Source organism: Prescottella sp. GW823-FHT02E09 (genome assembly GCF_058797375.1).
Window position 1 is genome coordinate 426076 of the sequence record NZ_JBXAJP010000005.1, and the last position, 57671, is coordinate 483746.

The 57671-nt window shown below is 69.0% G+C and carries 55 protein-coding genes and 3 tRNA genes; 17 read left to right on the top strand and 41 right to left on the bottom strand.

The features are described 5' to 3' along the window. From AC1RIF_RS15515 to leuC, 3 genes are all read right to left on the bottom strand, one after another. A partial coding sequence (locus AC1RIF_RS15515) for an HU family DNA-binding protein (protein WP_492602234.1) occupies positions 1-493 on the bottom strand: 493 nt, incomplete at its 3' end. A 155-nt stretch (positions 494-648) separates the two neighbouring features. After that, the gene (leuD, locus tag AC1RIF_RS15520) at positions 649-1260 is read right to left on the bottom strand and encodes a 3-isopropylmalate dehydratase small subunit (RefSeq protein ID WP_492602235.1); all 612 of its coding nucleotides are present in this window, start codon (positions 1258-1260) and stop codon (positions 649-651) included. 26 nt (positions 1261-1286) lie between these two features. Then, complete coding sequence (gene leuC / locus AC1RIF_RS15525) at positions 1287-2720, bottom strand: 3-isopropylmalate dehydratase large subunit (RefSeq protein WP_492602236.1); 1434 nt, start codon at positions 2718-2720, stop codon at positions 1287-1289. A gap of 118 nt (positions 2721-2838) precedes the next feature. Here leuC and AC1RIF_RS15530 point away from each other — a divergent pair, with 118 nt between their 5' ends. The 3 genes from AC1RIF_RS15530 to AC1RIF_RS15540 all read left to right on the top strand — a co-directional run bounded on the left by AC1RIF_RS15530 (position 2839) and on the right by AC1RIF_RS15540 (position 4385). Continuing rightward, positions 2839-3540: an IclR family transcriptional regulator gene (locus AC1RIF_RS15530; RefSeq protein ID WP_492602237.1), complete on the top strand. Its 702-nt coding sequence runs from the start codon at positions 2839-2841 to the stop codon at positions 3538-3540. An 89-nt stretch (positions 3541-3629) separates the two neighbouring features. Next, complete coding sequence (locus tag AC1RIF_RS15535) at positions 3630-4127, top strand: PPOX class F420-dependent oxidoreductase (protein WP_492602238.1); 498 nt, start codon at positions 3630-3632, stop codon at positions 4125-4127. Between the two features lie 90 nt (positions 4128-4217). Then, positions 4218-4385 carry a DUF5302 domain-containing protein gene (locus tag AC1RIF_RS15540; RefSeq protein ID WP_429519874.1) on the top strand — a complete coding sequence of 56 codons (168 nt, stop codon included), beginning with the start codon at positions 4218-4220 and terminating at the stop codon, positions 4383-4385. 70 nt (positions 4386-4455) lie between these two features. Here AC1RIF_RS15540 and AC1RIF_RS15545 read toward each other — a convergent pair. The 5 genes from AC1RIF_RS15545 to AC1RIF_RS15565 form a co-directional block, all read right to left on the bottom strand. Continuing rightward, a tRNA-Glu gene (locus tag AC1RIF_RS15545) sits at positions 4456-4528 on the bottom strand. A 68-nt stretch (positions 4529-4596) separates the two neighbouring features. Then, positions 4597-4672 (bottom strand) — tRNA-Glu (locus tag AC1RIF_RS15550). 125 nt (positions 4673-4797) lie between these two features. Next, positions 4798-4869 (bottom strand) — tRNA-Gln (locus tag AC1RIF_RS15555). Positions 4870-5071: 202 nt separating this feature from the next. Further along, on the bottom strand, positions 5072-6544 hold the full coding sequence (gltX, locus tag AC1RIF_RS15560) for a glutamate--tRNA ligase (RefSeq protein ID WP_492602239.1): 1473 nt from the start codon (positions 6542-6544) through the stop codon (positions 5072-5074). A gap of 103 nt (positions 6545-6647) precedes the next feature. Next, entirely contained in the window at positions 6648-7421 is a 774-nt protein-coding gene (locus tag AC1RIF_RS15565) for a fumarylacetoacetate hydrolase family protein (RefSeq protein WP_492602240.1), read from the bottom strand. 128 nt (positions 7422-7549) lie between these two features. On the opposite strand from AC1RIF_RS15565, the gene AC1RIF_RS15570 reads away from it, so the two are divergent. After that, positions 7550-8761 carry an MFS transporter gene (locus tag AC1RIF_RS15570; protein ID WP_492602241.1) on the top strand — a complete coding sequence of 404 codons (1212 nt, stop codon included), beginning with the start codon at positions 7550-7552 and terminating at the stop codon, positions 8759-8761. Positions 8762-8837: 76 nt separating this feature from the next. Here AC1RIF_RS15570 and AC1RIF_RS15575 read toward each other — a convergent pair whose 3' ends face one another. The 5 genes from AC1RIF_RS15575 to AC1RIF_RS15595 all read right to left on the bottom strand — a co-directional run bounded on the left by AC1RIF_RS15575 (position 8838) and on the right by AC1RIF_RS15595 (position 15334). Beyond that, positions 8838-9851, bottom strand: coding sequence for a 3-isopropylmalate dehydrogenase (locus AC1RIF_RS15575; RefSeq protein WP_492602242.1), 1014 nt, complete (start codon positions 9849-9851; stop codon positions 8838-8840). Positions 9852-9935: 84 nt separating this feature from the next. After that, on the bottom strand, positions 9936-11528 hold the full coding sequence (serA, locus tag AC1RIF_RS15580) for a phosphoglycerate dehydrogenase (RefSeq protein WP_492602243.1): 1593 nt from the start codon (positions 11526-11528) through the stop codon (positions 9936-9938). 265 nt (positions 11529-11793) lie between these two features. Further along, a complete protein-coding gene (gene ilvC, locus AC1RIF_RS15585; RefSeq protein WP_511710361.1) occupies positions 11794-12807 on the bottom strand; it encodes a ketol-acid reductoisomerase in 1014 nt (337 codons plus the stop codon). Between the two features lie 65 nt (positions 12808-12872). Beyond that, positions 12873-13376 carry an acetolactate synthase small subunit gene (gene ilvN, locus AC1RIF_RS15590; RefSeq protein ID WP_031938961.1) on the bottom strand — a complete coding sequence of 168 codons (504 nt, stop codon included), beginning with the start codon at positions 13374-13376 and terminating at the stop codon, positions 12873-12875. Further along, on the bottom strand, positions 13373-15334 hold the full coding sequence (locus AC1RIF_RS15595) for an acetolactate synthase large subunit (RefSeq protein WP_492602244.1): 1962 nt from the start codon (positions 15332-15334) through the stop codon (positions 13373-13375). Before AC1RIF_RS15595 ends, ilvN begins: the two co-directional genes overlap by 4 nt. A 268-nt stretch (positions 15335-15602) precedes the next feature. Here AC1RIF_RS15595 and AC1RIF_RS15600 point away from each other — a divergent pair, with 268 nt between their 5' ends. The 4 genes from AC1RIF_RS15600 (at position 15603) to AC1RIF_RS15615 (ending at position 19017) form a co-directional block, all read left to right on the top strand. Beyond that, complete coding sequence (locus AC1RIF_RS15600; RefSeq protein WP_492602378.1) at positions 15603-16136, top strand: PH domain-containing protein; 534 nt, start codon at positions 15603-15605, stop codon at positions 16134-16136. A gap of 187 nt (positions 16137-16323) precedes the next feature. Further along, complete coding sequence (gene ilvD / locus AC1RIF_RS15605; RefSeq protein WP_492602245.1) at positions 16324-18165, top strand: dihydroxy-acid dehydratase; 1842 nt, start codon at positions 16324-16326, stop codon at positions 18163-18165. A gap of 277 nt (positions 18166-18442) precedes the next feature. After that, a complete protein-coding gene (locus AC1RIF_RS15610; RefSeq protein WP_492602246.1) occupies positions 18443-18685 on the top strand; it encodes a type IV toxin-antitoxin system AbiEi family antitoxin in 243 nt (80 codons plus the stop codon). Between the two features lie 41 nt (positions 18686-18726). Further along, the gene (locus tag AC1RIF_RS15615) at positions 18727-19017 is read left to right on the top strand and encodes a hypothetical protein (protein ID WP_492602247.1); all 291 of its coding nucleotides are present in this window, start codon (positions 18727-18729) and stop codon (positions 19015-19017) included. Between the two features lie 81 nt (positions 19018-19098). On the opposite strand, the gene AC1RIF_RS15620 is transcribed toward AC1RIF_RS15615, so the two are convergent. After that, entirely contained in the window at positions 19099-20025 is a 927-nt protein-coding gene (locus tag AC1RIF_RS15620) for a DoxX family protein (protein WP_492602248.1), read from the bottom strand. Between the two features lie 110 nt (positions 20026-20135). On the opposite strand from AC1RIF_RS15620, the gene AC1RIF_RS15625 reads away from it, so the two are divergent. Beyond that, on the top strand, positions 20136-21278 hold the full coding sequence (locus AC1RIF_RS15625) for a PQQ-dependent sugar dehydrogenase (RefSeq protein WP_492602249.1): 1143 nt from the start codon (positions 20136-20138) through the stop codon (positions 21276-21278). Positions 21279-21281: 3 nt separating this feature from the next. Here the strand turns inward: AC1RIF_RS15625 and AC1RIF_RS15630 are convergent, their stop codons facing one another. The 5 genes from AC1RIF_RS15630 to AC1RIF_RS15650 form a co-directional block, all read right to left on the bottom strand. After that, on the bottom strand, positions 21282-22514 hold the full coding sequence (locus AC1RIF_RS15630) for a cation:proton antiporter (RefSeq protein WP_492602250.1): 1233 nt from the start codon (positions 22512-22514) through the stop codon (positions 21282-21284). Positions 22515-22537: 23 nt separating this feature from the next. After that, on the bottom strand, positions 22538-24049 hold the full coding sequence (gene gatB / locus AC1RIF_RS15635) for an Asp-tRNA(Asn)/Glu-tRNA(Gln) amidotransferase subunit GatB (RefSeq protein ID WP_492602251.1): 1512 nt from the start codon (positions 24047-24049) through the stop codon (positions 22538-22540). Between the two features lie 22 nt (positions 24050-24071). Beyond that, the gene (locus AC1RIF_RS15640) at positions 24072-25103 is read right to left on the bottom strand and encodes an ATP-dependent 6-phosphofructokinase (protein WP_492602252.1); all 1032 of its coding nucleotides are present in this window, start codon (positions 25101-25103) and stop codon (positions 24072-24074) included. A gap of 82 nt (positions 25104-25185) precedes the next feature. Next, complete coding sequence (locus tag AC1RIF_RS15645) at positions 25186-25848, bottom strand: response regulator (RefSeq protein WP_492602253.1); 663 nt, start codon at positions 25846-25848, stop codon at positions 25186-25188. A 9-nt stretch (positions 25849-25857) separates the two neighbouring features. Further along, positions 25858-27021 carry a sensor histidine kinase gene (locus AC1RIF_RS15650; protein ID WP_492602379.1) on the bottom strand — a complete coding sequence of 388 codons (1164 nt, stop codon included), beginning with the start codon at positions 27019-27021 and terminating at the stop codon, positions 25858-25860. A 241-nt stretch (positions 27022-27262) separates the two neighbouring features. On the opposite strand from AC1RIF_RS15650, the gene AC1RIF_RS15655 reads away from it, so the two are divergent. The 3 genes from AC1RIF_RS15655 to AC1RIF_RS15665 are packed head-to-tail and all read left to right on the top strand — an operon-like array spanning position 27263 to position 29846. Then, positions 27263-27916 carry a hypothetical protein gene (locus AC1RIF_RS15655; protein WP_492602254.1) on the top strand — a complete coding sequence of 218 codons (654 nt, stop codon included), beginning with the start codon at positions 27263-27265 and terminating at the stop codon, positions 27914-27916. Continuing rightward, a complete protein-coding gene (locus AC1RIF_RS15660) occupies positions 27913-29274 on the top strand; it encodes an alpha/beta-hydrolase family protein (protein WP_492602255.1) in 1362 nt (453 codons plus the stop codon). Before AC1RIF_RS15655 ends, AC1RIF_RS15660 begins: the two co-directional genes overlap by 4 nt. A 44-nt stretch (positions 29275-29318) precedes the next feature. Beyond that, on the top strand, positions 29319-29846 hold the full coding sequence (locus tag AC1RIF_RS15665; RefSeq protein WP_492602256.1) for a mycothiol transferase: 528 nt from the start codon (positions 29319-29321) through the stop codon (positions 29844-29846). 24 nt (positions 29847-29870) lie between these two features. Here the strand turns inward: AC1RIF_RS15665 and AC1RIF_RS15670 are convergent, their stop codons facing one another. From AC1RIF_RS15670 to gatC, 5 genes are all read right to left on the bottom strand, one after another. Beyond that, on the bottom strand, positions 29871-30176 hold the full coding sequence (locus AC1RIF_RS15670; protein ID WP_492602257.1) for a hypothetical protein: 306 nt from the start codon (positions 30174-30176) through the stop codon (positions 29871-29873). Between the two features lie 124 nt (positions 30177-30300). Continuing rightward, complete coding sequence (locus AC1RIF_RS15675; RefSeq protein WP_492602258.1) at positions 30301-30606, bottom strand: hypothetical protein; 306 nt, start codon at positions 30604-30606, stop codon at positions 30301-30303. Positions 30607-30638: 32 nt separating this feature from the next. Continuing rightward, complete coding sequence (locus tag AC1RIF_RS15680; RefSeq protein WP_492602259.1) at positions 30639-32147, bottom strand: flavin-containing monooxygenase; 1509 nt, start codon at positions 32145-32147, stop codon at positions 30639-30641. 108 nt (positions 32148-32255) lie between these two features. Further along, positions 32256-33740 (bottom strand): Asp-tRNA(Asn)/Glu-tRNA(Gln) amidotransferase subunit GatA, encoded by a 1485-nt coding sequence (gene gatA, locus AC1RIF_RS15685; protein ID WP_492602260.1) that lies wholly within the window; start codon positions 33738-33740, stop codon positions 32256-32258. Next, positions 33737-34036: an Asp-tRNA(Asn)/Glu-tRNA(Gln) amidotransferase subunit GatC gene (gene gatC / locus AC1RIF_RS15690; RefSeq protein ID WP_492602261.1), complete on the bottom strand. Its 300-nt coding sequence runs from the start codon at positions 34034-34036 to the stop codon at positions 33737-33739. The genes gatA and gatC overlap by 4 nt, the downstream gene beginning before the upstream one ends. Before the next feature lie 186 nt (positions 34037-34222). On the opposite strand from gatC, the gene AC1RIF_RS15695 reads away from it, so the two are divergent. Beyond that, positions 34223-34873 carry an ACT domain-containing protein gene (locus AC1RIF_RS15695; protein ID WP_492602262.1) on the top strand — a complete coding sequence of 217 codons (651 nt, stop codon included), beginning with the start codon at positions 34223-34225 and terminating at the stop codon, positions 34871-34873. 2 nt (positions 34874-34875) lie between these two features. Here the strand turns inward: AC1RIF_RS15695 and AC1RIF_RS15700 are convergent, their stop codons facing one another. The 9 genes from AC1RIF_RS15700 to AC1RIF_RS15740 form a co-directional block, all read right to left on the bottom strand. Further along, the gene (locus AC1RIF_RS15700; RefSeq protein ID WP_492602263.1) at positions 34876-35364 is read right to left on the bottom strand and encodes a GNAT family N-acetyltransferase; all 489 of its coding nucleotides are present in this window, start codon (positions 35362-35364) and stop codon (positions 34876-34878) included. 340 nt (positions 35365-35704) lie between these two features. Then, entirely contained in the window at positions 35705-37783 is a 2079-nt protein-coding gene (ligA, locus tag AC1RIF_RS15705) for an NAD-dependent DNA ligase LigA (RefSeq protein ID WP_492602380.1), read from the bottom strand. Positions 37784-37862: 79 nt separating this feature from the next. Beyond that, entirely contained in the window at positions 37863-38894 is a 1032-nt protein-coding gene (locus AC1RIF_RS15710; protein WP_492602264.1) for a methionine synthase, read from the bottom strand. Further along, the gene (gene mnmA / locus AC1RIF_RS15715; protein WP_492602265.1) at positions 38891-39979 is read right to left on the bottom strand and encodes a tRNA 2-thiouridine(34) synthase MnmA; all 1089 of its coding nucleotides are present in this window, start codon (positions 39977-39979) and stop codon (positions 38891-38893) included. The genes AC1RIF_RS15710 and mnmA overlap by 4 nt, the downstream gene beginning before the upstream one ends. Beyond that, positions 39980-41206 (bottom strand): cysteine desulfurase family protein, encoded by a 1227-nt coding sequence (locus tag AC1RIF_RS15720; RefSeq protein ID WP_492602266.1) that lies wholly within the window; start codon positions 41204-41206, stop codon positions 39980-39982. 53 nt (positions 41207-41259) lie between these two features. Then, a complete protein-coding gene (locus tag AC1RIF_RS15725; RefSeq protein WP_492602267.1) occupies positions 41260-42093 on the bottom strand; it encodes a lysophospholipid acyltransferase family protein in 834 nt (277 codons plus the stop codon). An 11-nt stretch (positions 42094-42104) separates the two neighbouring features. After that, entirely contained in the window at positions 42105-42944 is an 840-nt protein-coding gene (locus AC1RIF_RS15730; protein ID WP_492602268.1) for a GNAT family N-acetyltransferase, read from the bottom strand. 221 nt (positions 42945-43165) lie between these two features. Further along, the gene (locus AC1RIF_RS15735) at positions 43166-44122 is read right to left on the bottom strand and encodes an electron transfer flavoprotein subunit alpha/FixB family protein (protein WP_492602269.1); all 957 of its coding nucleotides are present in this window, start codon (positions 44120-44122) and stop codon (positions 43166-43168) included. Positions 44123-44167: 45 nt separating this feature from the next. After that, positions 44168-44968, bottom strand: coding sequence for an electron transfer flavoprotein subunit beta/FixA family protein (locus AC1RIF_RS15740; protein WP_492602270.1), 801 nt, complete (start codon positions 44966-44968; stop codon positions 44168-44170). A 240-nt stretch (positions 44969-45208) separates the two neighbouring features. Here AC1RIF_RS15740 and AC1RIF_RS15745 point away from each other — a divergent pair, with 240 nt between their 5' ends. Genes AC1RIF_RS15745 through AC1RIF_RS15755 form a run of 3 tightly spaced genes read left to right on the top strand, consistent with a single transcriptional unit; the run spans position 45209 to position 48860 of the window. Then, a complete protein-coding gene (locus tag AC1RIF_RS15745) occupies positions 45209-46033 on the top strand; it encodes a class I SAM-dependent methyltransferase (protein ID WP_492602271.1) in 825 nt (274 codons plus the stop codon). Further along, a complete protein-coding gene (locus tag AC1RIF_RS15750; protein ID WP_492602272.1) occupies positions 46030-47616 on the top strand; it encodes a 1,4-alpha-glucan branching protein domain-containing protein in 1587 nt (528 codons plus the stop codon). The genes AC1RIF_RS15745 and AC1RIF_RS15750 overlap by 4 nt, the downstream gene beginning before the upstream one ends. Further along, on the top strand, positions 47616-48860 hold the full coding sequence (locus AC1RIF_RS15755; RefSeq protein ID WP_492602273.1) for a glycosyltransferase family 4 protein: 1245 nt from the start codon (positions 47616-47618) through the stop codon (positions 48858-48860). The genes AC1RIF_RS15750 and AC1RIF_RS15755 overlap by 1 nt, the downstream gene beginning before the upstream one ends. Before the next feature lie 22 nt (positions 48861-48882). Here the strand turns inward: AC1RIF_RS15755 and AC1RIF_RS15760 are convergent, their stop codons facing one another. The 3 genes from AC1RIF_RS15760 to ald form a co-directional block, all read right to left on the bottom strand. Continuing rightward, positions 48883-49674 carry an acyltransferase gene (locus AC1RIF_RS15760; protein WP_492602274.1) on the bottom strand — a complete coding sequence of 264 codons (792 nt, stop codon included), beginning with the start codon at positions 49672-49674 and terminating at the stop codon, positions 48883-48885. A gap of 53 nt (positions 49675-49727) precedes the next feature. Then, on the bottom strand, positions 49728-50069 hold the full coding sequence (locus AC1RIF_RS15765; RefSeq protein ID WP_492602275.1) for a hypothetical protein: 342 nt from the start codon (positions 50067-50069) through the stop codon (positions 49728-49730). Positions 50070-50215: 146 nt separating this feature from the next. Next, complete coding sequence (gene ald, locus AC1RIF_RS15770; protein ID WP_492602276.1) at positions 50216-51340, bottom strand: alanine dehydrogenase; 1125 nt, start codon at positions 51338-51340, stop codon at positions 50216-50218. 192 nt (positions 51341-51532) lie between these two features. Between ald and AC1RIF_RS15775 the strand changes: the two genes are divergently transcribed. Further along, positions 51533-52840: an outer membrane protein assembly factor BamB family protein gene (locus AC1RIF_RS15775; RefSeq protein ID WP_492602277.1), complete on the top strand. Its 1308-nt coding sequence runs from the start codon at positions 51533-51535 to the stop codon at positions 52838-52840. A 3-nt stretch (positions 52841-52843) separates the two neighbouring features. Here the strand turns inward: AC1RIF_RS15775 and AC1RIF_RS15780 are convergent, their stop codons facing one another. The 5 genes from AC1RIF_RS15780 to AC1RIF_RS15800 all read right to left on the bottom strand — a co-directional run bounded on the left by AC1RIF_RS15780 (position 52844) and on the right by AC1RIF_RS15800 (position 57671). After that, complete coding sequence (locus tag AC1RIF_RS15780) at positions 52844-54001, bottom strand: THUMP-like domain-containing protein (RefSeq protein ID WP_492602278.1); 1158 nt, start codon at positions 53999-54001, stop codon at positions 52844-52846. Between the two features lie 17 nt (positions 54002-54018). Next, complete coding sequence (locus AC1RIF_RS15785; RefSeq protein WP_492602279.1) at positions 54019-55002, bottom strand: class I SAM-dependent methyltransferase; 984 nt, start codon at positions 55000-55002, stop codon at positions 54019-54021. Positions 55003-55131: 129 nt separating this feature from the next. Beyond that, entirely contained in the window at positions 55132-55911 is a 780-nt protein-coding gene (locus tag AC1RIF_RS15790) for an enoyl-CoA hydratase/isomerase family protein (RefSeq protein ID WP_492602280.1), read from the bottom strand. Between the two features lie 10 nt (positions 55912-55921). Further along, a complete protein-coding gene (locus tag AC1RIF_RS15795) occupies positions 55922-56785 on the bottom strand; it encodes an NUDIX hydrolase (RefSeq protein ID WP_492602281.1) in 864 nt (287 codons plus the stop codon). A gap of 55 nt (positions 56786-56840) precedes the next feature. Continuing rightward, positions 56841-57671, bottom strand: coding sequence for an ABC transporter ATP-binding protein (locus tag AC1RIF_RS15800; RefSeq protein WP_492602282.1), 831 nt, complete (start codon positions 57669-57671; stop codon positions 56841-56843).

Here is a 57671-nt window from a genome sequence, read left to right on the forward strand (position 1 = left end):
TGGCCGGAGCCTTGGCCGCAGTCTTCTTCGCCACGGTCTTGGCCGGAGCCTTGGCCGCAGTCTTCTTCGCCACGGTCTTGGCCGGAGCCTTGGCCGCAGTCTTCTTCGCCACGGTCTTCTTGGCTGCGGTCTTCTTGGCCGCAGTCTTCTTGGCCGCCTTCTTCACCGGCTCAGCAGCGCCACGCTTGACGGCCGGGCCCGAGGAGGGAAGCTTCTGGCCACCGGCGATGAGCGCCTTGAACTGTGCACCCGGACGGAAAGCCGGAACCGAGGTCGGCTTGACCTTGACCGTCTCACCCGTGCGCGGGTTACGAGCAACACGTGCCGCGCGGCGACGCTGCTCGAAAACACCGAAACCGGTGATGGTGACGCTCTCACCGGCGTGCACGGCGCGCACGATGGTGTCGACGACATGCTCGACGGCCTCGGTGGCGGTACGCCTGTCCGAACCCAGTTTCTCGGTCAGAACATCGATGAGCTCTGCCTTGTTCATGGAAATTCCTCCGCAAACTAATGGTCCACCGTCGGACCGACTACGAACTACGGTAAACCCGAAATCGGCAAGAGTCTATGTGCCACGCCAATTCTCATCAAGCGCGGCCCCCCGATCTGTGCTAGATCGGGGGGCCGGCGTGCAATCCGATTGTGTCAAATGTCCTTCGCGACGCGAGCGGGAAGCGTCTCAGGTTTCCAAGAAGGCCTTGACTTTTCGAACTCGGAAATCGCCTCTACCTGGCGCAACGTCAGCCCGATGTCGTCCAGGCCCTCCAGGAGACGCCACCGCGTGTAGTCATCAATCTCGAACGGCACCACCGTCGTTCCAGCGGTCACGGTCTTCTTCTCGAGGTCGACCACCAACTCGAGACCGGGCTGCTCGTCGAGCAGCTTCCAGAGCAACTCCACGTCGCTCTGATCGACCTGCGCCGCCAACAGACCGGCCTTGCCGGCGTTGCCCCGGAAGATGTCCGCGAACCGGGACGCGATGACGACGCGGAAACCGTAGTCCGACAACGCCCACACAGCATGCTCACGGGACGACCCCGTCCCGAAGTCCGGCCCGGCGACCAGGACGCTGCCCTTGTCGTACGGCGCGGTGTTGAGAATGAAGTCCGGATCGGTGCGCCAGGCCGCGAAGAGCCCGTCCTCGAAACCGCTGCGGGTCACCCGCTTCAGGTACACCGCGGGGATGATCTGATCGGTGTCCACGTTGGACCGGCGCAGCGGAACACCGATTCCCTTATGAGTGGTAAAGGCTTCCATCGATTTTCTCCTAGTTCCCTTGCGCCCTATGCCAGATCTGCCGGTGCCGACAGCGTGCCCCGAACAGCCGTGGCCGCGGCCACGGCCGGCGAGACGAGGTGCGTACGCCCGCCCTTGCCTTGGCGGCCTTCGAAATTGCGGTTGGACGTCGACGCGGAGCGCTCACCGGGGGCGAGCTGATCGGGATTCATACCCAGGCACATCGAACATCCGGCCTGACGCCACTCTGCGCCCGCAGTGGTGAAGATCTCCCCCAGGCCCTCCTGTTCGGCCTGTGCGCGCACGCGCATCGAGCCGGGGACGATCAGCATCCGGACGCCCTCGGCGACCCGACGGCCCTTCAGGACATCCGCGACGGCGCGGAGATCCTCGATGCGACCGTTGGTGCACGAGCCGACGAAGACGGTGTCCACTGACACATCCCGCAGCGGAGTCCCGGCCTCGAGACCCATGTACGCCAGCGCCTTCTCCGCCGCGTTGCGCGCGCTCTCGTCGGCGATCTCGGCCGGGTTCGGCACCGAATCTCCCAGCGGAGCGCCCTGTCCGGGGTTGGTGCCCCAGGTGACGAACGGGGTCAGCGAGGCCGCGTCGATGTGCACCTCGGCGTCGAAAACGGCGTCGTCGTCCGTCTTCAGCTGTTCCCAGGCGGCCACCGCAGCATCCCAGTCGGCACCCTGCGGCGCGTGCGGGCGGCCCTTGATGAATTCGTAGGTGATCTCGTCGGGCGCGATCATTCCGGCGCGAGCGCCGGCCTCGATCGACATGTTGCAGATCGTCATCCGGGCATCCATCGACAGCTGCCGGATGGCCTCGCCGCGGTACTCGAGGACATACCCCTGTCCCCCACCGGTACCGATCTTCGCGATCACCGCGAGGATGAGGTCCTTGCTCGTGACACCGGCCGGCAGCTCGCCGTCCACCGTGATCGCCATCGTCTTGAACGGACGCAGTGACAATGTCTGCGTCGCCATGACGTGCTCGACCTCACTGGTACCGATTCCCATTGCGAGAGCACCGAAAGCGCCGTGCGTCGAGGTGTGGCTGTCACCACACACGACGGTCATGCCGGGCTGGGTCAGGCCCAGCTGCGGGCCGACCACGTGCACGATGCCCTGGTCGAGATCACCCATCGGGTGCAGGCGGACGCCGAACTCCTCACAGTTCTTCCGCAGGGTGTCGACCTGCGTGCGGGAGACCGGGTCGGCGATGGGCTTGTCGATGTCGACCGTCGGGACGTTGTGGTCCTCGGTGGCGATCGTCAGGTCCGGCCGACGCAACGGGCGGCCCGCGAGCCGGAGCCCGTCGAACGCCTGCGGGCTGGTGACCTCGTGAACGAGATGCAGGTCGATGTAGATGAGGTCCGGCTGCCGCGCCGCGCCCTCACCTTCGCCGCGCACGACAACGTGCTCGTCCCACACCTTCTCGGCCAGAGTGCGTCCTCTGTTCGCCATCTTCTCCACCTCTGTATCCGGATGTCGCGCCGCCGGGCTTCAGGGCCGGCCCGTGTCGCGTGATGTGTCGAACCGGTCCTCGTGAAATCGGCTATGATCCCAATATGCGAGAACGGAGTATCGACCTATGAGACAGCATAGCGGCATCGGAGTGCTCGACAAAGCAATGGGCGTCCTGCATGCAGTGGCCGAACAACCTTGCAGCCTCACCGAACTGTGCAATCGGACGGGACTCCCCCGCGCCACCGCCCACCGCCTCGCTGTCGGGCTCGAAGTACATCGACTCCTCACTCGCGACGCGGACGGACTGTGGTGCACGGGCCCGGGGCTGGCCGAGCTCGCCGCGAGCGCCCGCGACACCCTCGTCGACGCCGCCACCCTCGTGCTGCCGCGGCTGCGTGAGATCACGGGCGAGAGTGTGCAGTTGTATCGACGCGAAGGCACCCACCGAGTGTGCATCGCCTCGATGGAGCCCCCCACCGGCCTGCGCGACACCGTGCTCGTGGGCGCGCGGCTGCCGATGACGGCCGGCTCGGGCGCCAAGGTCCTTCTCGCATGGGCGGACCCCCAGACGCAGCGCGCGATCCTGCCCGACGCCTCGTTCGGTGAACGCGTCCTCGTGGAGGTGCGCCGACGCGGTTGGGCGCAGAGCGCGGCAGAGCGCGAGCCGGGCGTCGCAAGTGTCGCCGCGCCGGTCCGGGATGCCGCCGGCAACGTCGTCGCAGCGATCTCCGTGTCCGGGCCGATCGACCGGATGGGTCGCCGCCCGGGGGCACGGTGGGCCGCCGACCTCCTGGCAGCCGCGGACGCGTTGCACAAGCGCCTCTGACTCCATGACGCACCCCACTCGGATGCTTCCCGAGTGATCCGTGGCACAGTTCTCGCCAGAACGAATTCCAGCCGAGTGGAGGAACTGCTGTGGGAACCAACCAACGCGGTCAGATCACGATGACGGATGTCGAGATCACCGAGTTCGTCGAGCGGAGCCGGGTGTCGACCATAGCGACCATCGGACCGAACGGCATGCCGCATCTCGTAGCCATGTGGTACGCGGTGATCGACGGTGAATTGTGGTTCGAGACGAAGGGCAAGTCCCAGAAGGCCGTCAATCTCCGACGCGACGATCGACTCACGATGATGATCGAGGACGGCGACACGTACGACACGTTGCGAGGTGTCTCGATCGAGGGCCGGGCCGAGATCGTCGACGATCCGGAGGCCCTGTTCAAGGTCGGCATCAGCATCTGGGAGCGCTACACCGGCCCCTACTCCGAGGACGTCAAGCCGGCGGTGGAGATGATGCTGCACAAGCGCGTCGCCGTCCGCGTGGTCCCGGACCGGATCCGTTCGTGGGATCACCGCAAGCTCGGCCTGCCCGCGATGCCCGTCGGCGGATCGACCGCCGCGTACCTGTAGCGGGGGTTCGGGAAAACCACGCGACGTCACCCCTTCCTCGGCGGTAGATTCCGACAGACGAGTCACCACCGAGGCAGGGAGGAGGACGACGTGAGCGAACCCCGGAACGACGAGATCAAGCGCAAGTTCCGCGAAGCACTCGATCGCAAGAATCATCAACAGTCGAGTTCCGCAGCGCACCTGGACGGACAGTCGAAGGTGCACGACGCGCACGGCAGTGCCGAGCACAAGCGCGAGTTCCGCCGGAAGAGCGGATAGCGGCGAGAATCTGTAAGGCCCTGAAAAGAGAAATACCCTCCGATCATGATGATCGGAGGGTATTTCGTTGTAGCCCCGACGGGATTCGAACCCGCGCTACCGCCTTGAGAGGGCGGCGTCCTAGGCCGCTAGACGACGGGGCCAGGACTTCACGTTGATCTGCAAGCTCGCTTCCGTAGAAAAACCCTCCGCTGAACGGAGGGCGTTTCCGTGGTAGCCCCGACGGGATTCGAACCCGCGCTACCGCCTTGAGAGGGCGGCGTCCTAGGCCGCTAGACGACGGGGCCGAGAACTTGCATCGAAACGCTGTATTGCTATGACTGCGAAGCAACACAATTCGCAGTGTCAATAGTGGAAGCTCGGCGAGTCGAACTCACCGAAGCTCGGGGACTTTTCAGTCTCCGAACTTCCGCTGGGGTACCAGGACTCGAACCTAGAATGGCTGAACCAGAATCAGCTGTGTTGCCAATTACACCATACCCCAATGGTTTGTTCCTTCGACCTGCCCTGCGGGCGTCGTGGCCTCCGTTCCGAACCGAGAAGAAGATTAGCACCAACCCTCCTCCGAACTACAAATCGGCAGGTCAGTGGCGGTAAATCACGCCCGAGCAACCCTTGGACACCCTTCGGCCCGCCCGGAAGGATCCGGTGCGGGCCGAAGTACGTGACCCTGCGCGAGGTGGGGCTCAGGCGATCAGTGCGCGCGCAGACCGCAGACGGGCGAGGGTCTTGTCCCGACCCAGCAGTTCCATCGATTCGTACAGCGGCGGGCTGATGTGCGATCCCGTCAACGCCACACGCACCGGTGCGAACGCCTTGCGCGGCTTGAGCTCGAGCTTCTCGATCAGCGCCGCCTTCAGAACCTCCTCGAGGTCTGCCGTCGCCCAGGTCGGCAGCGCGTCGAGTGCCTCGATCGTGGCGTCGAGAACGGGCGCCGCGTCCGCACCCAGGTTCTTGGCCGCAGCGGCGGGGTCGATCGCGAAGTCGGCGTCGGACACGAGCAGGAACTTCAGCAGGTCCCACGCGTCCGACAGCACGACGATGCGCGTCTGCACCAGGTCGGCCGCGACAGCGAACTGCTCTTCGGTCAATGCGTCGACGGGATGCCCGTGCGTCGTGAGGTACTGACGCAGCCGCGCCGCGAAGTCCGCCGGCTCGAGCAGACGGATGTGCTCGGCATTGATCGCGTCGGCCTTCTTCTGGTCGAAACGCGCGGGATTCGAGTTCACCTTGGAGATGTCGAACGCGGCGACCATCTCGTCGAGCGAGAAGACGTCGTGGTCGTCGGCGATGCTCCACCCGAGCAGAGCCAGGTAGTTGAGCAGACCCTCCGGAATGAAGCCACGATCCCGATGGATGAACAGATTCGACTCGGGGTCGCGCTTGGACAGCTTCTTGTTGCCCTGCCCCATGACGAACGGCAGGTGTCCGAACTCCGGAGTGAAGTCGGCGACGCCGACGCGCTGGAGAGCCTCGTAGAGCGCCAACTGACGCGGCGTGGACGACAGCAGGTCCTCGCCGCGCAGAACGTGTGTGATCTTCATCAACGCGTCGTCGACCGGATTCACGAGCGTGTACAGCGGGATGCCGTTGCCACGCGTGAGCGCGAAGTCGGGCACCGTGCCGGCCTTGAACGTGGTCTCGCCGCGCACCAGGTCGTTCCACGTCAGATCATGGTTCGGCATGCGCAGGCGGACGACCGGCTTACGCCCCTCCTCCAGGTACGCCTGACGCTGCTCGGGAGTGAGGTCGCGATCGAAGTTGTCGTAGCCCAGCTTGGGATCCCGTCCGGCCGCCTTGTGCCGCGCCTCGACCTCCTCGGGCGTCGAGAACGACTCGTACGCCTCCCCCGCGTCGAGCAGCTTGCGCACGACGTCGAGGTGCAGGTCACGCCGCTGCGACTGCCGGTACGGCTCGTACGGGCCGCCGACCTCGGGCCCCTCGTCCCATGACAGGCCGAGCCAGCGCAGCGCATCGAGGATCGCCTGGTACGACTCCTCCGTGTCGCGGGCGGCATCGGTGTCCTCGATGCGGAACACGAACGTGCCACCGTGGTGCCGAGCGAAGGCCCAGTTGAACAGGGCGGTTCGAACGAGGCCCACGTGCGGGGTGCCGGTGGGTGACGGACAGAAACGGACGCGTACTTCGCTGGTGGTCATGGCTCACTTCGGATAGACACTGCTAGACGCTGCTAGGCGCTGGGAAAGGACCCCTACAGGCTAGTACCGCGCCGGTTTCGTGCACACCCGGATCGCAATCCGATCAGCGCTTGGCGGCAACCGGATTGGTCAGTGTGCCGATCCCCTCGACCGTGACGCTGACCGTCTGGCCGTCGACGATCGGTCCGACACCCTCGGGGGTGCCGGTGAGGATCACGTCACCCGGCAGCAGCGTCATGACACCGGAGATCCACTCGATGACCTTCGGGATGTCGTGGAGCAGCAGCGAAGTGCGGCTGCGCTGCTTGATCTCACCGTCGACCTCGGTCCTGACCTCGACGTCCGAAACGTCGAGGTTCGTCTCGATCCACGGTCCCAGCGGACAGAACGTGTCGTAGCCCTTGGCCCGCGTCCATTGGCCGTCGTGGCGCTGCTGGTCGCGCGCCGTGACGTCGTTCGCGACGGTGTAGCCGAGGACCACGTCGAGCGCCTTCGCCGCGGGGACGTCCTTGCAGGGACGACCGATGACGACCGCGAGCTCCCCCTCGTAGTGGACCTCGTTCGATGACGGCGGCAGCAGGATCGGTGCGCCCGGGCCGACGATCGACGTGTTGGGCTTGATGAAGATGACGGGATCCTGCGGCGCCTCGCCGCCCATCTCGGCCGCGTGCGCCGCGTAGTTCTTGCCGATGCAGATCACCTTGCTCGCCAGGATCGGCGCCAGCAGGCGAACGTCCGCCAGTGGCCAGCTGCGGCCAGTGAAAGTCGGTGTGCCGAAGGGGTGTTCGGCGATCTCCTTCGCGATCTGCGCGTCACCCTCCCCCTCGATCGACACGAAGGCAACTCCATCGGGACTGGCAATTCGACCAAGGCGCATGTGCCCGAGTCTATCGAGTCACATCGTGTCGTTCCGGCGTACCCGTCGCGCCGGCCACGCAGCGGGGTCTACACTCCCGAAGTGTATCCACATTGTAGGACATTCATTTCACATATTGGGATGGCATCATGGACACGACGGTAGGCAGGGAAGTTCGGGTGAGTTCGGCGAAGTCGGCCAAGCGCTGGTCGATGCTGGGACTGGGCGTGCTGGCGCAGGCCGCGGGTGCGGTGTTCTCGAATGCGCCGGCGTTCCTGCTGCCCACGCTGCAGGACACTCACGGGATGGACCTCTCGCGGGCCGGACTCGTGGTGGCCGCGCCGACGGTCGGTTTCCTCGTCAGTCTGATGGCCTGGGGCGCCGTCGTCGATCGTGTCGGCGAACGCCGGGTCCTGGTGGTCGGCATGGCCGCTACCGCACTGGCGAGCGCGGGCGCCGCGCTCAGCTCGTCGTTCACGATGCTCGGCGTCTTCCTGCTGATCGGCGGAATGGCCGCGTCGAGCGCCAATGCCGCGAGCGGCCGCGTCGTGGTCGGGTGGTTCCCACCGCAGCGACGTGGACTCGCGATGGGGATCCGCCAGATGGCCTTGCCCCTGGGAGTCGCGGTGGCTGCGCTGACGGTTCCCCGGGTCGCCGAATCCCACGGAGTCGGTTGGGCATTGGTGCTGCCCACCGCTGTGACGTTCGTCGCTGCGGTCGCCTGCCTGTTCGTCGTCGATCCACCCCGGCCGGAACGCTCGGCCGCGCGGGAGACCGGCTTGCTGGACAACCCGTACCGGAACTCGGGTGTGCTGTGGCGGATTCACGGCGTCTCGGTGCTGCTGGTGGTTCCGCAGTACCTGGTGTGGACCTTCGCGTTGCTGTGGTTGATGACGGACCGGGACTGGTCCGCGGCGTCCGCTGGCCTGCTGATCACCGTCACCCAATTGCTCGGAGCCGCAGGACGTATCGCGGCCGGTGCCCTGTCGGACCGCGTCGGGAGCCGGATGCGCCCACTGCGCTGGGTCGCCGTCGCGGCCGCGATCTCGATGGGTGCGCTGGCGCTGACCGATTGGCTGGACTCCCCCGTGTCCGTGGCCCTGCTGGTCGTGGCGTCGGTGATCACGGTGGCGGACAACGGGTTGGCGTTCACCGCCGTCGCGGAGATCGCCGGACCGTACTGGAGCGGACGTGCGCTCGGCGCCCAGAACACGAGCCAGTATCTGGCGGCGTCGTTGGTGCCGCCGCTCTTCGGCGGGCTGATCGCGGCGGTGAGCTTCCCGGTCGCATTCGCGGTCACCGCCCTGTTCCCCCTCGTGGCGGCGCCCCTGGTTCCCGGGGATCAACCCGAGCGTCGTTGACCCGCAGCAGAACGAAACGACGCGACCGCCGGCCGGATTCGGTCGGCGGTCGCGTCGTTCGGACTGTTCGAAATGCCTAGACGGCGGCGGCGATCCGGTCGCCGACCTCGGCGGTGACGATCGGGGCATCGCCGCGCGCGGCCAGATCGGCCTCGACGGCAGCCTCGATGCGGGCGGCGTCGTCCTCACGACCCAGGTGACGCAGCAGCATCGCGGCCGACAGGATCGCCGCGGTGGGATCGGCGATGCCCTGACCGGCGATGTCGGGTGCGGAACCGTGGACGGGCTCGAACATCGACGGATTCGTGCCCGACGCATCGATGTTGCCGCTCGCAGCCAGACCGATACCACCGGTGACCGCGCCCGCGAGGTCGGTGATGATGTCGCCGAACAGGTTGTCGGTGACGATCACGTCGAAGCGGGTCGGATCGGTGACCATGTAGATGGTCGCCGCATCGATGTGGCAGTAGGCCGTCTCGACATCCGGGTACTCGGCTCCGATGGTCTCCATCGCGCGGGTCCAGATGCGGCCCGCGTTGGAGAGCACGTTGGTCTTGTGGATGAGCGTCAGGTGCTTGCGGCGGGTCTGCGCCAGTTCGTACGCCGCACGCACGACGCGCTCGGCACCGAACCACGTGTTGACCGAGACCTCGGTGGCCACCTCGTGCGGGGTGCCGACACGGATCGAACCGCCGTTGCCGGTGTACGGGCCCTCGGTGCCCTCACGGACCACGATGAAGTCGATGTCCGGATTCGCGGCGAGCGGCGAGTTCGAACCCGGGTAGGTGCGGGCCGGACGCAGGTTCACGTGGTGATCGAGCAGGAACCGCATGTTCAGCAGCAGGCCGCGCTCGAGGATGCCCGGCGCGACGAACCGCGGATCGCCGATGGCGCCGAGCAGGATCGCGTCGTGCTGACGGATCGCGTCGAGCTCGGCCTCCGGCAGCAGGTCGCCGGTCTCGTTGTAGCGCTTGGCACCGAGGTCGAACTCGGTGGTCTCCACATCGGGTACCAGCTTCCGCAGCACCTTCAGCGCTTCCGCCGTGACCTCGACACCGATGCCGTCACCGGGGATGACCGCAAGCTTCATGGACACACTCACTTTCAACTGGAAATCCGACGGTGGCCGCGACCGTCCTCGACGATCGCGGCCACCGGATGCGGATGGGGAGGATCAGGACAGGTCGACCTGCGCGACGCGGGCGTCGAGCTGCTCCACGATCTGTGCGACCTCGGCGTCACCGACGACACGGTTCACGCGCAGGATGACCGTGGCGCCCTCGCCCTCGACGTCCTGGCTCAGCGCGGCGGCCTGGATGTCGATGCCGGCGTTGCCGAGCACCGTGCCGAGCACGCCCAGAACGCCCGGGCGGTCCGCGTAGTGCACGACGATGTTGTGGCCCTCGGCGCGCAGGTCGAAGCTGCGGCCGTTGACGTTGACGATCTTCTCGACCTGCTGCAGGCCGGTCAGCGCGCCCGCGACGGCGGTGACGGTGCCGTCGGCGGCAACCGCGCGAACCTCGACGGCGCTGCGGTGCGACTGTGCCTCGCTGTGCTTCTCGACATCGACGCTCACACCGCGCTGCTCGGCGAGCTGCGGGGCGTTGACGAACGTGACGGCCTCGTCGCTGCTGGCCGAGAACAGGCCACGCAGCGCGGCCAGGCCCAGGATCTCGACGTTCTCGGCGGACAGCTCACCGCTGACGACGACCTGGACGTTCTGGACGGCCTCGGGCGACAGGGTCCCGGCGAGCAGACCCAGCTTGCGGACCAGCTCGAGCCACGGTGCGACCTCTTCGCCGACCGGACCGCCGGAGACGTTGACGGCGTCCGGCACGAACTCGCCGGCCAGCGCCAGCAGAACGCTCTTGGCGACGTCGGTGCCGGCGCGGTCCTGGGCCTCCGAGGTGGAGGCGCCGAGGTGCGGGGTGACGACGACATTGTCGAGGTCGAACAGCTTGGAGTCGGTGCACGGCTCGGTGTTGAACACGTCGAGGCCGGCGGCGCGGACCTTGCCGGAGACGAGCGCGTCGTACAGCGCGTCCTCGTCGATCAGGCCACCGCGGGCGGCGTTGACGATGATGACGCCGTCCTTGGTCTTGGCCAGGCGCTCGGCGTTGAGGAGGCCTGCGGTCTCCTTGGTCTTGGGCAGGTGCACCGAGATGAAGTCGGCGCGCTCGACCAGCTGGTCGATGTCGACCAGTTCGATGCCCAGCTGCGCGGCGCGAGCGGCCGGCAGGTAGGGGTCGTACGCGATGATCTCGGTCTCGAACGCGGCGAGGCGCTGCGCGAACAGCTGGCCGATACGACCCAGGCCGACGACGCCGACGGTCTTGCCGAGAATCTCGGTGCCGTTGAAGCTCGAACGCTTCCATGTCTTCTCGCGCAGCGTGCGGTCGGCGGCCGGAATCTGGCGCGCGGTCGACAGCAGCAGCGAGACGGCGTGCTCGGCGGCCGAGTGGATGTTGGAGGTCGGCGCGTTGACGACCATCACGCCGCGCTCGGTGGCGGCCGGGATGTCTACGTTGTCGAGGCCGACGCCGGCGCGGCCGACGATCTTCAGCTTCGTCGCGGCGGCGAGAACCTCGGCGTCGACCGTGGTGGCGGAACGGACGAGCAACGCGTCGGCCTCGGGCACAGCCGCGAGCAGAGCGGGACGGTCGGGACCGTCCACCCAGCGCACCTCGACACCGTCACCGAGCGCATCGACGGTCGATTGTGCGAGCTTGTCGGCGATCAGGACAACGGGACGGCCATTCTGGCTCACGAGGAACTCTCCTGTGTTGGGTGCGGGCTGGATCAGGTCGAGCAGATGTCCACGGCCGGGCGCCTCGAGGGCGCGCACGGACGGCCGTAGTCGGGATCAGTTTAGTTGGCGCGGCGCAGCGATTCCGCAGGGCGGGTATCGGCTACCACATAGTGGACACCCGAGGGAAGCATTTCGGAGATCCACGCCACAATCCGGAAACGACTTCGGCCCGAGGCCGTGCGCACGGAACGCACGGCCTCGGGCCGAAACTGTCGGCTGTGGATCAGGCCGTCTCGGTGATCGGACGATCGACCCAGCTCATCAGGTCGCGCAGCTTCTTGCCGGTGACCTCGATGGGGTGCTCGGCGTTGGCCTTGCGCAGGCCCTCGAGCTCGGTGTTGCCGTTCTCGACGTTGGCGACGAGGCGACGGGTGAACTCACCCGACTGGATGTCGGCCAGGATCGCCTTCATGCGCTCCTTGGTGCCGGCGTCGATGACGCGGGGGCCGGACAGGTAGCCGCCGAACTCGGCGGTGTCGGACACCGAGTAGTTCATGCGGGCGATGCCACCCTCGTACATGAGGTCGACGATGAGCTTGAGCTCGTGCAGCACCTCGAAGTACGCCATCTCGGGCGCGTAGCCGGCCTCGACCATGACCTCGAAACCGGTCTTGACCAGTTCCTCGGTGCCGCCGCAGAGCACGGCCTGCTCGCCGAAGAGGTCCGTCTCGGTCTCTTCCTTGAACGTGGTCTTGATGACGCCGGCGCGGGTGCCACCGATGCCCTTGGCGTAGGACAGAGCCAGCGCCTGGCCCTCACCCTTCGGGTCCTGGTGGATGGCGATCAGGGCCGGGACGCCCTTGCCGTCGACGAACTGACGGCGCACGAGGTGGCCGGGGCCCTTGGGGGCGACCATGCCCACCGTGACGTTCTCCGGAGCCTTGATCAGGTCGAAGTGGATGTTGAGGCCGTGGCCGAAGAACAGCGCGTCGCCGTCCTTCAGGTTCGGCTCGATGTCGTTCTTGAAGATCGACGCCTGAGCGGTGTCGGGGGCGAGCACCATGATGACGTCGGCCCACTCGGCAACCTCGGCCGGCGTGCCCACGGTCAGGCCCTGCTCCTCCGCCTTGGCGCGGGACTTCGAACCCTCCTTGAGGCCGATGCGCACATCGACACCGGAATCGCGCAGGCTCAGCGAGTGCGCGTGGCCCTGGCTGCCGTAGCCGATGACCGCGACCTTGCGGCCCTGGATGATCGACAGGTCTGCATCGTCGTCGTAGAACATCTCGACTGCCACAGTTCTTACCTTCCCTCTGGGTTCTATGAACGCTTGATTGTCTGTTGTTGTCGGGTGTGACGGTACTAGCGGGTGGCCGTGATGGACTTCGGCCCACGGCCGACCGCCACCACACCGGACTGCACGATCTCGCGGATGCCGAACGGATCGAGCATGCGCAGGAGCGCATCGAGCTTGGAGCGGGTGCCCGTGGCCTCGATCGTGACGGCCTCGGGCGCGACGTCGATCACCTTGGCGCGGAACAGGTTCACCGTCTCGATGACCTGCGTGCGCACGCTGGCGTCCGCGCGCACCTTGATCAGGATCAGCTCACGTGCCACCGAGGCCTCGGTGTCCTGCTCGACAATCTTGATGACGTTGACCAGCTTGTTGAGCTGCTTGGTCACCTGCTCGAGCGGGAACTCGTCGACCGTCACGACGATCGTCATGCGCGAGATGTCGGGAACCTCGGTGCCGCCCACGGCGAGCGACTCGATGTTGAATCCCCGGCGGGAGAAGAGTGCGGCGACACGGGCCAGCACGCCCGGCTTGTCCTCGACGAGAACACTGAGGGTGTGGCTGGTGCTCACTTGCGATCCTCTCCGGCAGCGGCCGCGGTGGCAGCCTGCTCACGCGCGGCGCCTTCCTGCATGGCCTCGTGAATGGTTGCGGGGTCGTCCGCAGCCTCGTCATCGTCGAACAGCGGCCGGATGCCCCGGGCCGCCATGATCTCGTCATTGCTGGTGCCGGCGGCCACCATCGGCCACACCTGGGCGTCGGCGCCCACGATGAAGTCGATGACGACGGGCTTGTCGTTGATCGACTGCGCGGTGCGGATCGCGTCCTCGACGTCCTCCTCGCGCTCGACCCGGATGCCGACGCAGCCGAGCGCCTCGGCCAGCTTCACGAAGTCCGGGATCCGCACGGCGCCATGGGTGCCCAGGTTCGTGTTGGAGTAGCGCTCGTCGTAGAACAGGGTCTGCCACTGGCGGACCATGCCCAGGTTGCCGTTGTTGACGAGCGCGACCTTGATCGGCACGCCCTCGACGGCGCACGTGGCCAGCTCCTGGTTGGTCATCTGGAAGCAGCCGTCACCGTCGATGGCCCAGACCTCACGGTCCGGCATGCCCATCTTGGCGCCCATCGCCGCGGGCACGGCGTAGCCCATCGTGCCCAGGCCACCCGAGTTGAGCCAGGTGCGCGGCTTCTCGTAGTTGACGAACTGCGCCGCCCACATCTGGTGCTGGCCGACGCCGGCACAGTAGATCGCGTCCGGGCCCGCGAGCCGGCCGACGGCCTGGATCACGTACTCGGGCGACAGCGCGCCGTCCGCCGGACGGTCGTACGCCAGCGGGTAGGTGCGGCGGATGCCGTCGAGGTACGCCCACCACTCGGTGAGATCGAGGGTGGTACCCGTCGCCTGGTCGGCGCGGATCGCCTCGATCAGCTCGGTGACGACCTCCTTGCAGTCGCCCACGATCGGGACGTCGGCGTGGCGGTTCTTGCCGATCTCCGCAGGGTCGATGTCCGCGTGGATGACCTTGGCGTCGGGTGCGAACGAGTCGAGCTGGCCGGTGACGCGGTCGTCGAACCGGGCGCCGAGGGTGATCAGCAGATCACTCTTCTGCAGCGCGGCGACAGCGGCGACCGTGCCGTGCATGCCCGGCATGCCGCAGTTGAGCTGGTGGCTGTCCGGGAACGCGCCGCGGGCCATCAGCGTGGTGACGACCGGAATGCCGGTGAGCTCAGCCAGTTCGAGCAGCTCGGCGGACGCCTCGGCCTTGATCACGCCACCGCCGACGTACAGGACCGGGGACTTGGCGTCGGCGATGAGCCGCGCAGCCTCGCGAACCTGCTTGCCGTGCGGCTTGGTCACCGGCCGATAGCCCGGCAGGTGCATCTCCGGCGGCCACGAGAACGTGGTCTGCGCCTGCAGGATGTCCTTGGGGATGTCGACGAGGACCGCGCCGGGTCGGCCACTCGACGCGAGGTAGAACGCCTCCGCCAGGATCCGCGGGATGTCGACCCCGTCGGTGATGAGGAAATTGTGCTTGGTGATCGGCATCGTGATGCCCGAGATGTCGGCTTCCTGGAATGCGTCCGTGCCGATCAGGCCCCGACCGACCTGGCCGGTGATCGCGACGACCGGGACCGAGTCCATCTGAGCGTCCGCGAGCGGCGTCACCAGATTGGTCGCACCCGGACCGGACGTGGCCATGCAGACGCCGACCTTGCCGGTGGCCTGTGCGTAACCGGTCGCGGCATGACCCGCGCCCTGCTCGTGACGCACCAGGACGTGGCGAACCTTCTTCGAATCGAAGAGCGGGTCGTACACCGGCAGAACGGCACCACCCGGGATACCGAACACGGTGTCGACCTCGAGTTCCTCGAGGGCGCGGACCACGGACTGCGCGCCGGTGACCCGCTCGGGGGCGACCTGACGACGGTTACCGGTCGGAGTAGCGGCGGCCCTGCTGTCTCCCGCGGTCGGGCCGGCTGCTCCCGACTTGCGCGGCGTGGGTTGAGGCCGTGCGGTTGGTGCGCTCACTGGAAAGTCCTCTGATTCTGGCTCCGGGCAACAAAAAACCCTCGTCAGCATCCGCTGTACGAGGGTGGCGCGTCGTTATCTGGCGAGTTGCAACAACCGGCTCAGGCGACGACGCGCCGGCCGATTACGAGCAACTCATTCTGCTTCACGCGCTCGACGGTAGGCGCGTCAATGGTAGACAGTCAACTTTGGTGAGTGTGCTGTCCCAGAATGTAAGATGCCTCGGCTGCAGTGCGAAGATGTAGAGGTGTCATCTCCTCAGCAGCCCGTGCCACCGGTGCCATCATCCCATACGCCCACGGACGGCCGACAGGTCATCCGAATTTCCCCGCTTGCGCTGATCGCATGCCTCTTCCTGCTGTTCTGCCTGAGCTTCCCGATCCTCGGATGGCCGGCCGCGTTCGGCTGGACCCTGGTGATCCCGTTCCTGATCGGGGCGTGGGTCCTGCGCGTGCGGACCATCGTCGGCCCGGACGGCCTCGAGCTGCGGCGAGCCTTCTCCACGCAGTCCATATCGTGGGATCAGATCAAGGGCTTCCGCTTCCCCAAGCGTGGCTGGGCGCGCGCCGAACTGCTCGACGGCAACGAGGTGTCGCTTCCGACCGTGACGTTCGGGCGGCTGCCCCAGCTCGCATCGGCGAGTGGCGGTCGCGTCACGGATCCGTACGCCGCCGCCCGCGAGGCACAGGCGCAGAAGTCGCGCGCCGAAGCCGCGAAGGCCGACGACGCCGACTCGGCGACGGATACTCCGGGGTCCACGAAGCAAGAGTCCGCCGACGAGTCGGAGCCGAATACCGACTAGCTCACGCGCGGGAGTAGCGTCCAACCAGGATGTCTCTCGCTCCCACCGGAGATGACGAGGCTGCCGTAACAGCCGAAATCGGGTCCAGCGACCAGCACCTTCACGGGCCCACCAGTTCACGTATTACGCCGCGCTCGGCGAGCACAGCCCGCCGCCGAGAACCGCTGATCGACGAAGGAATTCGCCCATGCCCCCGTTGAGGTCACGCACCACCACCGTCGGACGCAACGCTGCCGGAGCGCGCTCGCTCTGGCGCGCCACCGGCATGACCGACTCCGACTTCGGTAAGCCGATCGTCGCCATCGCGAACTCCTACACGCAGTTCGTGCCCGGCCACGTTCACCTGAAGGACGTCGGCGAGATCGTCGCCGAAGCCGTCCGCGCGGCCGGTGGCGTGCCGCGCGAGTTCCACACCATCGCCGTCGACGACGGCATCGCGATGGGTCACGGCGGCATGCTCTACTCGCTGCCGAGCCGCGAGATCATCGCAGACTCCGTCGAATACATGGCCAACGCGCACACCGCCGACGCCCTCGTCTGCATCTCGAACTGCGACAAGATCACCCCCGGCATGCTCAATGCCGCGATGCGCCTGAACATCCCGACGGTCTTCGTCTCCGGCGGCCCGATGGAGGCCGGCAAGGCCGTCGTCGTCGGCGGCGTCGCGCAGGCCCCCACCGACCTCATCACCGCGATCTCGGCGAGCGCCAACGACTCGGTGTCCGAGGAGGGTCTGGACGAGGTCGAGCGCAGCGCGTGCCCCACGTGCGGTTCGTGCTCGGGCATGTTCACCGCGAACTCGATGAACTGCCTCACCGAGGCACTGGGCCTGGCCCTGCCCGGCAACGGCTCCACGCTGGCCACCCACGAGGCTCGTCGTGCCCTGTTCAGCCGCGCCGGCACCACCGTCGTCGAGGCCGCACTGCGCTACTACCGCGACGAGGACGAGTCGGTTCTGCCGCGGAACATCGCCACTCCCAAGGCGTTCCGCAACGCGATGGCCCTCGACGTCGCGATGGGCGGCTCCACCAACACGGTGCTGCACACCCTCGCCGCCGCGCAGGAGGGCGAGGTCGACTTCGACCTGAGCACCATCGACGAGATCAGCCGTCGGGTGCCGTGCCTGTCGAAGGTTTCCCCCAACTCGGACTACCACATGGAGGACGTGCACCGCGCCGGTGGCATCCCTGCCCTGCTCGGTGAGCTGCGTCGCGCTGGCCTGCTCGAGACCGATGTCTCGACGGTGCACACCAAGAGCTTCGACGAGTGGCTCGACACGTGGGACATCCGCTCCGGCAAGGCAAGCGACGAGGCACTCGAGCTGTTCCACGCGGCCCCGGGCGGCGTGCGCACCACCGAGCCGTTCTCGACGAACAACCGCTGGAGTTCGCTCGACACCGACGCCGAGGGCGGCTGCATTCGCGACCTCGAGCACGCGTACACCGTCGAGGGTGGCCTGTGTGTGCTGCGCGGCAACATCGCCGTCGACGGCGCGATCCTCAAGACCGCCGGCATCGACGAGGAACTGTTCTCGTTCCAGGGCCCGGCCGTCGTCGTCGAATCCCAGGAGGCGGCCGTCTCGGTGATCCTGCAGAAGCAGATCAAGCCGGGCGATGTCATCGTGGTCCGCTACGAGGGCCCCAAGGGCGGCCCGGGCATGCAGGAGATGCTGCACCCCACCGCGTTCCTGAAGGGCGCCGGTCTCGGCAAGGTGTGCGCGCTCATCACCGACGGGCGCTTCTCGGGTGGCACGTCGGGCCTGTCGATCGGACACATCTCCCCCGAGGCAGCCTCGGGTGGTGTCATCGGCCTGGTCGAGGACGGCGACCAGATCCGCATCGACGTCGCGACCCGCACGCTCGAGGTCCTCGTCGACGACGAGACCCTCGCCCGGCGCCGCGCCAAGATGGAGGCGTCCGAGCGGCCGTGGCAGCCGGTCGATCGTCAGCGCTCGGTCACCACCGCACTGCGTGCCTACGCGGCCCTGGCCACGTCCGCCGACAAGGGCGCCGTCCGCCACGTGCCGTAAGACGTCCCGCCGCTCCACCTTTCGCTGTGCCGCGTCCCCGATCGGGGGCGCGGCACAGCCGTTTCCGGAGCGGCAGGTTGTGGATACCGAGAAAATCCATCCACAGATTGCGGATCGGGCGCCCTCGCCCTCACGCCGGGCGGCAGGCTCGGCACATGGAATTCGACGGCACACCACTGGTCTTCCGGTCCGACGCACTCGAAAAAGGCTTCACGGACCACGAACTGCGCACGGCCCGCCGCTCGCCTCCGGCGGCAAGATCACAACTCGTCGGCACGTGCACGTCGCACGACTGCCCGCCGACGACATCGTCGTCGTGGACGGTGTGCCGGTCACCGTGCCCGGACGGACGATCGTCGACCTCGCGCGGGCGGCGCCGTTCGAGAGCGCGGTGGTGGCAGGCGATCACGCGCTGTCGTCCGGTGACGTCCGCCGACCTCGCCGAAGCTCTCGCCCGGTGCCGCGGCCGATGGGGCGCGGCGCAGGCCGCGCGCGCCGTCGGGTTCATGGACGGTCGTAGCGAGAGCGTCGGCGAATCCCGCAGCCGTGTGCTGATCCACCGTGCTCGGCTGCCCGCGCCGGAACCGCAAAGGGACCTGTTCGACGGCGATTCCTGGATCGGCCGGGTCGACTTTCTGGTTCGAGAATGCGTGTGCGGTCGGCGAGTTCGACGGCCTCGGCAAGTACACCGACCATCTGCGCCCCGGTCAGAGCACCGAACAGGCGATCATCGAGGAGAAGCTGAGCGAGGACCGTATCCGCTCGGCCGGATACGGCCTCGCGCGATGGGGATGGCGGGAGCTGAGCACACCCGAGGAGGTGGTCCGACGGTTGCGGCGCGCGTTCGGCTGAACCCTGCCACCGCTCCGGAAACGGCCGTGCCGCTCCCCCGATGGGAGGAGCGGCACGACCAGAACCGGAGCGGCAGTGGCGTCAGATGACGGGGTTCGCCCCATTGAGGAGGATCCACACGCCGACACCCACTGCGACACCGAGGATCAGGATCACCGTCGATCCGACGTACGGGCGGGTGGCCCATTTACGCCGACCGTCCAGGGAGATCCGGCCCGGACCGGTCAGGATGATCGCGGCCGCGGCCGCGGCGAGCACCGTCTCGTACTCGATGCCGTCGGGCGCGAAGTATTCGAGTCCGGGCACCATCGACTGCTTGACGCACCACGCGTTGATCATCACCGCAACCACCGTGGCGGCAGCGATCGGGGTGAGCAGGCCGAGGATCAGCAGCACACCGCCGGCCACCTCGCCGATCGCACCGGCCACCGCAAGAGCCCGCGCGTGATCGAATCCGGAGTCGACCAGGATGTCCCGGTAGCCGCCCAGCCCCGGCCCGTTCCACCATCCGGTGAGCTTCTGCAGGCCGTGCGCGAGCAGCGTGCCGCCGACCGCGAGACGCAGGACGAGCAGACCGAGATCCAGCGTGCCGCGCCGGTTGTCGGCACCGCCCTCCGTACTCGGCATCGGCGGGACCGCGACCGGGGCCGCGACCGTCGACGCATCACCGATCGGCTCGGACACGATCGGTTCCGACACGATCGGTTCGGACGCGACGGGCGGGGGCAGCGTCGGTGTCGGCACCGTCGCATCGCCACGCGGGATGACGGCGGTGGGCTGGTCCTCGATCCCGGTCGGCGCGGGCGCGGGACGGAACATGGGAATCTGCTCGGTCGGCAGACTCGAGGCACCCCTGTCGTCGAAGTCGAGGTCGTCGTCGGTGTGCGGCAACGGTCGGCCTGTACGGTCGACGGACTGCGCGGGGAACCTCTCGGTCGGCTGATCGAACGGGCTCGGCGCAGACCCCGCGGGGGCGGACTCGGTGTGATCTTTCGACTTGTCAGTCACGAATTGCAGCCTAGGACGGTTCGAGAAGCTTGACCGGTAGTGCGGCCCGGCGCGCCGGTCACACAACTCCGCGTGGCGCACCCCGTCCAGCCTTCCGTAACGTCTGCACCATGACGAAGGGTGTACCGGGCCGGAAGGTGCGAAGGGCGGCCGCAGCAGCCATCTGTTCGATCGCGGTGGTGGCGGCCACCGGATGCGCACGGTTCGACGACTCCGCATCGTCGCCCTTCACCCCCGAACCGACGTTCGGTTCGGGTGCGGAGGTCCAGCCTCGCGAGCCATCCGCTCCCTCGTCGGCCGTGCCCGAGCCGTCGGTGCCGAACGACCCCTGCTTCGACCGCGACCCCAATGTCATCGCCACCTGCCTGGACGCGACCGGCGGGCTGGTGACACTGCCCGACGGCGCCGCCTTGGTGACCGAGCGTCGCACCGGGCGCATCATGCGGGTGGCGCAGGGTGAGAAGCCGACCGAGTTCGCCAGGATTCCCGTCGATTCCGGATCCGACGGCGGCCTGCTCGACATCGCCCTGTCCCCCACGTTCACCGAGGACCGCCTTCTGTACGCCTACATCACGACGGGCAGCGACAACCGGGTCGTCCGCATCACGCCCGGGGACACCCCCAAGGACGTACTGACCGGCATTCCGCGCGGCGACGTCGGAAACGCCGGCGCACTGACGTTCTCGACACCCGGCGAGTTGATGGTCCTGACCGGCGACGCCGGCAATCCTGCGGCCGCAGCCGATCCCGCGTCGCTCGCCGGGAAGCTGCTCCGTGTCACCGCCCTCGCCTCGACCCCGAATCCGCCTCGGCCCGCGCTCGTACTGTCCGGGCTGGGTCGGGCGGGCGACGTATGTGCGGATCCCGGTGGCGGCGTGTGGGTCACGGACCGTACGGCGCTCGAGGATCGGATCCAGCGCGTGCGACCGGACGGGACAGTCGGCGCGCCGGCCTGGACGTGGCCGGACAAGCCGGGCGTCGCCGGGTGTGCCGCCGCACGAGGGGCGGTCGCGGTGGCGCTGACGGACGCGCAGGCGATGGCGGTCCTGGCGACCGAACCGGACACCGGTGCCGTCACGTCGGCGCCCGCCCTGCTCGCGCAGAGGCTCTACGGCCGTCTCGGTGGGACGGTGATCAGCGGCGCCGGTGAGATCTGGGCGGCCACGGTGAACAAGTCCGGCGGGGAGCCCGGCCCCACCGACGATCGTGTCGTCAAGCTTCCGTTGCCGAGCGGCGGCGGTGGAACGGACTGACCCTCACGCGCTCGCAGGTCCGGTCGGCTGCGGGTCTCGCCGATCGTGGTGCTCGCCCCGGTCGTCGCGTGCCAGCGCACTCGCGACCATGGGTAGCACCAGTACTGTGATCGCGCCGGCCGCGACGAGGATCGACGCCGTCGCGTTGGACATCTCGCCCGCCGCCACCGCGACGCCGGTCACCGCGACGATGAGCGGCAGACCCGTGGTCGAATACAGCGCGACCTGGAGTTGCTCGCGGGTGTCGAAGTTCGCGCCGGCCGGTCCCCGGTCGTAGCGCGAGGCGACGAACACCGGCAGACCCCGCGCCACCAGCAGCAGGCCGAGGAAGGCGAGTAGGACCAGCGGCTCGCTCGCTACTGCGGACACGTCGATCGCCATGCCGGACGTGATGAAGAAGATCGGGATGAGGAGCCCGAACGCGAGGCCCTCGAGCTTCGACTCGAGCTGCTCATTGCCGTCGGGCACCGCGCGTCGCAGGATGAACCCGGCCGCGAAGGCACCGAGGATGACGTCGAGATCGAACACCGCCGCGACCGCGATCAGCGCCACCAGCAGGAGCATCACCAGGCGAACGGTCGTCTGCGCGGTCGTGTCCGCGCCACGCCGGATCACTGCGACCAGGTCCGAGCCCTCGCGCAGGATCCGGGCCGGCAGCATCGCGACGACGACCGCCACCGCAGCGAAGGCCGCGAGCACGACGAGGGACATGATCGCGCCGCGGGCACCGAGCAGTACCGCCATCGCGATCACCGGGCCGATCTCGCCGACCGCGCCGTGGTTGAGCACCGCCTTGCCGACCGGTGACTCGACGAGACCGCGATCCTTGAGGATCGGCAGCAGCGTGCCGAGAGCGGTGGACGTCAACGCGATCGCCACGGCGATCTCGGAGTGCACCAGACCCGCCGCACCCAACGCGGCGACGATCCCGAACGCGACGGCCAGGCACACCAACCAGGTGACGAGTGCGCGCCGGCCGCCGCGGCCGGTCAGCTCGTTGCGATCCACCTCGTAGCCGGCGAGGAGGAACAGCATGCCCAGACCGAGTTCCCGCAGCATCTCGATCTCACTGCCGGCATCCGCGAGTTCGAGGACGTAGGGACCGATCACGATCCCGGCGACGAGCAGCAGCACGACCTCGGGCACGAGCTTGCGCGGCAGTGATCCCGCGATCAGCGGCGCGACCACGGCCGCGACGGCGATCCAGAACAGTGAGGTGGCGACGTCGGCGTCCATGGGCCGCTACATTAGCTGCTACATCAGCTGCACGCGGCGATGACCAGCTCCTTGACGCGGGCCGGATCGGCCTGCCCGCGAGTCGCCTTCATCACGTCGCCGACGATCTTGCCGGCCGCCGCGACCTTGCCGCTGCGGATCTTCTCGGCGATGTCGGGGTTCGCGGCGAGGGCCTCGTCGACCGCTGCCTGCAGCTTGCTGTCGTCACGCACGACCACGAGCTCCGGGTGCGCGGCGAGGATCTGGTCCGGATCGCCCTCTCCGTCGAGGACGTAGTCGACAACCTTGCGGGCGAGCTTGTTGGTGAGCTTGTCGTCGGCGACGAAGGCGATGACCTGAGCGACCTGGGCCGGGCTGATCGGCAGTTCGGTCAGCTCGACGCCCCGGGTGTTGGCCTGCTGGCTCAGGTACGCGACCCACCACGAGCGGGCGTCGGACGCGGGCGCACCGGCCTCGGTCGTGGCGATCACCAGGTCGAGCGCGCCGGCGTTCACGAGGTCGCGCATCTCCTCGTCCGAGACGCCCCACTCCTGCTGGATGCGCGCGCGGCGCAGCCACGGCAGCTCGGGCAGCGTGCCGCGCAGTTCCTCGACCCAGGCGGCGTCGGGTGCGACGGGCTCGAGGTCCGGCTCGGGGAAGTAGCGGTAGTCCTCGGCGGTCTCCTTGCGGCGACCGGCGGACGTGGTGCCGTCGGTCTCCTGGAAGTGCCGGGTCTCCTGAATGATCTCGCCGCCGGAGGTGAGAACGGCGGCCTGACGACGCATCTCGTAGCGGACGGCGACCTCGACGCTCTTGAGCGAGTTGACGTTCTTGGTCTCGGTGCGCGTCCCGAACACCTCGGCGCCGATCGGCATCAGCGAGACGTTGGCGTCGCAGCGCAGCGAGCCCTGGTCCATCCGGACGTCGGAGACGTCGAGGGCCTCGAGCAGATCGCGCAGGGCGGCGACGTACGCGCGGGCCACCTCGGGCGCGCGCTCACCCGCACCGGTGATGGGCTTGGTGACGATCTCCACGAGCGGGACCCCGGCGCGGTTGTAGTCGAGCAGCGAGTGGCTCGCGCCGTGGATACGACCGGTGGCGCCGCCGACGTGCAGCGACTTTCCGGTGTCCTCCTCCATGTGCGCGCGCTCGATGTCGACGCGCCACGTGCTGCCGTCGTCGAGCACGACGTCGAGGTAGCCCTCGGTCGCGATGGGCTCGTCGTACTGCGAGATCTGGTAGTTCTTCGGCTGGTCCGGGTAGAAGTAGTTCTTCCGCGCGAAGCGGCCCCACGGGGTGATCGAGCAGTTCAGCGCGAGGCCGATGCGGATCGCGGACTCGACGGCAGCCTGATTGACCACCGGCAACGCTCCGGGCATGCCGAGGCACACGGGGCACACCTGGGTGTTGGGCTCGGCACCGAACGCGGTGGGGCACGGGCAGAACATCTTGGTGTTGGTGTGCAGCTCGACGTGCACTTCCATGCCCAGTACGGGCTCGAACTTCGCGAGGACGGCGTCATAGTCGAGAAGGTCAGCGGACACGGCGGCAGTCATGGTCATGAGTTTATGCGTCCGGTCACCCAAAGAATGCGGCCGCCTCCCGGTAGCGCTCGACGGGCACGGTCTTGAGCTGTTTGGTCGCCTCCGACAGCGGCACCAGCTCGATGTTCGTGCCGTGCAGCGCCACCATCTGACCGAACTGGTTGCTGTGCGCGGCGTCCGTCGCGTGGACCCCGAACCGGGTCGCGAGAACCCGGTCGTACGGCGTCGGCGTCCCACCGCGCTGCACGTGCCCGAGCACAGTGGTACGCACCTCCTTGCCGATCCGGTGTTCGATCTCGACGGCCAGCTGCTGAGCGACACCGGTGAAGATCTTGTGCCCGAACTCGTCGATACCGCCCTCCCGGAGCGTCATCGACGCCGGGTCGGGCGAGGCGCCCTCCGCGACGACGCAGATGAAGTGGGAGTCGCCGCGCTGGAAGCGCTTCTTGACCAGCGCGCACACCTCGTCGACGTCGAACGGCTCCTCCGGTACCAGTGTCAGGTGCGCACCGGACGCCATTCCCGCCTGCAGCGCGATCCAGCCGGCGTGCCGCCCCATCACCTCGACGAGCATCACCCGCTGGTGCGATTCGGCGGTGGTGTGCAGCCGGTCGATCGCGTCGGTGGCGATGGTCAGCGCGGTGTCGAACCCGAACGTGACATCGGTGCAGTCGATGTCGTTGTCGATCGTCTTGGGCACCCCCACGACGGGGACACCGCTGTCGGCGAGCCAACTCGCGGCGGTGAGCGTGCCCTCGCCGCCGATCGGGATGAGCACGTCGATGCCGTTGTCGTCGAGGGTCTGTTTGATCCGGTCGAGGCCGTCGTGCAGTTTCTGCGGATTGACCCGCGCGGTGCCGAGGATGGTGCCGCCGCGCGCGAGGATCCGGTCGATGCGGTCCTCGTTGCGCATCTGCATCTTGCGATCCTCGAGCAGGCCGCGCCAGCCGTCCAGGAACCCGACGACGGCACTGCCGTAGCGCGCGTCCGCTGTGCGCACGACGGCGCGGATCACGGCGTTCAGTCCGGGGCAGTCGCCGCCCCCGGTCAGGATTCCGATGCGCATCACGGCCCCTCTCGGCCATCGCGGAGCAGAGCGGTCCCTTCTCATCTTGCCGCGCCCGCGCCGATCAGGCACGCCGAGTCGATCAACCGGGCGTGACCAGTCCCGTTTCGTAGGCGAGGACGACGGCCTGCGCACGGTCCCGCAGCGACAGCTTTGCGAGCACCTTCCCGACGTGCGTCTTGACGGTCTGCTCCGCAACGAACAGACGTTCGGCGATCTCGGTGTTCGACAGCCCTGCGGCGATGAGTTCGAGGACCTCGCGCTCGCGCGGCGTGAGCGACTCGAGTCGGGTGCTGCGAGGCCGCGGCGCCGAGCGTCGGCGGGTGACGTCCGCGATGAGCCTGCGGGTGACGCTCGGTGCGAGCAGCGCCTCGCCGGCCGCGACCACCCGCACCGCCCGGATCAGCTCCTCTGCCGGGGCGTCCTTGAGCATGAACCCACTCGCCCCCGACCCGAGGGCCTCGTAGACGTACTCATCGATGTCGAACGTCGTGAGCATCAACACCCGAACGGGATGTTCCATTGCGGCGGAGAGGATTTCGCGTGCCGCATCGAGACCGTTCATCTCCGGCATCCGCACATCCATCAGCACCACGTCGGGGCGCAGACGCTTGACCTCACTGACGGCGACCCGCCCGTCCGGCGCGTCACCGATGACGCTGATGTCCGGCTGAGCGCCGAGCAGCGCGCCGAAACCCTGCCGCACCATCGCCTGGTCGTCCGCAATGAAAACCGTGATCGCCACCGTGACAGACTAGGCGGCCGGTCCGGCCGGGGCGCCGGCCGCGACGGGAACACTCCCCGGAATATGGGCCCGGACCTCGAATCCCCCGCCGTCCAGCGCACGGGTGTCGAGGGTGCCACCGACCGCCCGGGCGCGCTCCCGCATCCCGGCGATCCCACTTCCACCCGACGACTCGGGACGCGGTTCGGCGCCCGTCGCGGGGCCGTTCGTCACGACGAGCGAGGTGACGGCCGGTGAGAAGTCGATCGCGACCTCCACGTGCGCGCCCGGACAGTGCCTGCTGGCATTGGCCAGCGACTCCTGAAGGATCCGGTACACCGTCAGCCCCGTCGTCTCGGAGATCGCAGAAGGATCACCGGAAATACTGCGCGACAACGCCATACCCGCCCGGACGCTGCCGTCGAGCAGTTCCTCGATCTGGGCCACCCCGGGCTGCGGGGCGCGGTCGGTACTCTCCGCGTCGCTGCGCAGCACGCCGAGCAGGCCCCGGATCTCGTTGAGCGCCTCGCGTGCGGTGGCGCCGATGGAATCGAACTCGGCCTTCACATCGTCGGACACCGAGTCCAGCCGGTAGGGCGCACTCTGCGCCTGCACCACGACCATCGACATGTGGTGGGCCACGACGTCGTGCAGGTCACGGGCGATCCGCGCCTTCTCCTCGAGGATCGCGCGGCGGGCGCGTTCGAGTTCACTGGTCTGCTCCTGGGCGGCGAGCTGACGCCGCGAGATCACCAGCCAGCGGATCAACAGCCCGAACAGCACGAGAACCGTCAGCCCCACCGCCCAGCCGCGCCCGTCCTGGCCCGGGGCGTCGGCGAGGAACAGCAGCGTCGTCGCACCCCACGCGACCGCGACTACCGGGACCGGCGAGCGCAGGCTCACCGCGAGCAGCAGCGCCATCAGCACCATCACGTGGACCACCTGCCACGGGAAGTCGTAGCCGTCGACGCGCTGATACACCACCGGGATCACCAATGCGCCGGCCGCCGAGATGGCCCATCCCAGAGCTGGATTCGCACGGATCAGCACCAGCGGTAGCGCGGCGAGCCCCGCGATCAGCGGCTGCACACCCGCCGGCACATGATGCGTCACCTGCAGTGTGGGCCACGCGATCGTGAACAACACCGCAGTCACGAACAGCACCAGCAGGTCCAGTCGCTGACCCGTACTCATCCGCTTCAGCCGCGGGGCTGCGGCCGAGACCGCGCCGTGCGCCGCACGGTCGAGTGCACGCTTTCTCTTCCTCACACCGGAAACACTAGGAACCGGGACTCGAAAAGTCCTCATACCCAGGGGTGAGATGCGTCTGGCTCCGGGGTATCAGGGGCCGGCGGCGATCACCCCCGCGACGTGGCACGGTTCGGGACCGCGGAGTGATGTCGCAGGGTAGCGACCGTTTCTAGCGTCGTTTGTCATGCGAACTACGAGATGGATCGGATCCGTCCTCGCCGTGACGATCGGCGGGATGACGCTCACCGGGACGGTGTCGGCCCCCACCGCCGACGCACACTCCCCGGCACGGGAGAACCGGGCGGCCGCGGCCGCCGTGACCTCGCTGACCGCCGACGACCCCGCCCTCGCCGCGTCCGCGATCCCCGACGATTTCGCCGCCGTCATGGGCTACCGGCCGGCGGTCGCCGACGGCATGGTCGTCAATCCGCTCGGCGCATGCTCGTCGCCGATACCGTTGCCCGCCGAGTTCGACACCGCCTGCAAGGCACATGATCTGGGGTACGACCTGCTGCGTTACGCGCATCTGGACGGCAGCGAGCTCGGGGCATGGGCGCGCACCGAGCTGGACGCGCAGCTCGATCGCCGGATGCATGCCGCCTGCGACGCCCGCGCAGTGGACCGGGCGTCGTGCTTCGCGATGGCGAACACGGCGACGGCTGCGGTGGGCGTGAACTCGATGCGCCAGGGGTTCGGCCCACCGGTCGAGGAGCCGTGGATCCGGTACGGGTTGGTCGGGCTGCTCACCGTCGTCGGTGCGTTGCTCGTGTCCGTGACGGTCCGCAGGATCGGTCCGCTGCGCGGGCTCTTCGCTCCTGGCCCGGCGGTGACGGCATGAGCGCGATCCCCGGCGCACACGCCGGGAGCACCCGCCTCGCGGTCGCCGCGGTGCTGCCGCGGGTGAGTACGTCGGTGGCCGTCACGACCGGTGCTGCCGTATCGCTGGCGCCGTCACTCCTCCCCCGCACCCCCGTCGTGCAGGGCCTGTTCAGCGGAGTTCTCGTGGCGCTGTGCTGGGGCGTCGCCGCGCTGGTTCGACGCCTGTGGTCGGGTCGCGGCAGTCTCGAGCGCGATGGTGTCCGGGGCGGGGTCGCCGTGCTCGCCGGTCTGGCGCTCGCGTGGTCGGCGGCGTCGGCGGACCGCTGGCAGAACGCGCTGCGGTCGGCGATGGGCGTGCCCGCGGTCGGTGCGGGGCACTGGGCACAGGTCGCGTTCTGGGCGGTCGCGGTGTGTCTCGTGCTGTTCGGTCTCACCCGGGGATGCGTCACACTCACGCGCCGGCTGGGACGGGCCCGCTGCGCCGGCCTGCTGGCCGCGGCGGTCCCCCTCGCGTGGTTCGTCGCGGTACCACTGGCCGGTTCCGCTGCGGCGCAGCATTTTCGGACCACCAGCTCGGTTGTCGACACCAGCCTCGCGGCAGATGACCGGGACTCGATCGTGCCGTGGGCGACGCTCGGCGCGGAGGGCCGGCGATTCGTGGCGGGCGTCTCCGATCCGGGGGCGATCCGCACGTACGTCGGGCTGGACTCGGCGCCCGACGTCGCCGCACGGGCCGCGCTCGCCGTCGCCGAGCTGGACCGCACAGCCGCGTTCACCCGGTCGCACGTGGTGGTCGCGATCCCGACGGGTTCGGGATGGATCGACGGCGAGGCTGCCCGCGGGCTCGAGCGCCGGTTCGCCGGCGACGTCGCGACCGTCGGCATGCAGTACTCGTACGCACCCAGCTGGGCGACGTTCCTGTTCGGTCGGGCCGATGCGGAGGAGTCCGCGCGGGCCCTGTTCGCGGCGGTGTCGGCCCGGATCGCCGAGCTGCCCGCGAACGCCCGGCCCGCGCTGCACGTGTACGGGCAGAGCCTGGGGTCGGTGGGCGGCAGCGCGATCTTCGACGACGCCGCGGACCGGCAGGCACGCGCGTGCAGCGTCCTGTGGGCCGGACCCCCGGCCGGGGCGGTGCGCACCGAGGGTGCGACGGTGCTCGCGAACAGTTCCGATCCGGTGGTGTGGTGGTCACCGTCGCTGCTGACGCGGTCACCCGATCTGACCGAGGCTCGCATCGATGCCCCGGTGCCGCAATGGATCCCCGGAATCAGCTTCCTGCAGACCGGCGTGGACATGCTGTTCGCGCTCGACGCCCCCACCGGGCACGGGCACCGGTACGGCGGCGACCAGGGCCTGCGGATGCCGGACTGCGCCTGATCGGAAGCGTCCCGCGACCGGCGGCCTGCGCTTACCGTGGATGCATGACCGGACAGAGGGAGACGGACGCCGCCCGCGAGATCCTGCGGGACAACTTCGAGCGCATCCGGGAACTGGTGGTCGAGGTGTGCACCGGCCTGACACCCGAGATGTCCGACTACCGGCCGGGTCCGGCCGCGAACTCGATCGCGTGGCTGATCTGGCACCTGACCCGGGTCCAGGACGATCACGTGAGCGACATCGCCGACGTCGACCAGGCCTGGACGTCTCGCGGCTGGCGGGAGCGGTTCGATCTCCCGTTCCCGACCGGCGACATCGGATACGGGCACAGCACCGCCGATGTCGCCGCGGTGCACGCGGATGCCCGGTTGCTCGCCGACTATCACGGCGACGTGCACCTGGCGACCCTCGAGTACATCGACGAGCTCGCGCCCGACGAACTCGACCGGATCGTCGATCACCGATGGGATCCGCCCGTCACCGTCTCGGTGCGCCTCGTCAGCGTGATCGGCGACTGCCTGCAGCATCTGGGTCAGGCCGCGTACGTGCGGGGGCTGTTCGAGGCGGGCTGATCTCACGCTTCGCCAGTGGCAACTTCAGCGAGGGACGAGATCCGTCAAGAGCCAGGTTCCCGCTGCGGTGAGGGCGAAGTTCAGGACCAGGAATGCGATCGGCACACCGGTGCCGCGTCGTCGCCGCGCCAAGATCTCCAGGACGCCGGTACTCACGACGCCGGCCGACAGCGCGAACATCGCGACGGCCCCGTCGACACCTCTGGCGTAGTCGAACAGTGCACTGGCGAGCAGGGCCGAACCCGAGAACAGGGCTACGCCGCACATCCCCATGAAGGCACCTTGGAAGGCTTTGTACTGGCTCGGGTTCAGACTGGCCGTGAACGTCACATGCATCTCGATTCTGGAACGGGCGGTGGAACCTACGCGGGACTGCCTGCAGCATCTGGGTCAGGCCGCGTACGTGCGGGGGCTGTTCGAGGCGGGCTGATCTCACGCTTCGCCAGTGGCAACTTCAGCGAGGGACGAGATCCGTCAAGAGCCAGGTTCCCGCTGCGGTGAGGGCGAAGTTCAGGACCAGGAATGCGATCGGCACACCGGTGCCGCGCCGTCGCCGCGCCAAGATCTCCAGGACGCCGGTACTCACGACGCCGGCCGACAGCGCGAACATCGTGACGGCCCCGTCGACACCTCTGGCGTAGTCGAACAGTGCACTGGCGAGCAGGGCCGAACCCGAGAACAGGGCTACGCCGCACATCCCCATGAAGGCACCTTGGAAGGCTTTGTACTGGCTCGGGTTCAGACTGGCCGTGAACGTCACATGCATCTCGATTCTGGAACGGGCGGTGGAACCTACGCGGGACTGCCTGCAGCATCTGGGTCAGGCCGCGTACGTGCGGGGGCTGTTCGAGGCGCGGTGATCCGGTAGTCGCCGCGGTCGGGGCGCCGGGTGCGACGCCGGTAGGCGGTGACGGTGCCCGGCCAGTTGGTGGTGATCTTGCCCGACGCGGTGCGGTACCAACTGCTGCACAGGCTCCACACCGAGTCGGAGAGCTTGTTTTGGATGCGGTCGTTGAAGCGGCGCTCCACACCGGCGTCGACCTCGACGGCGCACCCCGGCTGTTCGACGAGCCACTCGACGAGTCCGGCGATGTGCCGGGCCTGCGACTCGAGCATGTACACGATCGAGCCCGAGCCGAGGTTCGTGTTGGGCCCGTACATCAGGAACAGGTTGGGGAACCCGGCCGTCGCGACCCCGAGGTACGCGTGGGCGCCGTCGGACCACGCGTCGTCGAGGCTCCGTCCGGCCCGTCCACGCACCTTCATCGGGGCGAGGAATTCGGTTGCGGTGAAACCGGTTCCGTACACGATCACGTCGGCCGGATGCAGCCTTCCGTCGACCGTCCGCACCCCACCGGGTTCAATGCGGTCGATGGCGTCGACCACCAGATCGACGTTGTCGCGGGTGAGCGCCGGGTAATAGTCGTCCGACAGCAGCATCCGCTTGCAGCCGGGCTCGTAGTCCGGCGTCAGGGCCGCCCGCAGCGCCGGATCGGCGATCTGCCTTCGCAGGTGCCTGCGCGCCAGTGCGCCCGCGATTCCGCCGCGCGCCTTGGTGTCGAGCAGGCCGACGGTGAGTAGCTCGAAGATCCCCCAGGTCACCAGGCGTTCGCCCCGCAGCGTCGCCGGCACCGATCGGAACAACCGGTGATGCCGGTCGCCGTACACACGATCCGGTTTCGGGAGGATCCACGGAGCCGACCGCTGGAACAGTGTCAGCCCACCCACCGCGGCGGCGATCGCCGGCACGAACTGGACCGCGCTGGCACCGGTGCCGATCACCGCGACGCGCCGGCCCGCCAGATCGACATCGTGGTTCCACTCCGCCGAGTGGAAGGCCGGCCCGGAAAAGCTCTCGCGCCCCGGAATCCCGGGCAGTGCCGGTCGTGACAGCTGGCCGACCGCGGGGACGAGGACGTCGGACTCGACGACCGCACCGTCGGCGGTCCGCACCGACCACCGGTTGGTGTGCTCGTCGAACTCGGCCTCGGTGACGGTGACCCCGAACCGGATCAGGGGGCGCAGGTGATGCCGGTCGGCGATGTCACGCAGGTATGCCAGGATGTCCGGCTGCTCCGCAAACCGCCGCGCCCATTCGGGATTGGGCTCCGACGAGATCGAGTACAGCGGCGACGGCACGTCGCACGCCGCCCCCGGATACGTGTTGACGCGCCACACACCGCCGACGTCGTCGCCCTGTTCCAGGATCGTGATGTCGGTGATCCCGGCGCGCCGCAGGTAGAGCGCGAGGGTGATGCCCCCGAATCCCGCGCCGATGATCGTGATCGACGGTTGCCCCACGCCGGTCCTCCTGCCACCCGTTTCGTCCTGTCCCGGAGCCTAGTCCTCCGTGGACGCCGACAGCCCGGATCCGACATGTGGATCCGGGCTGTGGTGGTGGAGCGGGTTCTACGCGACCGGCGATGCGATCGGCCCGCGGGCCGCCTCGTATGCCGCGCCGACGCGGTACAGGCGCTCGTCGGCCAGGGCCGGCGCCATGATCTGCAGGCCGACGGGCAGGCCGTCGTCCTCGGACACACCCGACGGCACCGACATCGCGCAGTGGCCGGCCAGGTTGGTCGGCAGCGTGCACAGGTCGGACAGGTACATCGCGAGCGGGTCGTCGACCTTCTCGCCGAGCTTCCACGGCGTGAACGGGCTGGTGGGCGAGACCAGCACATCGACCTTCTCGTACGCGGCGTCGAAGTCGCGCGCGATGAGCGTGCGGACCTTGAGCGCCGAACCGTAGTAGGCGTCGTAGTAGCCCGATGACAGCGCGTAGGTGCCGATCATGATGCGGCGCTTGACTTCCTTGCCGAAGCCGGCGGCTCGGGTCGCGGCCATCACCTGTTCGGCGCTCATGTCGCCCTCGTCGACCCGCAGGCCGTACCGCATGGCGTCGAAGCGCGCCAGGTTGGACGACACCTCACTGGGCAGGACCAGGTAGTACGACGCGAGCGCGTACTCGAAGTTGGGGCACGAGACCTCGACGACCTCGGCACCGAGGGCCGTCAGCTGCTCCACCGCGGCGTCGAACGACGAGATGACGCCCCGCTGGTAGCTGTCGGAGTGCAGTTCCTTGACGACACCGACGCGCACGCCCTTCAGGTCACCGGTCGCGCCCTGGCGGGCCGCCTCGACGACGGGACGGACCGGCTCGTTCAGCGACGTGGAGTCACGCGGGTCGTACCCGGCGATCACCTCGTGCAGCAGTGCGGTGTCGAGGACGGTGCGGCCGCACGGGCCACCCTGATCGAGCGACGACGCGCACGCGACCAGACCGAAACGCGAGACGGTGCCGTACGTGGGCTTGGTGCCGACGGTCGCGGTGACCGCGGCGGGCTGACGGATCGAGCCGCCGGTGTCGGTGCCGATCGCGAGCGGGGCCTGGTACGACGCGAGCGCCGCGGCCGAGCCGCCGCCCGAACCACCGGGAATGCGGGTGGTGTCCCACGGGTTGCGGGTGGGCCCGTACGCGGAGTTCTCGGTGGACGAACCCATCGCGAACTCGTCCATGTTGGTCTTGCCCAGGATCGGGATCCCGGCCTCGCGCAGCTTGGTGGTGAGCGTCGCGTCGTACGGCGACACCCAGCCCTCGAGGATCTTCGACGCGCACGTGGTGGGCATGTCGGTCGTGGTGAAGACGTCCTTGAGCGCGATCGGCACACCCGCGAGGGCCGACGCCGGTGCGTCACCGGCAGCGAGCGCGGAGTCGACCTCCTTGGCCGCGACCAGTGCCTGCTCACCCGCGATGTGCAGGAAGGCATGCAGTTCGCCGTCGACCTCACCGATTCGGTCGAGGTGCGCCTGCGTGGCCTCCACCGACGAGATCTCGCGCGAGTGGATTTTCGACGCCAGGTCCGAGGCGTCGAGACGAGTCAGATCGGTGCTCATTCGCCCTCTCCCAGGATCTGCGGAACGGCGAACCGGTCCTGTTCGACGGCCGGCGCACCCGACAGTGCCTGCTCGGGCGTGAGGCCCGGCACGATGACGTCCGGCCGCGTCACGTTCGTGATCGGATTGGGGTTCGCGGTGGGCGGGACATCATCTGCCGCGACCTCGGACACCGCCTTCACGTGGCTGAGAATCGAATCCAGCTGACCGGCGAACTCGTCGAGCTCCGCGTCGGTCAGGGCAAGCCGGGACAGCCGGGCGAGGTGGGCGACCTCGTCACGGGAGATGGCAGGCACCTTCGGTGACCCCTTTCAGGTCGAAGTGAACGTTCCCGACCAGCCTAGAGCGTGGCCGGATCGGTCGTGCAGCCCGTCACCCCAGCGGACGCGAGCCCCGGGTGAAAGGATAGGCAACGGCGGGGGCGCACACTGTGTCCCGTCGTCGGCACCGGACCCGGCACCGAACGAACGGAAAGGCAGCACGTGTCCTACCTGCTCCGCGTCCAACTCCCCGACCGACCCGGCAGTCTCGGCGCGCTCGCCGTCGCACTCGGCTCGGTGGGAGCGGACATCCTCTCGCTCGACGTCGTCGAGCGTGGATCCGGATTCGCCGTAGACGACCTGGTGGTCGACGTCGAGGCAGGGTCGCTCCCGGACACCCTCATCACCGCGGCCGAGAAGCTCCCCGACGTCCGGGTCGACTCCATCCGCCCCTACTCGGGCATCCTCGACACCCACCGCGAACTCGAGCTCATCGACCACGTCGCCACCGCGCACTCCGACCGTCTGCAGGTCCTCGTCGACGGGGCACCGCGGGTGCTGCGTGTCGGCTGGTCCACCGTCATGGACATCGGTCCGCACGGATCGTTCCGCGTCGTCGGGAGCCCGGGCGCACCCGAGACCCACGCCGGTGACGCGCCCTGGATGCCGCTGAAGGAGGCCACTGCCCTCGACGGCGCCGACGAGTGGGTGCCGCAGGTGTGGCGCGACATGGACACCACCCTCGCGGCCGCCCCGCTCGGCGACACCGGCCGGGTACTGCTGCTCGGGCGTCCCGGCGGACCGGAGTTCCGGCCGTCGGAGGTGGCGCGACTGGGCTACCTCGCCGGCATCGTCGCGACCGTCCTGCGCTGACGTCAGACGAGTTCGCGCACCAGCGCGGTCAGTTCCACGCCGGGAAGCGGCTCCCAGTTGCGCTCGGGCGCCGGGACGAAACCGTTGCGGTCGTAGATGCGTCGCGCGTCGACCATGTCGGCCTGCGTGGAGATCACGACCGCGCGGTCGCCGCGGTCGTACGCGATGTCGAGAACGTGGCGCACCAGCGCGGACCCGACGCCCTTGCCGCGGGCCGACGGCGCGACCGCGAGCATGCGGAACTCGAGCTCACCCTTCCCGGCGACGTCCGCGAACGGCGACTCCGGTTCGGCGATGGTCACCGAACCGACGATCTCACCGTCGACCACCGCGACCACGACGTCGGCGTGGTCGGCGCGGGTCGCGGTGTCGCGCAGTCGCTCCGCGTACATGTCGCTGTCCGATACGAAACCACCGTCGATGTAGACGTCGGCAGTGAGCTCGCCGACGGTGTCGTAGTCGGCAGGTGTGACGGGCCGGATATCGATCATGGCGTCACTATGTCAGCCACCACCCGCCGTCAGAAAACCGATTCAGATGCCCCGAGCGGCACATATGAGACACGCGCCACATTCGGAGCACCGTGCGATCGGCGCCGCTGCCGCCCGCGTCGACGCCGAGCAGCCGCGTGCGTGACTGCCCCCGAGCTGTTCCGACCAGCATCGATGGCGCAAAGTTCGCCATGCGCACACTCGGCGGTCGGTCGCGGATTTCCGGCCATCGGAATTCCACCGAAAACGACACCATGTCGTAGCGTGGCGTTCATCACGTAGACAAGCGCGGCGCGACAGTGTGAATGTTCCTGTCGCGCTGCGCTTCTGCCACGAAAAGTCAGATGCCGTCCGGTCCGTTTTCGAGAAGATTGCGGAAACCGGCCTCGTCGAGGATCGGCACACCGAGCTCCTCGGCCTTGGCCGCCTTGGAGCCCGGGGCGTCGCCGATCACGACGAACGCAGTCTTCTTCGACACCGAACCGGCGGCCTTGCCGCCGCGGATCAGGATCGCTTCCTTCGCCTCGTCCCGGGAGAAGCCCTCGAGCGAACCGGTCACGACGATGGACAGTCCCTCGAGGTTGCGCACGATCGACTCGTCGCGCTCGTCCTCCATCGTCACGCCCGCCGCGCGCCACTTCTCGACGATGTCGCGGTGCCAGTCGACGGCGAACCATTCGACGACGGCCGCCGCGATGGTGCCGCCCACACCGTCGACCGCCGCGAGTTCGTCGACACCGGCGTGCTCGATGCGGTCCAGGCTGCCGAACTCGCTGGCCAGCGCCCGCGCCGCCGTCGGGCCGACGTGCCGGATCGACAGCGCGACCAGCACGCGCCACAGCGGCTGCTGCTTCGCCGAACCGAGGTTGTCGAGCAGACGCCGGCCGTTGGCCGACAACTTCCCGGCCTTGGTCGTGAACAGCGGCGCCTGCATCAGATCGTCCTCGGTGAGCGAGAACAGGTCGCCTTCGTCGCGGATGACGCCGGCCTGCAGCAGCGCCGTGGCCGCCTCGTACCCGAGGACCTCGATGTCGAACGCGCCGCGCCCCGCGACGTGGAACACGCGCTCGCGCAACTGGGCCGGGCACGAACGCTGGTTGGGGCAGCGGATGTCGGCGTCGCCCTCCTTGGCGGGGGCGAGCGTGGTGCCGCATTCGGGGCACTCGGTGGGCATCACGAACTCGGTCTCGGTGCCGTCGCGCACATCGACGACCGGGCCGAGCACCTCCGGGATCACCTCGCCGGCCTTGCGGATCACGACGGTGTCGCCGATCAGCACGCCCTTGCGCTTGACCTCGGAACCGTTGTGCAGCGTCGCCAACGCCACCGTCGAACCGGCGACCAGCACCGGCTCCATGTACGCGAACGGGGTGACCCGGCCGGTGCGGCCGACACTGACCCGAATGTCGAGGAGCTTGGTGGTGGCCTCCTCCGGCGGGTACTTGTACGCGATCGCCCAGCGGGGCGCGCGGGACGTGGAGCCGAGGCGGCGGTGCAGGGCCATCTCGTCGACCTTGACGACCAGCCCGTCGATCTCGTGCTCGACATCGTGACGATGCTCGTCCCAGTACTGGACCTTCTCGACCACCGCGTCGATGCCGACCACGCGCGACGTGTGCGACGACACCGGCAGGCCCCACGCCGCGAGTGCGGTGTAGGCGTCGTACTGCCCGACCGGGTCGAAGCCCTCCGTATGGCCGAGGCCGTGACAGATCATGCCGAGCCGACGCCGTGCGGTGACGGCCGGGTTCTTCTGACGCAGCGATCCGGCCGCCGAGTTACGCGGATTCGCGAAGGGCGCCTTGCCTTCCTGGACCAGCGACGCATTGAGGGCAGCGAAGTCCTCGAGCCGGAAGAACACCTCGCCGCGCACCTCGAGCAGCGCCGGGATGGGGTATTCGTCACTGGGCGTGAGTGTTTCGGGAATGTCGGCGATGGTGCGCGCATTGAGCGTGACGTCCTCGCCGGTGCGGCCGTCCCCGCGCGTGGCCGCCCGGACCAGCCTGCCGTTCTCGTACACCAGATTGAGTGCGACGCCGTCGATCTTGACCTCGCACAGGTAGTGCAGGTCCGATCCCGTCTCGCTTTCGACGCGGCCGGCCCAGGTGCGCAACTCGTCGAGGTCGAAGACGTTGTCGAGGCTGAGCATCCGCTCGAGATGGTCGACGGCGGTGAACTCGGTCGCGAAACCGCCGCCGACGAGCTGCGTGGGCGAGTCGGGCGTCCGCAGGTCCGGGTGGCGATCCTCGAGCGCGCTCAACTGCCCGAGCAGCGCGTCGAACTCACCGTCCGAGACGATCGGGGAGTCGAGGACGTAGTAACGGAACTGGTGGTTGCGGACGACCTCGGCCAACTCCTGCCAGCGTTCGCGATCCTCGGCGCTCGCAGGCACGACCTCGACGTCGGGCTGGCTGGTCATGGCGGTAGCGGCTTCGTTCTGGTCCACCTGGGAAGGTTATCGCAGCCAGGTGACAGTTTCGGTCGGCGCGAACACCCGTTCAGCGGGTCTGGTCGGGGTCGGCCCCGTCCGCGAACGCGCGGGTCAGCTCGTTCGCCGACCGCAGTGCGGTGCGCGCCCAATCCAGGCTCGCACCCGCCAGCCCACACGCCGGGGTCACCGTGACGCGGGACGACAACAGCTCGCGCGCGAAGCCCAGGCGATCGAGCAGCCGGGTGGCCGGCTCGGCGAGGTCCCGCCAGCCCGGCGTGCGCTCGGGTGCGGTGGTGGGGACCAGGCCCAGCGCGAGGTCCACGCCGGCATCGAGCAGTTCGCCGATGCCGTCGAGGTCGGCGGTGCGCAGCGTGCTCACGTCCAGGCCCACCATCGACGCACCACTACGATGCAGCAGGCGGAGTGGGGCGCCGGCGGCGCAGCAGTGCACCAGCACCGGCGCACCGATCCGCTCGATCGCCGACTGCAGCAACGCCAGGGCCTCCGGCTCGGGCAGCGCGCGGGGAGCCTGCAGGATCGACACCCCGGACAGCGAACCCTCGAGGACCGCGGGCAGTCCGGGCTCGTCGAACTGGACCACGACCGGGGAACCGAGGCGCCGAACCGTGTCCGCGACATGGGCCGCGACACCCTCCGCGAGCGATTCGGTGAGATCGCGCAACGCCCCCGAATCGGTGAGCACCCGGTGCCCGCCGTGGAGTTCCAGTTGCGACGCGAGCGTCAGCGGTCCGACGGCCTGTACCTTCACCGGCTGCTCGGTGCCCCGGCGTCCCGCCAGCTCCCACGCCTCCTCGAACGCGTCGAGGTCGCGGGCCAGCAGATCACGGGCGGTACGGGTGGCCGCGCCGACCCGTTGCGTGAGGCGGTAGCCGGTGGTGGAGGTGTCGAGCGGCATGTCGACGAGCAGCGCCGCGGCGCGGCCGATCATGTCGGCCCCGATACCGCGGGCCGGGAGCTCCACGAGATGCGGCAGCGCGGACAGCTCCCCCACGACGATCTCGGCGGCCGCCCGCGGATCGGTGCCGGGCCAGGAGCCGACGCCCGTCGCGACGCCGACGGGAATCCGGGCGCCCGTCACGGACGGTCCGCGGAGGTTCCCGAGATGGTGCCGCTGCCGATGACCACGTCACCGTCCTCGTCCGGGCGGTACAGGACGACGGCCTGACCCTTCGCGACACCGGTGAGCGGCTCCGACAATTGCACGACGATGCCGCCGTTCAGTTCTTCGGCCACCGCGCGGGCCGTGCCGCCGTGGGCACGCACCTGCACAACGCACTCGACCGGACCCTCGGGCGCCTGACCGGACGTCCAGATCGGGCGCTCGGCAGCGATGGTCCACACCTTCAGACGCTCGGCCGAGCCGACCCGGACGGTGCCCGTCTCCGGTTCGATCTCCGTCACGTACCGCGGCTGACCGTCCGCCGCCGGACCCTGCACACCGAGGCCCTTGCGCTGGCCGATGGTGAAGCCGTGCACGCCCTCGTGCTGCGCGAGGACCTCACCGGTGTCGGCGTCGACGACCGCGCCGGGACGGATCCCGATCTTGGCGCCCAGGAACGCGCGAGTGTCACCGGACGGAATGAAGCAGATGTCGTGGCTGTCGGGCTTGTTCGCCACGGCCAGGCCGCGCGCGGCGGCCTCCTCGCGGATCTGATCCTTCGGGGTGTCGCCGACCGGGAACATGGCCCGCGACAACTGTTCCGCGGTGAGCACCGCCAGCACGTAGGACTGGTCCTTGTCGGCGTCGACGGCGCGGCGCAGGACGCCGTCCTCGAGGCGCGCGTAGTGGCCCGTCGCGACGGCATCGAAGCCCAACGCGATCGCCCGGTCCGCGAGCGCCGCGAACTTGATCTTCTCGTTGCACCGCAGGCACGGGTTCGGGGTCTCCCCCGCCGCGTACGCCTCCACGAAGTCGTCGATCACGTCTTCCTTGAAGCGGTCCGCGAAATCCCAGACGTAGAAAGGGATTCCGAGCACATCGGCGGCACGCTTGGCGTCGCCCGCGTCCTCCTTGGAGCAGCACCCACGCGACCCGGTCCGCAGTGTGCCCGGCGCCGTCGACAGTGCGAGGTGGACGCCGACCACGTCGTGGCCGGCCGCGACCGCGCGGGCCGCGGCAACCGCGGAGTCCACGCCACCGCTCATAGCTGCCAGTACTCGCATCTAACGATTCCCTCCGTGTGTGCCCCGAACGCCGGCACTCGCCAGTCCGGCGGCGCGGGCACGTTCGATCACCTGCGGCAGCGCCGACAGCAGCGCCTGGACATCCCGCTCGGTCGACGTGTGCCCCAACGAGAAACGCAACGATCCGCGTGCGAGGCGGGGATCGATACCCATCGCCGTCAACACGTGGCTCGCGCTCGCGACACCGGCGGTGCACGCCGAACCCGTGGAGCACTCGACGCCCGCGACGTCGAGCAGCATGAGCAGCGAGTCGCCCTCACAGCCCGGGAAAGTGAAGTGCGCGTTACCCGGAAGCCGTGCGGCACCGGTGGCGCCGTTGAGGATCGCGTCGGGTACCACGCGCCGGACACCGTCGATCAGGCTGTCGCGCAGGGCCGTGACCTCGGCGCCGCGCAGGTCCATGTCCGCGGTCGTGATCTGCAGCGCGGACGCCAGTCCGACGATGGACGCGGTGTCCTGGGTTCCCGAGCGCAGGTCTCGTTCGTGCCCGCCGCCGTGCAGCAGCGGCACGCACGACACCTGCCGGCCCAGCAGCAGGGCTCCGACCCCCTGCGGGCCGCCGAACTTGTGTCCGGCGATGCTCAGCGCGGACAACCCGCTCGCCGCGAAGTCGACCGGCAGATGCGCCGCGGCCTGCACCGCGTCACTGTGGATCGGGACACCGAACTCTGCCGCGACGGCCGCGATCTGCGCGATCGGGTTGATCGTGCCGATCTCGTTGTTGGCCCACATGACGGTCACGAGGGCCGTCTCGTCGGCGTGTACCGACAGCTCGGCCCGCACGACGTCGGGGTCGACGGCACCGTCCGCATCCACCGGCAGCCACGTCACCTGGGCGCCCTCGTGGGCCACGAGCCACTCGACGGCGTCCAGCACGGCGTGGTGTTCGACGGCGCTGGCGAGGATGCGGGTGCGCCGGGGATCGGCGTCGCGGCGAGCCCAGTAGATGCCCTTGACGGCGAGGTTGTCGCTCTCGGTACCACCGGAGGTGAAGATCACCTCGGACGGCCGGGCTCCGAGGCTGGCGGCGATGGACTCGCGGGACTCCTCGATGCGGCGTCGGGCCGATCGACCCGATCCGTGCAGCGACGAGGCATTACCCACCGTGGCGAAGACCTCGGTCATCGCCTCGATCGTCGCCGGATACATGGGTGTGGTCGCGGCGTGGTCGAGGTAGACCGCTGAGCTGGTGGCAGGCGAGATCATGACTCGACCAGGATAACCGTTGACCCGGGCACGTCATGCCGCGGAGACCCCTGTCAGGCAGCACGCACCCGCCGGCGTCCCTCGAGCCGGGCGAGGATGCGGTCCGCGCCCACCGCCGCACCGCGGCGGACCTCGCACTCACACCGCTCGGCGAGGTCCCGGCGGTCGCTGCCCGGGGCCTGCAACGCCCCCAGCGTCACCCGCGCCCGCAGGCCGCGGCTCCTCAGCACCCGGCGCATCGAGGCCGCGATCGAATCGTCGCCCACGAAGCTCGGCCCGGTCGTGTGCTCCCCCGCCCCGTCGACGTATTCCACCAGCACCGGCTGCACGGGCCGCTGTGCGTCGACCGCGGCCTGGAACAGCGCCGGCCGGAACCGACCGAACGCCCGACCACACCACGTGGTCCCTTCCGGGAAGACGATCACGGTGTCGCCCGCGAGCAACCGGTCCCGCGCCGCGGCGACCGTGTCCGGCAGCCCGCGCAGATTGCCCCGCTCGATCGGGATCACCCCGGCCCGTCGGGCCACGCCACCGAGCAGCGGCCAGGACAGAAGGTCGGCCCGCGCCACGAACCGCCCCGGCAGCACCGCCGCGAGCACCAGGACATCGAGCCACGAGACGTGCCCGGCCACCACGAGCGTTCCGCGCGGGACTCGGCCCACAGGTACGGACAGATTGAGGCGAATACCTATGCCGCGCAGAGCTGTTCGAGCAAAGAGCCGATGACACGCGGTCCGCGGACGGGGTGGGAGCAGCCGCACCAGCGGCAGCAGGACCGACGACGCCGCCACTGCCACCAGCGCGATCCAACGTCCGCACGCGAGCGCGACCGAGACCCGATCGGGACGCTGCGGCAGGCAGCCGTCCCCGCAGGGGCTTGTCGGCAACCACGAATCCCTCATGCCGCGGCCTCGATCACCGCCGACGCCCGCCGCAGCCGGTCGAGGTAGCGGGTGTCGGCATCGTGCAGGCTCTGCAGGGCCACGAAGTCGGCGACACCGAAATCCGGGTCGTGCGCGGGTTCACCGCAGATCTTCGCCCCCAGCCGCAGGTAGCCGCGCAGCAGCGGCGGCACCGACGGCCGCAGCGGCGCGGCGATGTCGTCGAGCGGGCGGCCGTCCACCCGGACCGGGCGCAGCGGGCGCGCCCACGTCGACGGGTCCGCGGCGTGGCGGCTCAGCACGAAGTCCCGCACGCCCCGCACGTTCGCACCGGCGACGGCGTCGGGCCGGTCCTGCATCGGCACCGACACGCAGCCCATGACGGTGTCGTGTCCGGTGAGCTGCAGGTAGTGCAGGATCCCCGCCCACATGAGCGCGAGGACCGAGCCCGAACGATGGTCGACGTGCACGCAGGCCCGCCCCATCTCGACTACGCGTCGCCCCGCAGGGTCGATCGCCGACAGGTCGAACTCGGTGGCGGTGTAATAGCCCCCGGCCGCGAGCGCGGCGTCGGGCGGCAGCATCCGATAGCAGCCGACGAAGTCGCCGGAGAAGTTGTCGCGGACGAGGAGATGGTCACAGAAGTCGTCGAACCGGTCGGCGTCGCGGCGCTCGGCCGATTCGGGGAGGACGAAGCCGGGTTCGGCGGCGAACACGCGGTAGCGCAGACGCTGCGCCGCCTCACGATGCTCGCGGTCGGAGGCGACGAGGAGGGAGTAGCGGGATCCGGGAGTCCCGGCGGTCCCCGAGGTCACGGGCGCGGTGTAGACGGTCTCGACGAGTGGCGAAGTTGTCATGCGAGAGGTCTATCGAGCCCGTCCGGCAACCAGGCGTCAGCCGCGTGTCGCGGGAATGCAACTTCGGTGAACGGTCACTGCCGCGCGCGAATTGACGCCGCCCCGCGCGCACGATTGCGCGCGCGGGAGACGAATCCGCGCGCAGCGGGAAACGGACGGGCACAACGCAAGGCCCCCGCCACCGGCGATCGGTGACGGGGGCCTGCGAGCGTGGGCCGGGATCAGCCCTTGTGAGCCTTCACAGCCTCGGTGAGCTGCGGAGCGACGTTGAACAGGTCGCCCACGACGCCGTAGTCCGCGATCTCGAAGATCGGGGCCTCTTCGTCCTTGTTGACCGCGACGATGGTCTTCGAGGTCTGCATGCCGGCGCGGTGCTGGATGGCACCGGAGATGCCGAGCGCGATGTACAGCTGCGGCGAGACCGTCTTACCGGTCTGACCGACCTGGAACTGGCCCGGGTAGTAGCCGGAGTCGACGGCGGCGCGGGAAGCACCGACGGCGGCACCGAGCGAATCGGCAAGCTCCTCGACGACCGAGAACTTGTCGGCCGAGCCGACGCCACGGCCACCCGAGACGACGACCGATGCCTCGGTGAGCTCCGGACGATCGCCACCGACGATCGGCGCACGGGAGACGACCTTGACGGCGCTCTCGTCCTGGGCCGGAACCTCGACGACGACCTGCTCGCCGGCACCGGCCTGCGGCTGGGCCTCGACGGCGCCCGGGCGGACCGAGATGACCGGAACCTCGCCGTTGGCCTTGGCCTCGACGGTGAACGCGCCACCGAAGATCGAGTGGACGGCGCTGCCGTCGGCCTTGACCTCGACGACGTCGGACAGCAGGCCGGAGCCGATGCGGGCTGCCAGGCGACCGGCAACTTCCTTGCCCTCGGTGCTGGCCGCGGTGACGACTGCGGCCGGACCGGCGGTCTCGACCAGGCCGGCGAGGACGTCGACCTTGGGGGTCACGAGGTAGCCGTCGATGTCGTCGGACTCGGCGACATAGATCTTGGCGGCACCGGCGGCGGCCAGCGCGTCGGCCAGCTTCGCGGCGGTACCGGCCGGGCCGGTGACGACGGCGGCCGGCTCACCGAGAGCGCGTGCGGCCGTGATGAGCTCGGTGCTGACCTTCTTGAGTGCACCCTCGGCGTGCTCGACGAGCACGAGTACTTCTGCCATTGCTTACTTCTCCCTGTCTTCTCTGCTGGTCTCGAGGGGGCGCGATCAGATGATCTTCTGGCCCACGAGGTAGGCGGCGATCTTGGAGCCGCCGTCGCCCTCGTCGGTGACGCGCTCGCCAGCGGTGCGGGGGGGCTTGGGGGTGGACGCGGTGACGGTGGTACCGGCGTTCGCGACGCCCACGGTCTCCGGGTCGACGCCGAGGTCGGCCAGGGTCAGGACCTGAACTTCCTTCTTCTTCGCGGCCATGATGCCCTTGAAGGACGGGAAGCGGGGCTCGTTGATCTTCTCGGTGACCGAGACGATGGCCGGAAGACCGGCCTCGAGGCCGAACACGCCCTCATCGGTCTCACGCTCGCCGGTGACCTTGCCGTCGGCCAGGGTCAGCTTGCGCAGCTGCGTGAGCTGCGGCAGGCCCAGGTACTCGGCGATGATGGCCGGGACGGCGCCGATGCGGCCGTCGGTGGCCTCGTTGCCGGCGATGACGAGATCGGCGGCCTCGCCGTTCTCGAAGCTGATCTGGCCGAGGGCCGCAGCGAGGGTCCAGCCGGTCTGGATGGCGTCGGAGCCGTGCAGGGCCGGGTCGTTGACATGGACGGCCTTGTCGGCGCCCATCGACAGAGCCTTGCGGATCGCGTCGGTGGCGCGGTCCGGACCGGCGCACAGCACGGTGACCTCGCCGCCGTCGCGCTCCTTGATGAGGAGTGCTTCTTCGACGGCGCGCTCGTTGATCTCGTCGAGCACTGCGTCGGCGGCCTCGCGGTCAAGCGTGAAGTCGCCGTCGGTGAGCTTGCGCTCGGACCACGTGTCGGGGACCTGCTTGATCAAAACGACGATGTTCGTCATGGGTCTTCGTCGACCTCCTGTGTCTATCTACCTGATGATCGCGAGCGGCTCCGCGAGATGCCGAGCTCTCGTAAGTAATTTCGTTGCACGTTGGCTGTGCGACAGATTACCCCACGTTAAGTTACCCACGGGTAACTTAGGCGAAATCCGGTCTCACCATAACCGCCTACCGGGGGTTTCACTCGTGTGATGTGGACCACCCCGACAACTGCCACTCCGGGTGCCACTAACCTCGCTGGGGTGAGCGAATCCACAGTTGGTTCCACAGCCGAGTCCCTCGAGACCAGTGCGGCGTCCCGCGAAGACGCCGACACCGCCGCGACGCTGCCGTTGACCGGCGAGCGGACCGTGCCCGGAATCCCCGAGGAGAACTACTGGTTCCGACGCCACGAGGTGGTCTACCGAGACCTGCTTCCTCGCTGCGCCGGACGCACCGTCCTCGAGGCCGGATCGGGAGAAGGCTACGGCGCCAACATGATTGCCGACGTAGCACGCAAGGTCACCGGACTCGACTACGACATCTCCGCCGTCGAACACGTGCGTGCGCGGTACCCCCGCGTGGACATGCTGCACGGCAACCTCGCCGAGCTTCCGCTCGCGGACGGCTCCGTCGACACGGTCGTGAACTTTCAGGTGATCGAACACCTCTGGGATCAAGCGCAGTTCCTGCGCGAGTGCCACCGCGTGCTGGCCCCGGGCGGAGAGCTGCTCGTGAGCACTCCCAACCGGATCACGTTCTCCCCCGGCCGCGACACCCCCCTCAATCCGTTCCACACGCGTGAGCTCAACGCCGCCGAGCTCACCGAACTGCTCGTCGAGGCAGGCTTCCGCGTCGAGGTCATGACCGGCGTGCACCACGGGTCTCGATTGCGCGCACTCGATGCCAAGCACGGCGGCTCGTTCATCGACGCCCAGATCGACCGAGCCCTGGCCGGCGAGCCATGGCCCGAGGACCTCACCCGGGACGTCGAGGGCATCGACGTCGGCGACTTCGAATTGCGTGAGGCCGACATCGACGACAGCCTCGACCTCGTCGCCGTCGCGATCAAGGATCCTGTGGCATGACCGGCGCTCAGGGGGGCCGGGCGGACACCGCCCGTGAGCCGGGCATGTTCTGCCTGGTCCTGCACTCGCACCTGCCGTGGCTCGCGAATCACGGCCGCTGGCCGGTGGGCGAGGAATGGCTGTACCAGTCGTGGGCGGCGACGTACCTGCCGGTGACCGGCGTGCTGCGCCGGCTCGCCGCGGAGGGCCGCTCACGCCTGCTGACGCTCGGGATCACCCCGGTGCTCGCGGCCCAGCTCGACGACCCGCACTGCCTCGACGGCATGCACCATTGGCTCGGGAACTGGCAGATCCGCGCGCACGAGGCCGCCGGGATGCCGTCGGCCTCCCACAAGGCGCTCGGCGCGCGCGAGCACCGCGCGTCGGCCGCCGCCCTCGAGGACTTCGAAACCCGTTGGCGCCACGGTGGATCCGCGGTGATTCGCGAACTGATCGACGCCGAGGCGATCGAGCTGCTCGGCGGTCCGCTGGCGCACCCGTTCCAGCCGCTCCTCGACCCCCGCCTGCGCGCGTTCTCACTCTCGGAGGGTCTCGCGGACGCGAAGGCCCGCTGGGATCACACGCCGTCGGGCATCTGGGCGCCCGAGTGCGGCTACACGCCGGGCATGGAAATCGGTTATGCGGCCGCGGGCGTGTCGCACTTCATGGTCGACGGTCCCGCCCTGCGCGGCGACACGTCGGCGGGTCGACCGGTGCGGGACTCCGAGGTGGTGGCGTTCGGCCGCGACCTCGAGGTCAGCTACCGCGTGTGGTCCCCCAAGACCGGATATCCGGGCCACGCCGCGTACCGCGACTTCCACACGTACGACCACGACACCGGACTCAAGCCCGCCCGGGTCACCGGGCGCAGCGTCCCGTCCGACCAGAAGGCCCCGTACGACCCGGCGCTGGCCGCCGCGGCAATCGACAAGCACGTCGAGGACTTCGTCGAGACGGTCCGACGACGGCTGCGCAGCGAGTCCGAGCGCATCGGCCGGGACGCACTGGTCGTCGCCGCGTTCGACACCGAACTGTTCGGACACTGGTGGTTCGAGGGGCCACAGTGGCTCGAGAAGGTGCTGCGCGCGCTGCCCGAGGCCGGGATCGATGTCGGCACCCTCGCCGACGCCCGCGCCCGCGGTTACGTCGGCGAACCCGTGGAGCTGCAGGACTCGTCGTGGGGCTCGGGCAAGGACTGGCGGGTGTGGGCCGGCGACCAGGTGGCCGACCTGGTCCAGCTCAACGCGGAGGTCGTGCAGACCGCACTCGACACCATCGACAAGTCACGCGATTCGAATCCGGGCAGACCGGAACTTCGCAATCGGGTCCACGACCAGATGTTGCGTGAGACGCTGATGGCGGTCTCGAGCGACTGGGCGTTCATGGTCAGCAAGGACTCGGCAGCCGGGTACGCGCGGGACCGGGCCCACAAGCACGCCCACGCGCTGCGGGAGATCGCCGACGCCGTCGCGTCCGGCCGGGACGACGTCGCACGCCGTCTCGCAGACGGATGGAACGCCGCCGACGGCCTGTTCCCCGCCCTCGACGCGCGGCGCCTGCCCGGTCCGCTGACCGATACTGCCGCATTTGCTGGGAGCGTGTGATGAAGATTCTGATCGTGTCGTGGGAGTACCCGCCGGTCGTGGTCGGCGGGTTGGGGCGGCACGTCCATCACCTCGCGACGGAACTGGCCGCCGCCGGCCACGAGGTGGTGGTGCTGTCGCGGCGGCCGTCGGGCACCGATCCGACCACGCACCCGACCGTCACGGAGATCTCCGAGGGCGTCCTGGTGGTCGCCGTCGCCGAGGATCCCCCGCACTTCATCTTCGGCGAGGACATGCTGGCGTGGACGCTCGCGATGGGCCATGCGATGGTCCGCGCCGGGGTCGCACTGTCGAAGGGTGGCATCGGCGAGGGCTGGCAGCCCGACGTCGTGCACGCCCACGACTGGCTGGTGGCGCATCCGGCGATCGCGCTCGCCGAGTTCTACGACGTCCCACTGGTCTCGACGCTGCACGCGTCGGAGGCCGGACGGCACAGCGGCTGGATCTCGGGGCGCATCAACCGTCAGGTCCACTCGGTGGAGTGGTGGCTGGCGAACGAGTCGGACTCGATCATCACGTGCTCGGCGTCGATGGAGGACGAGGTCACCCAGCTGTACGGGCCCGAACTGCCGCCGATCACGGTGATCCGCAACGGCATCGACGTCACCACCTGGAGTTACCGCCCGCGCGCACCGCGGTCGGGACCGGCGACGCTGCTGTACGTCGGACGGCTCGAGTACGAGAAGGGCGTGCAGGACGCGATCGCCGCACTCCCCCGGATCCGGCGCAGCCACCCGGGCACGACGCTCGCCGTCGCCGGCGAGGGAACCCAGTTCGAGTGGCTGCAGCAGCAGGCCCGCACCCACCGGGTGGCACGCTCGGTGACGTTCCTCGGCAACCTCGACCACGAGGAGCTGCTGAGCTGGCTGCACGGCGCCGATGCGATCGTGCTGCCGAGCCGGTACGAGCCGTTCGGGATCATCGCCCTCGAGGCGGCAGCCGCGGGCACACCGTTGATCACGTCGACTGCGGGTGGCCTCGGTGAGGCCGTCGTGGACGGCGTGACCGGGTTGTCGTTCGAGCCGGGAGACGTGGACGGACTGACCTCCGCGGCACGCGAGGTGCTCGATGATCCCGCCGCCGCCCAGACGCGTGCACTGGCCGCTCGCGAGCGGCTGACCGCCGACTTCGACTGGGGCAAGGTGGCCGAGGAGACCGTCCAGGTGTACGCGGCGGCCAAGCGTCGGGTGCGGCATCCTTTGGCGCGCCCGGAGATTCCCGAGCGTCCGCTACCCGGTCGGTAGCGGACGCCCGTTCACCGAACGATCAGGACTGGGCGCCGGCGCCGTTCCCGTTCACCGCGGGGGCGGCGTCGGCGCCGTTCGCGGCAAGCTTCTTGCGGGCGATGTCCTCGAGCGCTGCGATGTACTTCGCACGATCCGCCGCACCGGCCTCCCAGTCGGCCCTCCGGTTCTTGACGGCCTTGGCGGGCGAGCCGACGGCGATGCTGAAGTCGGGGATCTCGCCCTTGACGACCGCGTGCGCACCGAGGACGCAGCCGCGGCCGACGCGCGTGTTCCGCAGCACCGTGACCTTGGCGGCGATCCAGGTGTCCGGCCCGATACGGACCGGACCCTTGACGATGCCCTGATCCTTGATCGGCACGTTGACGTCGTCCATCCGGTGGTCGAAGTCGCAGATGTAGCACCAGTCCGCGACAAGGGTCGACGCGCCGATCTCGATGTCGAGGTAGGTGTTGACGACGTTGTCCTTGCCGAAGACCACCTTGTCGCCGATCTGGAGGGATCCTTCGTGGCAGCGCAGCGCGTTGCCGTCACCGATGTGCACCCACTTGCCGATCTCCAGGCGGGACAGCCCGGGCGTCGAGTGGATCTCCACGTTCTTGCCGAGAAAGACCATGCCGCGGGTGATGATGTGCGGGTTGGCGAGCTTGAACTTCGCCAGGCGGTAGTAGCGGACCAGGTACCACGGCGTGTACGCCTTGTTCGCGATGACCCATTTCAGCGAGGCCACCGTCAGGAAACGTGCCTGCTCACTGTCCCGACGTCGGGATCCGCGCCACCTCGAGCGCAACGGTGCGCCCCACATGCTCGTCATGACACGTAAGCCTACGGACCGACACTGTGCGCCCCGTCACGTGCCCCGCCCGGCTACAGGGCGGCGTGCCTGCTCACGCTCTGACCACCCCACGAGTGACCGCTCCAGCGCGGCTTGACCCACACATGACGGCGCCGGGTGCGCCGACGACGCGCCGACCGAACCCAGTCGTCGTCGTGCGCGACCGCTAACGCCACGATCGCGCCGACGAGCGCGGTGACGAGCATCGCCACCACCGAGGCCATCACCAGTCCGATCGCGCCGGCGATCCCGACGACAAGCATCGAGGTGACGACACGGCCCGCGGCCGGCGATCCGAGAAGGTAGTTGTCGATGTCGGAGGTGCCCGAGGACCCTGATGCGTCGGAGACCCCGGCACCGGGGTCGGCTGACACCGCTTCGGATTCTGTCCGCGTTCCCGGCTGCATGGATCCATTAGACACAATTCCTCACCGCGTGTCGCAGTGGATTCGTATAAACGATCGGCAACGATAATTTCCCCGGCGAATTACATCGATGGCGTTCACGCCAAAGGGACGATTCAGCCACCCAGCGCGGATTCCACCGAGACGAACGGGAGCGAGTGCGCGATCGCGACCGGTTCGTGCGTCACCTGACCCGACCAGGCATTCAGACCCATCGCCAACGCCGGGTCGGCGCGCATCGCTGCGCGCCAACCCCTTTCCGCGATCGCCGAGACAAACGGCAACGTAACATTTACCAACGCACGGGTGGACGTATGGGGAACAATGCTCGGCATATTGGGAACGGCATAAACAATAGAATTGTGAACCATATAGGTGGGCTGGTCGTGGGTCGTGGGGCGCGAGTCCTCGAAGCACCCGCCCTGGTCGATCGCGATGTCCACCAGCACGCTCCCCGACAGCATCCGGGACACCTGCTCGGACGAGACCAACCGCGGCGCGCGGGCACCGTGCACCAGTACCGCGCCGATCACCAGATCCGCGTCGACCAGTGTCTGCTCGAGTTCCGTCCGGGTCGACACGACAGTCGAGATGCGGGCACCGAAGCGGGTGTGCAGCGCCCGTAGCCTCTCGACGTCGCGGTCGAACACTGTCACCCGCGCGCCCATCCCCACCGCGACCGCCGTGGCGTGGGTCCCGGCGCTCCCCGCACCTATGACCACGACGCGGGCAGGGGGAACACCGGGAACCCCGCCGAGGAGGATGCCGCGCCCACAGCCGCCGGCGGTGGACTGCAGCGCATGCGCACCGACCTGGGTGGCGAGCCGTCCGGCGACCTCGCTCATCGGCGCGAGCAGCGGGAGCGAGCCGTCGGCGCGTTCGACAGTCTCGTACGCGATCGCCGTTACTCCGCTCGACAGCAGCGCCTCGGTGCACTCGAGCGACGCCGCGAGGTGCAGATAGGTGAACAGCACCTGGCCCCGTCGCATCAGGCCGAACTCCGGTGCCAGGGGCTCCTTGACCTTCACGATCATGTCGGCCTCGGCCCAGACGTCCTCCGCGCGATCGAGGATCCGGGCGCCCGCCGCGACGAACTCACCGTCGGACATCGACGAACCGTCCCCGGCCCCGCGCTGGACGACGACCTCGTGGCCCTGCGCACGCAGTTCGGTCACCCCGAGCGGGGTCAGCGCGACCCGCAGTTCTCCGCTCTTGATCTCCTTCGGCACACCAATTCTCATGATGCCTCCTCCGACGGACCCACCGGGTCACGGAACTGCAGGGTCCCGAGGTGCGGCCGATCGGGCCGGGAGCGACGCGCGGATCGGGGCCTTCATCGAGGGTCCCACGAAATGCGGCGGGGCGGTTCGGCGACCGCACATCGCGACCGGGATAATCTCTGGTCCGAGCAGATCCCTACCCAAGGAGATGTAATGCGGCGTGCCCTACGGTCGTCGGCGGCGGCGCTGACGGCGATCTCGGCCCTCCTCCTCGCAGGATGCGGCGGGGACTCCGGCACCGCGGACGTCTTCGGTGCGGGCGGCTGGCCGGGAATGCACGCCGACGCACGCAACAGCAACACGAGCCCGGTGACGGGATCCCGGTCGCTCGACTTCCAGTGGTCGCGCCCGCTCGGCGGACTCACCCCCACGAACGCCTCGGCGGCGGCGAACGGACAGGTCTTCCTCACCGCACGCACCGACGAGGGGTGCAACCTCTTCTCGTTCCAGATCGACACGGGCCGCAAGCGCTGGTGCACCCGGATCGGTGCCGGCGCCGCAACCTCGACTCCCGTGGTGGACGCCGCCGCCAACGTCTACATCGGCGACGAGGGTGCGATGAGCTCGTTCGACCAGCGCGGCCAGTTGCGATGGCGCACAACGGTGTCCGGTACGCCGCGCTCCGCGCAGTTCACCGGCGACGGCAACCTGCTGTTCGTCACGCACCTCGGCCAGATCAACGTCCTCGACCCGCAGACCGGCTTCGCTGTGGCGCCGCCGTACGACCTGATCCCGCCGGCGTCGTACACGCAGGGCGCCAACGTCGAGCCCGTTCCGAACGACCAGGGCCTCGACAAGTGCCTCGCCGGCGCGCCCCAGTGCCCGGTCGCGAGCACGCCCGCGATCGACCTGGACAACGGCCGTGTCGTGGTCACCTTCTGGCGCCCCTTCGCCGCACAGGCCGACCTGGTCGCGATGCGCTACACCGGCGGCGAGGATCCGAAGATCGTCGAGGAGTGGTCGACCAGCACGCTGGCGGGCGGCCCCGCCGGCGGCCCGGCCCTGTCTCCGGACGGAAAGACCGTGTACACCAACGACAATGCCGGGCACCTGTGGGCCATCGACGCGGAAACCGGTGAACCGCGGTGGAGTCACGACCTCGGCTACGCGGCCCTGGGCACCCCGTCCACGTCCGCCGACGGCCTGATAATCCCCGCGGGTGGGGAGGAGGGTCGTCTGGTGGCGCTGCGCGACCGCGGCGACCGTGTCGAACTGGCGTGGGAGCGAGCCGATCTGCTCCACCTCGGTGTCCCCGCGCAGACCGCGGGCTCGACCGGGTACACCGTCGTCCGCGACGGCGACGCCGGACTCGCGCTGCTGACGTTCGACACCGAGACCGGAGAGACGCTCGACCAGGACGCCCTGCCGGGCGCCACCGGGTTCACCGTCGGCACCTCGATCGGACCGGACGGCGAGGTGCTCACCCCGACCCTGATCGGGGAGCTGTTCGTCCTGAAGTAGGAGTCAGTCCCGCGCGGCGCACACGAACGCGACGGGTGTCCGGCCGATCCTGGTGAGTACCACCGACATCGGCGTGGTGCCACGCAACTTCAGGCGTGGCCGCAGCACGGCCGGGTCGATGTCGAGGCCACGGACCAGGATCTCCGCCGAACCGCAGTCACGCGCGGCAAGTTCCTGCCGCAACGCCTTCTCGGTGTACTTGAGCCGCGCCAGCACCCGGAAGCCGCGCACGCCGTCGGGCACGCTGTCCCCGGTCAGGTAGGCGATCCGCGGGTCCAACTGCCACAGTGCGTGCCGGGCCGCGTAGTGGCGCACCAGCCCGGACCGCACGACGGCTCCGTCCGGGTCGATGATCCACTCCCCCGGTTCGCGCTCGGGGATGTCGTCGGACTCGGCGTCGGTGATCTCCCAGGCCGTCCCGTCCGAACGCAACACGCTTGCCCGACGCCGCACACCCGGGCCGGCCAACCCCGGCGACCACAGGCACGCCTCGCGCACACCGCCGTCGAGCGAGACCACCTCCACCTCGCCCTCCCAGTCGAGCCGGTCGAAGTCCAACCCCGGCGCGCACTTCACCGCGAGATCCCGCCCGGCGTAGACGTCGAGCAGGTCCGGCAGCGGCGGCATCAGCGCGGCGGGGTCGTGCGTGCGTCGGCCGCCCGAACGTCTTGCAGGGTCGGCGATCACGACGGTGTCGCGGGTACAGGGCCGCAGTGCGTCGGCCCGCACCAGCGTCGCGCCGGGAACGTTGTGGGCCGCCATCGCCAACCGGACAGGGTCGAGGTCGCTGCCGATCACGGTGTCCGCCACCGGCACCAGCGCCGACAGCTCGGCACCGATCGAGCACGTGACGTCGTGGACGCGACGCCCCGCCAGCCGGTCACCGCGGTGCCGCGCCACCGCGATCGGCGTCGCCTGCTGCAACGCGTCGTCGGTGAACAGCCAGGACTCGGCGCCGTCGAGCTTGGCCAGTGCCTTGCGCCGCAACAGCACCGTCTCGATCAGCAGTGCGGCACGGTCACCGAAACGCGCACGCGCCCGGCCGATGTCGGCCAGTCGCGTGCGCGTGGACAGCTCCGATTCCGCGGTCTCCGCCAGCGCCGCAATGCCCTCGGTGCTGCGCAGGTATCCGACGTCGTCGGTCGTGAAGTCGTATCCCAAAGCTCGTTCGGCTCAGTTCAGTCGGTGGCGCCCGGCTTCACGCCGGTGATCATCACGTTGTAGAAGAAGTTGCGCGGGACCACGTGCTGGAGAACCTTGTCGTCCACCCAGCTCAGCGTCTTGAAGCCACCGAACGCGAACTTGGCCCAGCCCCAACCCAGCTTCTCCGGCGGCACGGCGGCCTCGAAGGTGCGGACCGGCCAGCCGAGCAGTGCCGCGGCGAACTCCTCCGTCTTGGCCTTGACCTCGACCGCGCCGGCCGACTTCGCGATGTTCTCGAGGTCGGTGGGATCGAACGTGTGCAGGTCGACGACGGCCTCGAGCGCAGCAGCGCGCGACGACTCGTCCAGCTCGGCCTGCGGACGGCGCCAGTCGGACAGGAACGGCAGCTTGGTGACGTTGGTGGTGGCCGCCCACGTCGCGCGCCCGAGCCAGCGGGCGTAGAAATTGCCGACCGTGCTGGGCTCACCGGCGAAGACGAAACGGCCACCCGGCTTGAGCACACGCAGCACCTCGCGCAGCGACTGCTCGACGTCCGGGATGTGATGCAGGACCGCATGTCCGACGACGAGGTCGAAGGTGTCGTCCTCGTACGGGATGGTCTCGGCATCGGCGACACGGCCGTCGACGGGCAGACCGAGGTGCTCGGCGTTGCGCATCGCGACCTTGACCATGCCCGGGGACAGGTCGGTGACCGAACCGGTCTTCGCGACGCCACCCTGCATGAGGTTGAGCAGGAAGAAGCCCGTTCCGCAGCCCAGTTCCAGCGCCCGTTCGTACGGCAGCGGCTGGTCGCCCGCGACGGCGTCGAACCGGCCCCGCGCGTACTCGATGCAACGCTCGTCGTACGAGATCGACCACTTGTCGTCGTAGGTCTCGGCTTCCCAGTCGTGGTACAGCACCTGGGCGAGCTTCGTGTCCTTCAGCGCAGCCTCGACCTCTTCGGCGGTTGCGTGCGGGTTCGGGGCGGGATCGATCCCGTCGTTCGGGCTTGCAGTCATGCAGAGAATCCTACCCAATGGTAAGGAATGAACAAGTTCTAGTTTTGGGCCCCTCGAGGCCCGATTTGCGCACTTGCCGCTGTTCCGGCCGACCGGAAACGCCGACAAGTGCGCAAATCGCGGTGAGCTCTACTTGCCGGTGAACTTCGCCTTGCCGGGGCCGTTCTCGACGAAGGACTCCATGCCGATCGTGCGGTCCGCGGTCGCGAACAGCGACGCGAACAGGTGCTGCTCGATCTTCAGGCCGGTCGCCAAGTCCGTGTCGAGCCCCTGGTCGATCGCCGCCTTCGCGGCAGCGATCGCACGGCTCGCGGCGCCGGTGAACTGCGACGCCCACTTACGGGCGGCGTTGTACACCTCGTCGGGAGCGACCATCTCGTCGATCAGACCGATCTGCAGGGCCTCCTCGGCGCCGACGAAACGGCCCGTGAAGACCATGTCCTTCGCCTTGGCCGGCCCGACGAGACGCGCCAGGCGCTGCGTGCCGCCGCCGCCGGGGATGATGCCCAGCAGGATCTCCGGGACACCGAGCTTGACGTTGTCACCGGCGATGCGGCGATCGGCACCGAGCGCGACCTCGAGGCCGCCGCCCAGCGCGTATCCGGTGATCGCGGCGACGGTCGGCTTCGGGATGTCGGCGATCGCACCGAGCGCCGACTGCAGATCGGCGATGATCTCGCTCATCTGCACGAAGTCGAGCTCCGCCATTTCCTTGATGTCCGCGCCGGCGGCGAACACCTTCTCGCCGCCGTAGACGATGACGGCCTTGACCTCTGCGTCGACGGTCGCCTGACGGGCCGCGGCCCGAATCTCTTCCTGCACCTGACGGTTCAGCGCGTTCATCGGGGGGCGCGCCAGACGGATCGTGCCGATTCCTTCGGAAACCTCGAGGGTCACAAACTCAGCCATGTGACTGAGGCTACTGGTCGGCGCCCCAGGGCAGCGCCCCGGTGTCGTAGTAGCCCGCGTCGCCGGGAAAGGCCACCCGCGGCTTGCCGTCCACGAAGCTCAGCTCGGGCAGGATCGGCGAGATCTCCGGCTCCGCAGCGAGAATCGCGTCGACGCCGTCGAACCGGCCCAGCGCGTCGAGCTGACTCCACGTGGGCGGCAGCAGGATGCTGCGGCGCTCACGCCAGTCCTCGACAGCCGCGGCCGGGGTCCGCCACGCGACCTCCGCGGCCTCCGACGTCTCCCCGTCGGCCAGCTGCCCCTCCGGCAGCACCGCCACGAAGAAGCGGGTGTCGTACCGACGCCCCTCCTGGACCGGGGTGATCCAGTTCGCCCACGGACGCAGCAGATCCGTTCGCAGGACCAGGTTCTCGCGCGCGAGAAAGTCCGCGAAGGACAACTCCCGAGACTCGAGCTGACGCCGCGCCTGCGCGTACCCGGCGGTGTCGGCGACGACGGTGTCGACGGTGGGACCGGCCAGCAGCACGCCGCACTCCTCGAACGTCTCGCGGACCGCCGCGCACACGAGGGCCTTGGCACGGGCCTCGTCGACGCCGAACCGCTCGGCCCACCACGCCACCGGCGGACCGGCCCAGCGGACGTCGGTGTCACCGTCGGACGGATCCACGCCGCCGCCGGGAAACACCGTCATACCGCCCGCGAACGCCATGCCGACCACGCGCCGCAGCAGAAAGACCTCGACACCCGAGTCGCCGTCACGCACGAGCATCACGGTGGACGCGTCCTTCGGCACCGGCACGGTGGTGTCCGGTGCGGTGGTGTCCGGTGCGACGGCGCCGACGGAAGCGGCGCCCGACTCTCGAGAAGTTCCCATATCCGGAACCTACGCCCCGAGTGACGAACGCCTCACCACCGGTCCGGTCCGCGCGTCAGGCCCGGTGCAGACCGGGATGCCGCGTGCGGCGAGCGAAGAACCGGCCGTCGACGCGGTCGAGGGTGATCGCCTGGCTGAACGCCTCGCTCAGGTTCTCCGCCGTGATGACGTCGTCGAGCAGGCCCTGGGACACCACTCGGCCTTCCGAGAGCAGCATCGCGTGCGTGAAGCCCGGCGGGATCTCCTCGACGTGATGGGTGATGAGCACCGTCGCCGGCGAGTCCGGGTCCGCCGCCAGGTCGCCGAGTCGCGCGACGAGTTCCTCACGGCCACCGAGGTCGAGGCCCGCGGCGGGCTCGTCGAGCAGCAACAGTTCGGGATCGGTCATGAGCGCGCGGGCGATCAGCACACGCTTGCGTTCACCCTCGGACAGCGTCCCGTAGGTGCGGTTCGCGAGATGTTCGGCGCCGAGGCTCTCGAGCATCTCGACGGCCCGTTCGGTGTCCATGTCCTCGTAGCGTTCACGCCACCGGCCGAGCACCGAGTAGCCGGCCGACACGACCAGGTCGCTGACGATCTCGTCGGCCGGGACCCGGTGTGCGAGCGCCGACGACGACAGACCGATCCGCGGACGCAACTCGGTGATGTCGACCTTGCCGAACGTCTCGCCGAACAACCGGGCCACGCCGGAGGTCGGGTGGACCTCGGCGGCAGCCATGCGCAGCAGTGACGTCTTACCGGCGCCGTTGGGGCCGAGCACGACCCACTTCTCGTCCAGCTCCACTTTCCAGGAGACCGGGCCGACGAGGGTCGCTCCGCCACGGCGAATCAGGACGTCTTCGAAATCGATGAGGAGATCAGGATCTGGTTCCGACACAGCGACCAT

Bases quoted from the DNA above. Each gene is read 5' to 3' on its own strand.
- leuD (WP_492602235.1), bottom strand. From the start codon at position 1,260: ATGGAAGCCTTTACCACTCATAAGGGAATCGGTGTTCCGCTGCGCCGG.
- AC1RIF_RS15530 (WP_492602237.1), top strand. From the start codon at position 2,839: ATGAGACAGCATAGCGGCATCGGAGTGCTCGACAAAGCAATGGGCGTC.
- gltX (WP_492602239.1), bottom strand. From the start codon at position 6,544: ATGACCACCAGCGAAGTACGCGTCCGTTTCTGTCCGTCACCCACCGGC.
- AC1RIF_RS15565 (WP_492602240.1), bottom strand. From the start codon at position 7,421: ATGCGCCTTGGTCGAATTGCCAGTCCCGATGGAGTTGCCTTCGTGTCG.
- AC1RIF_RS15570 (WP_492602241.1), top strand. From the start codon at position 7,550: ATGGACACGACGGTAGGCAGGGAAGTTCGGGTGAGTTCGGCGAAGTCG.
- AC1RIF_RS15575 (WP_492602242.1), bottom strand. From the start codon at position 9,851: ATGAAGCTTGCGGTCATCCCCGGTGACGGCATCGGTGTCGAGGTCACG.
- ilvD (WP_492602245.1), top strand. From the start codon at position 16,324: ATGCCCCCGTTGAGGTCACGCACCACCACCGTCGGACGCAACGCTGCC.
- AC1RIF_RS15625 (WP_492602249.1), top strand. From the start codon at position 20,136: ATGACGAAGGGTGTACCGGGCCGGAAGGTGCGAAGGGCGGCCGCAGCA.
- AC1RIF_RS15630 (WP_492602250.1), bottom strand. From the start codon at position 22,514: ATGGACGCCGACGTCGCCACCTCACTGTTCTGGATCGCCGTCGCGGCC.
- gatB (WP_492602251.1), bottom strand. From the start codon at position 24,049: ATGACTGCCGCCGTGTCCGCTGACCTTCTCGACTATGACGCCGTCCTC.
- AC1RIF_RS15640 (WP_492602252.1), bottom strand. From the start codon at position 25,103: ATGCGCATCGGAATCCTGACCGGGGGCGGCGACTGCCCCGGACTGAAC.
- AC1RIF_RS15650 (WP_492602379.1), bottom strand. From the start codon at position 27,021: ATGAGTACGGGTCAGCGACTGGACCTGCTGGTGCTGTTCGTGACTGCG.
- AC1RIF_RS15655 (WP_492602254.1), top strand. From the start codon at position 27,263: ATGCGAACTACGAGATGGATCGGATCCGTCCTCGCCGTGACGATCGGC.
- AC1RIF_RS15660 (WP_492602255.1), top strand. From the start codon at position 27,913: ATGAGCGCGATCCCCGGCGCACACGCCGGGAGCACCCGCCTCGCGGTC.
- AC1RIF_RS15665 (WP_492602256.1), top strand. From the start codon at position 29,319: ATGACCGGACAGAGGGAGACGGACGCCGCCCGCGAGATCCTGCGGGAC.
- gatA (WP_492602260.1), bottom strand. From the start codon at position 33,740: ATGAGCACCGATCTGACTCGTCTCGACGCCTCGGACCTGGCGTCGAAA.
- AC1RIF_RS15700 (WP_492602263.1), bottom strand. From the start codon at position 35,364: ATGATCGATATCCGGCCCGTCACACCTGCCGACTACGACACCGTCGGC.
- ligA (WP_492602380.1), bottom strand. From the start codon at position 37,783: ATGACCAGCCAGCCCGACGTCGAGGTCGTGCCTGCGAGCGCCGAGGAT.
- mnmA (WP_492602265.1), bottom strand. From the start codon at position 39,979: ATGCGAGTACTGGCAGCTATGAGCGGTGGCGTGGACTCCGCGGTTGCC.
- AC1RIF_RS15720 (WP_492602266.1), bottom strand. From the start codon at position 41,206: ATGATCTCGCCTGCCACCAGCTCAGCGGTCTACCTCGACCACGCCGCG.
- AC1RIF_RS15730 (WP_492602268.1), bottom strand. From the start codon at position 42,944: ATGACAACTTCGCCACTCGTCGAGACCGTCTACACCGCGCCCGTGACC.
- AC1RIF_RS15735 (WP_492602269.1), bottom strand. From the start codon at position 44,122: ATGGCAGAAGTACTCGTGCTCGTCGAGCACGCCGAGGGTGCACTCAAG.
- AC1RIF_RS15740 (WP_492602270.1), bottom strand. From the start codon at position 44,968: ATGACGAACATCGTCGTTTTGATCAAGCAGGTCCCCGACACGTGGTCC.
- AC1RIF_RS15750 (WP_492602272.1), top strand. From the start codon at position 46,030: ATGACCGGCGCTCAGGGGGGCCGGGCGGACACCGCCCGTGAGCCGGGC.
- AC1RIF_RS15755 (WP_492602273.1), top strand. From the start codon at position 47,616: ATGAAGATTCTGATCGTGTCGTGGGAGTACCCGCCGGTCGTGGTCGGC.
- AC1RIF_RS15760 (WP_492602274.1), bottom strand. From the start codon at position 49,674: ATGACGAGCATGTGGGGCGCACCGTTGCGCTCGAGGTGGCGCGGATCC.
- ald (WP_492602276.1), bottom strand. From the start codon at position 51,340: ATGAGAATTGGTGTGCCGAAGGAGATCAAGAGCGGAGAACTGCGGGTC.
- AC1RIF_RS15775 (WP_492602277.1), top strand. From the start codon at position 51,533: ATGCGGCGTGCCCTACGGTCGTCGGCGGCGGCGCTGACGGCGATCTCG.
- AC1RIF_RS15785 (WP_492602279.1), bottom strand. From the start codon at position 55,002: ATGACTGCAAGCCCGAACGACGGGATCGATCCCGCCCCGAACCCGCAC.
- AC1RIF_RS15790 (WP_492602280.1), bottom strand. From the start codon at position 55,911: ATGGCTGAGTTTGTGACCCTCGAGGTTTCCGAAGGAATCGGCACGATC.
- AC1RIF_RS15795 (WP_492602281.1), bottom strand. From the start codon at position 56,785: ATGGGAACTTCTCGAGAGTCGGGCGCCGCTTCCGTCGGCGCCGTCGCA.
- AC1RIF_RS15800 (WP_492602282.1), bottom strand. From the start codon at position 57,671: ATGGTCGCTGTGTCGGAACCAGATCCTGATCTCCTCATCGATTTCGAA.